Annotated in this window: 53 protein-coding genes and 2 pseudogenes (2 of these 55 only partly in view); 24 read left to right on the top strand and 31 right to left on the bottom strand. The window is 66.3% G+C overall.

Translation table 11 applies throughout. The features are described from left to right. The 9 genes from katE to SB786_RS17650 form a co-directional block, all read right to left on the bottom strand. A protein-coding gene (katE, locus tag SB786_RS17690) for a catalase HPII (RefSeq protein WP_410728553.1) crosses the window boundary here: on the bottom strand, positions 1-309 show its 5' end (the start). 1,800 nt of this gene lie to the left of the window's left edge; 309 of the gene's 2,109 nt are visible here — the first part of the coding sequence; it begins with the start codon at positions 307-309; its stop codon lies off the left edge, out of view. A 172-nt stretch (positions 310-481) separates the two neighbouring features. After that, positions 482-868: a DUF3022 domain-containing protein gene (locus tag SB786_RS17685; RefSeq protein WP_410728552.1), complete on the bottom strand. Its 387-nt coding sequence runs from the start codon at positions 866-868 to the stop codon at positions 482-484. Continuing rightward, entirely contained in the window at positions 865-1,026 is a 162-nt protein-coding gene (locus tag SB786_RS17680) for a DUF1328 family protein (RefSeq protein ID WP_006498332.1), read from the bottom strand. Before SB786_RS17680 ends, SB786_RS17685 begins: the two co-directional genes overlap by 4 nt. A gap of 54 nt (positions 1,027-1,080) precedes the next feature. Next, positions 1,081-1,263, bottom strand: a complete 183-nt coding sequence (locus SB786_RS17675; RefSeq protein ID WP_006761660.1) for a DUF3008 family protein — start codon at positions 1,261-1,263, stop codon at positions 1,081-1,083. A 70-nt stretch (positions 1,264-1,333) separates the two neighbouring features. Beyond that, positions 1,334-2,773: an RNA polymerase factor sigma-54 gene (locus SB786_RS17670; RefSeq protein WP_410728551.1), complete on the bottom strand. Its 1,440-nt coding sequence runs from the start codon at positions 2,771-2,773 to the stop codon at positions 1,334-1,336. 289 nt (positions 2,774-3,062) lie between these two features. Continuing rightward, entirely contained in the window at positions 3,063-3,371 is a 309-nt protein-coding gene (locus SB786_RS17665) for a hypothetical protein (protein WP_410728550.1), read from the bottom strand. Positions 3,372-3,420: 49 nt separating this feature from the next. Next, positions 3,421-3,732, bottom strand: coding sequence for a hypothetical protein (locus tag SB786_RS17660; RefSeq protein ID WP_410728549.1), 312 nt, complete (start codon positions 3,730-3,732; stop codon positions 3,421-3,423). Then, positions 3,729-3,986: a hypothetical protein gene (locus SB786_RS17655; protein ID WP_410728548.1), complete on the bottom strand. Its 258-nt coding sequence runs from the start codon at positions 3,984-3,986 to the stop codon at positions 3,729-3,731. Before SB786_RS17655 ends, SB786_RS17660 begins: the two co-directional genes overlap by 4 nt. 214 nt (positions 3,987-4,200) lie before the next feature. Continuing rightward, positions 4,201-4,506: a hypothetical protein gene (locus tag SB786_RS17650; RefSeq protein ID WP_410728547.1), complete on the bottom strand. Its 306-nt coding sequence runs from the start codon at positions 4,504-4,506 to the stop codon at positions 4,201-4,203. Between the two features lie 153 nt (positions 4,507-4,659). Between SB786_RS17650 and SB786_RS17645 the strand changes: the two genes are divergently transcribed. From SB786_RS17645 to SB786_RS17635, 3 genes are all read left to right on the top strand, one after another. Further along, a complete protein-coding gene (locus SB786_RS17645; RefSeq protein WP_410728546.1) occupies positions 4,660-4,911 on the top strand; it encodes a hypothetical protein in 252 nt (83 codons plus the stop codon). An 83-nt stretch (positions 4,912-4,994) separates the two neighbouring features. Further along, positions 4,995-5,426: a CBS domain-containing protein gene (locus SB786_RS17640; protein WP_410728545.1), complete on the top strand. Its 432-nt coding sequence runs from the start codon at positions 4,995-4,997 to the stop codon at positions 5,424-5,426. An 89-nt stretch (positions 5,427-5,515) separates the two neighbouring features. After that, the gene (locus tag SB786_RS17635) at positions 5,516-5,998 is read left to right on the top strand and encodes a PRC-barrel domain-containing protein (RefSeq protein ID WP_410728544.1); all 483 of its coding nucleotides are present in this window, start codon (positions 5,516-5,518) and stop codon (positions 5,996-5,998) included. A 275-nt stretch (positions 5,999-6,273) separates the two neighbouring features. Here SB786_RS17635 and SB786_RS17630 read toward each other — a convergent pair whose 3' ends face one another. Next, on the bottom strand, positions 6,274-6,669 hold the full coding sequence (locus tag SB786_RS17630; protein WP_410728543.1) for a hypothetical protein: 396 nt from the start codon (positions 6,667-6,669) through the stop codon (positions 6,274-6,276). A gap of 544 nt (positions 6,670-7,213) precedes the next feature. Further along, the gene (locus SB786_RS17625; protein WP_410728542.1) at positions 7,214-7,480 is read right to left on the bottom strand and encodes a hypothetical protein; all 267 of its coding nucleotides are present in this window, start codon (positions 7,478-7,480) and stop codon (positions 7,214-7,216) included. Positions 7,481-9,045: 1,565 nt separating this feature from the next. On the opposite strand from SB786_RS17625, the pseudogene SB786_RS17620 reads away from it, so the two are divergent. Further along, a pseudogene (locus SB786_RS17620) lies at positions 9,046-11,481 on the top strand (ESPR-type extended signal peptide-containing protein); the annotation flags it as partial. 8 nt (positions 11,482-11,489) lie between these two features. On the opposite strand, the gene SB786_RS17615 reads toward SB786_RS17620, so the two are convergent. Then, positions 11,490-11,873, bottom strand: coding sequence for a hypothetical protein (locus SB786_RS17615; protein ID WP_410728588.1), 384 nt, complete (start codon positions 11,871-11,873; stop codon positions 11,490-11,492). Between the two features lie 169 nt (positions 11,874-12,042). On the opposite strand from SB786_RS17615, the pseudogene SB786_RS17610 reads away from it, so the two are divergent. Further along, positions 12,043-15,978, top strand: a pseudogene (locus SB786_RS17610) (beta strand repeat-containing protein); the annotation flags it as partial. A 5-nt stretch (positions 15,979-15,983) separates the two neighbouring features. Here the strand turns inward: SB786_RS17610 and SB786_RS17605 are convergent. Next, positions 15,984-17,291: a hypothetical protein gene (locus SB786_RS17605; RefSeq protein WP_410728587.1), complete on the bottom strand. Its 1,308-nt coding sequence runs from the start codon at positions 17,289-17,291 to the stop codon at positions 15,984-15,986. Between SB786_RS17605 and SB786_RS17600 the strand changes: the two genes are divergently transcribed. The 10 genes from SB786_RS17600 (at position 17,269) to SB786_RS17555 (ending at position 28,650) form a co-directional block, all read left to right on the top strand. Beyond that, a complete protein-coding gene (locus SB786_RS17600; RefSeq protein ID WP_410728582.1) occupies positions 17,269-18,102 on the top strand; it encodes a YadA family autotransporter adhesin in 834 nt (277 codons plus the stop codon). The two genes, SB786_RS17605 and SB786_RS17600, sit on opposite strands and share 23 nt — an antisense overlap. A 107-nt stretch (positions 18,103-18,209) precedes the next feature. Then, a complete protein-coding gene (locus tag SB786_RS17595) occupies positions 18,210-18,905 on the top strand; it encodes an OmpA family protein (protein WP_410728541.1) in 696 nt (231 codons plus the stop codon). Between the two features lie 146 nt (positions 18,906-19,051). Next, complete coding sequence (locus SB786_RS17590) at positions 19,052-20,212, top strand: DUF2827 family protein (protein WP_410728540.1); 1,161 nt, start codon at positions 19,052-19,054, stop codon at positions 20,210-20,212. Beyond that, on the top strand, positions 20,209-21,312 hold the full coding sequence (locus SB786_RS17585) for a DUF2827 domain-containing protein (RefSeq protein WP_410728539.1): 1,104 nt from the start codon (positions 20,209-20,211) through the stop codon (positions 21,310-21,312). The genes SB786_RS17590 and SB786_RS17585 overlap by 4 nt, the downstream gene beginning before the upstream one ends. Before the next feature lie 41 nt (positions 21,313-21,353). Beyond that, complete coding sequence (locus tag SB786_RS17580) at positions 21,354-22,502, top strand: DUF2827 domain-containing protein (protein WP_410728538.1); 1,149 nt, start codon at positions 21,354-21,356, stop codon at positions 22,500-22,502. Between the two features lie 12 nt (positions 22,503-22,514). Beyond that, positions 22,515-23,369, top strand: a complete 855-nt coding sequence (locus SB786_RS17575; protein ID WP_410728537.1) for a peptidyl-prolyl cis-trans isomerase — start codon at positions 22,515-22,517, stop codon at positions 23,367-23,369. Continuing rightward, complete coding sequence (locus SB786_RS17570) at positions 23,366-25,189, top strand: tetratricopeptide repeat protein (protein WP_410728536.1); 1,824 nt, start codon at positions 23,366-23,368, stop codon at positions 25,187-25,189. The genes SB786_RS17575 and SB786_RS17570 overlap by 4 nt, the downstream gene beginning before the upstream one ends. After that, positions 25,186-26,187 carry a DUF937 domain-containing protein gene (locus SB786_RS17565; RefSeq protein ID WP_410728535.1) on the top strand — a complete coding sequence of 334 codons (1,002 nt, stop codon included), beginning with the start codon at positions 25,186-25,188 and terminating at the stop codon, positions 26,185-26,187. The genes SB786_RS17570 and SB786_RS17565 overlap by 4 nt, the downstream gene beginning before the upstream one ends. Before the next feature lie 321 nt (positions 26,188-26,508). Beyond that, complete coding sequence (locus tag SB786_RS17560) at positions 26,509-27,804, top strand: MFS transporter (protein ID WP_410728534.1); 1,296 nt, start codon at positions 26,509-26,511, stop codon at positions 27,802-27,804. A 63-nt stretch (positions 27,805-27,867) separates the two neighbouring features. Next, positions 27,868-28,650 (top strand): substrate-binding domain-containing protein, encoded by a 783-nt coding sequence (locus SB786_RS17555; RefSeq protein ID WP_410728533.1) that lies wholly within the window; start codon positions 27,868-27,870, stop codon positions 28,648-28,650. 24 nt (positions 28,651-28,674) lie between these two features. On the opposite strand, the gene dctA is transcribed toward SB786_RS17555, so the two are convergent. From dctA to SB786_RS17540, 3 genes are all read right to left on the bottom strand, one after another. Continuing rightward, complete coding sequence (dctA, locus tag SB786_RS17550; protein WP_410728532.1) at positions 28,675-29,997, bottom strand: C4-dicarboxylate transporter DctA; 1,323 nt, start codon at positions 29,995-29,997, stop codon at positions 28,675-28,677. Positions 29,998-30,049: 52 nt separating this feature from the next. Continuing rightward, a complete protein-coding gene (locus SB786_RS17545) occupies positions 30,050-30,985 on the bottom strand; it encodes a LysR family transcriptional regulator (RefSeq protein WP_410728531.1) in 936 nt (311 codons plus the stop codon). A 96-nt stretch (positions 30,986-31,081) separates the two neighbouring features. Next, positions 31,082-31,975, bottom strand: coding sequence for a LysR family transcriptional regulator (locus tag SB786_RS17540; protein WP_410728530.1), 894 nt, complete (start codon positions 31,973-31,975; stop codon positions 31,082-31,084). Positions 31,976-32,194: 219 nt separating this feature from the next. Here SB786_RS17540 and SB786_RS17535 point away from each other — a divergent pair, with 219 nt between their 5' ends. Continuing rightward, the gene (locus SB786_RS17535) at positions 32,195-32,455 is read left to right on the top strand and encodes a DUF4148 domain-containing protein (RefSeq protein ID WP_410728529.1); all 261 of its coding nucleotides are present in this window, start codon (positions 32,195-32,197) and stop codon (positions 32,453-32,455) included. 47 nt (positions 32,456-32,502) lie between these two features. Further along, positions 32,503-33,717 (top strand): MFS transporter, encoded by a 1,215-nt coding sequence (locus SB786_RS17530; RefSeq protein WP_410728528.1) that lies wholly within the window; start codon positions 32,503-32,505, stop codon positions 33,715-33,717. A gap of 27 nt (positions 33,718-33,744) precedes the next feature. Here the strand turns inward: SB786_RS17530 and SB786_RS17525 are convergent, their stop codons facing one another. Further along, positions 33,745-34,221 carry a response regulator gene (locus SB786_RS17525; RefSeq protein ID WP_410728527.1) on the bottom strand — a complete coding sequence of 159 codons (477 nt, stop codon included), beginning with the start codon at positions 34,219-34,221 and terminating at the stop codon, positions 33,745-33,747. Between the two features lie 244 nt (positions 34,222-34,465). Between SB786_RS17525 and SB786_RS17520 the strand changes: the two genes are divergently transcribed. After that, on the top strand, positions 34,466-35,119 hold the full coding sequence (locus tag SB786_RS17520; protein ID WP_410728526.1) for a UdgX family uracil-DNA binding protein: 654 nt from the start codon (positions 34,466-34,468) through the stop codon (positions 35,117-35,119). After that, a complete protein-coding gene (locus tag SB786_RS17515) occupies positions 35,116-36,426 on the top strand; it encodes an NRAMP family divalent metal transporter (RefSeq protein ID WP_410728525.1) in 1,311 nt (436 codons plus the stop codon). Before SB786_RS17520 ends, SB786_RS17515 begins: the two co-directional genes overlap by 4 nt. Positions 36,427-36,576: 150 nt before the next feature. Here the strand turns inward: SB786_RS17515 and SB786_RS17510 are convergent, their stop codons facing one another. The 7 genes from SB786_RS17510 to SB786_RS17480 all read right to left on the bottom strand — a co-directional run bounded on the left by SB786_RS17510 (position 36,577) and on the right by SB786_RS17480 (position 41,338). After that, entirely contained in the window at positions 36,577-37,188 is a 612-nt protein-coding gene (locus tag SB786_RS17510; protein ID WP_410728524.1) for a hypothetical protein, read from the bottom strand. A gap of 60 nt (positions 37,189-37,248) precedes the next feature. After that, positions 37,249-37,860 carry a DUF4142 domain-containing protein gene (locus tag SB786_RS17505; RefSeq protein ID WP_410728523.1) on the bottom strand — a complete coding sequence of 204 codons (612 nt, stop codon included), beginning with the start codon at positions 37,858-37,860 and terminating at the stop codon, positions 37,249-37,251. A gap of 27 nt (positions 37,861-37,887) precedes the next feature. After that, on the bottom strand, positions 37,888-38,745 hold the full coding sequence (locus SB786_RS17500; RefSeq protein WP_410728522.1) for an SDR family oxidoreductase: 858 nt from the start codon (positions 38,743-38,745) through the stop codon (positions 37,888-37,890). A gap of 128 nt (positions 38,746-38,873) precedes the next feature. Beyond that, positions 38,874-39,440, bottom strand: coding sequence for a hypothetical protein (locus tag SB786_RS17495; RefSeq protein WP_410728521.1), 567 nt, complete (start codon positions 39,438-39,440; stop codon positions 38,874-38,876). Positions 39,441-39,528: 88 nt separating this feature from the next. Further along, entirely contained in the window at positions 39,529-39,828 is a 300-nt protein-coding gene (locus SB786_RS17490) for a DUF2795 domain-containing protein (RefSeq protein ID WP_410728520.1), read from the bottom strand. A 40-nt stretch (positions 39,829-39,868) separates the two neighbouring features. Further along, on the bottom strand, positions 39,869-40,903 hold the full coding sequence (locus tag SB786_RS17485; RefSeq protein WP_410728519.1) for an SDR family oxidoreductase: 1,035 nt from the start codon (positions 40,901-40,903) through the stop codon (positions 39,869-39,871). A 27-nt stretch (positions 40,904-40,930) separates the two neighbouring features. Then, positions 40,931-41,338, bottom strand: coding sequence for a BON domain-containing protein (locus SB786_RS17480; protein ID WP_410728518.1), 408 nt, complete (start codon positions 41,336-41,338; stop codon positions 40,931-40,933). A 241-nt stretch (positions 41,339-41,579) separates the two neighbouring features. Between SB786_RS17480 and SB786_RS17475 the strand changes: the two genes are divergently transcribed. Together SB786_RS17475 and SB786_RS17470 are read left to right on the top strand one after the other, a co-directional pair. Continuing rightward, a complete protein-coding gene (locus SB786_RS17475) occupies positions 41,580-42,896 on the top strand; it encodes a glycosyltransferase family 4 protein (RefSeq protein WP_006761072.1) in 1,317 nt (438 codons plus the stop codon). After that, positions 42,896-43,942 carry a UDP-glucuronic acid decarboxylase family protein gene (locus SB786_RS17470; protein ID WP_410728581.1) on the top strand — a complete coding sequence of 349 codons (1,047 nt, stop codon included), beginning with the start codon at positions 42,896-42,898 and terminating at the stop codon, positions 43,940-43,942. The genes SB786_RS17475 and SB786_RS17470 overlap by 1 nt, the downstream gene beginning before the upstream one ends. 68 nt (positions 43,943-44,010) lie before the next feature. On the opposite strand, the gene SB786_RS17465 is transcribed toward SB786_RS17470, so the two are convergent. Then, positions 44,011-46,317, bottom strand: a complete 2,307-nt coding sequence (locus SB786_RS17465) for an ATP-binding protein (RefSeq protein WP_410728517.1) — start codon at positions 46,315-46,317, stop codon at positions 44,011-44,013. Between the two features lie 140 nt (positions 46,318-46,457). Between SB786_RS17465 and SB786_RS17460 the strand changes: the two genes are divergently transcribed. Further along, positions 46,458-47,171: a PIG-L deacetylase family protein gene (locus SB786_RS17460; RefSeq protein ID WP_410728516.1), complete on the top strand. Its 714-nt coding sequence runs from the start codon at positions 46,458-46,460 to the stop codon at positions 47,169-47,171. Continuing rightward, the gene (locus SB786_RS17455) at positions 47,150-48,073 is read left to right on the top strand and encodes a glycosyltransferase family 2 protein (protein WP_410728515.1); all 924 of its coding nucleotides are present in this window, start codon (positions 47,150-47,152) and stop codon (positions 48,071-48,073) included. Before SB786_RS17460 ends, SB786_RS17455 begins: the two co-directional genes overlap by 22 nt. A gap of 17 nt (positions 48,074-48,090) precedes the next feature. Here the strand turns inward: SB786_RS17455 and SB786_RS17450 are convergent, their stop codons facing one another. Next, the gene (locus SB786_RS17450; protein ID WP_006761829.1) at positions 48,091-49,458 is read right to left on the bottom strand and encodes a sigma-54-dependent transcriptional regulator; all 1,368 of its coding nucleotides are present in this window, start codon (positions 49,456-49,458) and stop codon (positions 48,091-48,093) included. A gap of 353 nt (positions 49,459-49,811) precedes the next feature. Here SB786_RS17450 and SB786_RS17445 point away from each other — a divergent pair, with 353 nt between their 5' ends. Next, on the top strand, positions 49,812-50,846 hold the full coding sequence (locus tag SB786_RS17445; protein WP_410728514.1) for a sigma-54 interaction domain-containing protein: 1,035 nt from the start codon (positions 49,812-49,814) through the stop codon (positions 50,844-50,846). A 61-nt stretch (positions 50,847-50,907) separates the two neighbouring features. Here SB786_RS17445 and SB786_RS17440 read toward each other — a convergent pair whose 3' ends face one another. The 5 genes in view from SB786_RS17440 to SB786_RS17420 are tightly spaced (at most 3 nt apart) and all read right to left on the bottom strand, a layout consistent with a single transcriptional unit that may run on beyond the window. Continuing rightward, the gene (locus SB786_RS17440; protein WP_410728513.1) at positions 50,908-51,858 is read right to left on the bottom strand and encodes a glycosyltransferase; all 951 of its coding nucleotides are present in this window, start codon (positions 51,856-51,858) and stop codon (positions 50,908-50,910) included. After that, entirely contained in the window at positions 51,848-52,924 is a 1,077-nt protein-coding gene (locus SB786_RS17435; protein WP_410728512.1) for a glycosyltransferase family 9 protein, read from the bottom strand. The genes SB786_RS17440 and SB786_RS17435 overlap by 11 nt, the downstream gene beginning before the upstream one ends. Beyond that, positions 52,921-53,922 carry a glycosyltransferase family 2 protein gene (locus tag SB786_RS17430; protein WP_410728511.1) on the bottom strand — a complete coding sequence of 334 codons (1,002 nt, stop codon included), beginning with the start codon at positions 53,920-53,922 and terminating at the stop codon, positions 52,921-52,923. The genes SB786_RS17435 and SB786_RS17430 overlap by 4 nt, the downstream gene beginning before the upstream one ends. Beyond that, entirely contained in the window at positions 53,919-55,664 is a 1,746-nt protein-coding gene (locus tag SB786_RS17425; protein ID WP_410728510.1) for a carbamoyltransferase, read from the bottom strand. The genes SB786_RS17430 and SB786_RS17425 overlap by 4 nt, the downstream gene beginning before the upstream one ends. Positions 55,665-55,667: 3 nt before the next feature. Continuing rightward, positions 55,668-56,521: the 3' portion of a glycosyltransferase family 9 protein gene (locus SB786_RS17420; RefSeq protein ID WP_410728509.1), read on the bottom strand. 349 nt of this gene lie beyond the right edge of the window; 854 of the gene's 1,203 nt are visible here — the last part of the coding sequence; its start codon lies beyond the right edge, outside the window — the gene reads right to left on this strand; the stop codon is at positions 55,668-55,670.

The raw sequence follows: 56,521 nt of genomic DNA, 5'->3' as shown, positions 1-56,521 counted from the left end.
GTCGGCCATCGGCTCGTAGACGCGAAACACGCCGTGCGCGGCCGAGCCGCGCGCGTGCACGACCCGTTCGGGAATCCGTTCGTGATCGAAGTGCGTGATCTTCTCGCGCATGATGAAGTCTTCGAGCAGCGACGGGCCGCGCGCACCGCCGCGCAGCGTGTTCTGGTTGTCGGCGATGCGCACGCCCTGGTTGGTGCGCAGCGCCTGGCCGTCGGGCCGCAGCCGATTCTCGTCGAGCTGGCGCGACTTCGCGCTGTCGGGCTGCTGCGGGTGGGGCGGCGGATTGCCGGATTGCGGGGGATTCGTCATGCGCGCGTCCTCGTATCGGTTCGGTACCGGTTCGGCACCGGTTCAGTGAAGGGCGGCGGCGTGTACGGGCGCGTAGCGGCGCACACGGCTGCCGGCACGTAAAACGGGCGAGCCGCGCGGCGTATGCCGCGACGGCCCGCCTGCGGTGTCGCTGCAGGCTGCGGCGCCTGCGTCAGGGCGCGCGCAATGCGCGATCGAGTTCGTCGCGCGTCACGTCGAGCGCGACGTTGCATTCGATCTCGGCGTCCTCGATGCGCGGCTTTTGTTCATCCACCGCGCGCCGCGCGAGGTCGCACAGCCGGGTGCGCACGCGCAGCCGGTCGTCCGCGCCGAGCGACGCATAACGCGTGAGCACGTCGGGATCGAAGCGGAGGTCGACCACGCAGCGCCATTGACGCGCGCTTTCATCGGCCGGCACCCGCACCCATGACACCTGAATCGTGAGCCGGCCCGAGGCGTCGTCCGCATGCACGACGAGGGTCGACTCCGAGGGAAAGCCGTTCGCGAGCGCAGTCTCGAGTTCCGCGATGCGCTGCGAACGGTCGGGCGTGGCCGTCATCGGCGTACGACACCCAGCAGCAACGTGACCAGGAAGATCACGACGAAGATGTAGAACAGGATCTTCGCGATCTCGGCCGCACCGGCCGCGATGCCGCCGAAGCCGAACACGGCCGCGATGATCGCGATGACGAAGAAGATGATGGCATATCTCAGCATGAATTCCTCCTGCAGTCCTGAAGAATGACGATCGCCGGCGCGCGTCGCCGTCGATCAATGCTTGTGCTTGGGTTTGCCGCGAGTCGGCGTCGAAGCCATTTTCTCGAGCTCCTTCTCGCTCATCGACTTGGCCATCGACTTTGACGGCGGCTTCAGGTCCTTCATTTTCGTGTCACCGCGCTTGGCCGACAGGGCGGCCCCCGCCGCGCGCTGCTGTGCCTGGGATTTGGCTGGCATGGTTTTCCTCCTTTCGTTGGCGCGCGCGGCGGTCGCGGCTCGCGGGCCGCGCGCGGTTCGGACGGTATCGTCAGGCGGCGTCGCGCCGGCGCAGTTCGGCCGGCGGGATCTTCATCGCCTGGCGATACTTGGTCACCGTACGACGAGCAAGAAGGATGCCGCGGCCCGCGAGGTTCTGCGCGAGCGCGACATCGGACAGCGGGTCGGTATGGCGCTCGGCCGCGATCATGTCGCGGATCAGCACCTTGGCGGCCGACGCCGAGCACACGCCCTTGCCGGCCGCTTCCAGCTTGCGCGGGAAGAAGTGCTTGAACTCGAACGTGCCGTGCGGCGTGGCCATGTACTTGTTGCCCGTCGCGCGCGACACGGTCGATTCGTGCAGGTCGAGTTCTTCCGCGATGTCGCGCAGCACGAGCGGCTTCATCGCGATCTCGCCGTAGCGGAAGAAGTCGCGCTGCCGCGCGACGATGCATTCGCCGACGCGCTGGATCGTGTCGAAGCGCTTCTGCACATTGCGGATCAGCCAGCGCGCTTCCTGCAATTGCTGGCCGAGCGGCGAATCGCGCTCGCCGCTCGACTGCGCGAACAGCGTCGCATAGCGTTCGTGCAGTCGAGCGCGCGGCAGCACGGCCGGGTTGATCGTGACGATCCACTCGTCGCGCACCTGGCGCACGATCACGTCGGGCACCACATAGTCGCCGCGCGTACTGCCATAGTGATTGCCGGGGCGCGGATCGAGCCCGCGTACCAGCGCGCACGCGGCCTGCATCGTCGGCTGGCTGCAGCCGACCCGCCGCTGGATTTCGGCGGTCTCGCGCCGGGCCAGCCGTTCGAGATGTTCGCGCGCGATCACCTTCGCTTCCGCGAGCGCCGGCGTGCCGGCGGGAATCGCGTCGAGCTGCAGCAGCAGGCATTCGGACAGCGAGCGTGCGGCGATTCCCGGGCGGTCGAGCATCTGCACGAGCCGCAGCGCGACCCCGAGATCCTGTTCCGACAGCAGCAGCGCGGGATCGGCCGCAACCAGCAGTTCGGACAGCTCCTGACGCAGGTAGCCGTCCTCGTCGAGCGCGTCGATCACGATGCGCGCGGCCTCGCGGTCGCGCCGGTTCAGCGGATAGAGACGCAGTGCGTCGTGCAGCTGCTGGTGCAGCGACGGCTCGGCGGCCATCCATTCGCCAGGCGACAGGTCGCTCACGTCGTCGCCCTGCCGGCCCGTGGTGCGCGACGCCGGGGCGGCCGTGTACGACACGTCGCCGTCCGGCGCACGCACGTCGTCGTGCTCGGGTACGGGCTCGGGTGCGGCGGCCTCGGCTGGATGTTCGGGCGCGTCGGCCTCGGCGACGGCTTCGTCGTCACCCTGGCCATCTTCGAGAAACGGATTCGAGTCGAGCGCCTGCCGCAATTCCTGCTGGAATTCGAGCGAAGACAGCTGCAGCAAACGCAGTGATTGCTGCAGCCTCGGTGTGAGTGCCAGATGCTGTCGCATCTGGAGCGCAAGCGTGACGGACATCGATGCCCCTCCTGACTGTGTGCGAAATTCACGTGCAGGAATCCACGCAGCTTTCATGCCAAGGCGGGGAACCGCCGTCCGGCGCGGCTTTCGCCGCTTCGCCCCGCGTGATCCGGGCGCTTCGGAGCCGCTTTTTTACAAGCGCCGGGAAGTTAGGGGGCATGAAATTCGCGCAGGGCGCGCGCGGGCCGGAATGCATGACGGCCATCGCACTTTCAGCGCTTCGTCGCTTGGGCAGCCTCCCGTTCTCGACCTGTCCGCACCCGGCGATGCATACCGCGTCGGGTCACTACTGCATCGGCGGCGGCGTGCCCGGCAACGGCCGGCCGCCCTCCACGCCGTTGGGCCCCGGCTGCGGCACATCGACCGCCGCGCCGCCGGTCGCGCCCGGCGGCATCGTGTTGTGCGGCGACGGACGCGTGTCGTAGCGCGTGTTCGCGTCCGGCATGGTCGTGGTCGGCGACGCGCCCTGAACGCCCGGCGGCGCCGGCGGTGCGCCGCGCGTGCCATAGGTGCCCTGCGGTTGCATGCATGCGCCCAGCGCGCACGCGGCGGCGAACGCACACGCGCCCACGCGTATCGTCTGGATCGGCTTCATCGGAATCCTCCGTGGAATCGGCGGCGCTGGCCGGCCATCGCGGCACGGCTTAGAGCCGGTTGAAATGAAAATCGCCCGCATACGCGGTCGGCGCGCGGCGCGCCATCATCGTGTCGAATTCGGCCGCGACGCGCGTCAGTGCGCCGCGTTGCCGGTCGGTGCCGGCCTGTTCGAGCGCCGCGAATGCATCGGCGTCGAAGGTGACGGTCAGCGACGCCTGATGGCCGTCGACGCGAAAGCCGAAATGCAGCGCACCGGCCGGTTGCTCCTCGACATGGAACGGCATCGCGCGCGCCTCGAAATGGCGGCCGAGGGTCTCGGCCACGTCGCGCAGCATGCCGGGTTTCACGCTGATGCTCATCGTGGGCCCTCCGTGGATGGGATGAACGCGGCCGGCGGCACGCCCGTCGGCGGCGCGTGGATGGGCGGCTCCGGGCTCGGCGGTTCGCGTTCCGGCGGCGGGTGCACCGGCGGGTCGCCCTCGGGATCGTGAAACGGTTCCGGCGTGCCGGGCGGGACGATCTGCGGCGCGGGCGGCTCGGGGTCCGGTGTGACATCGGGCAACGGCGGCTCGGGCCGGTGCAACGACTGGGCGGGGTCTCGATTCATCAGCATTCGATCGTGTCGCTCCTCAAGGGATCCGGCCGGTGGGGCGCGGGCGCGCGCCGCTCGAGGGTCCACCCACGCCTGATCCGCAAGCGGCGTGCCGTGCGGGTGGCGTCCGTGTGCCGTGCGCGTGCGGCACCGTCCGCCCCGGGCGCGCCTGTCGCCGCACAGCGCGGCGTGCATTCGCTACACCGCTCGCTGCAATTCTTTCAAGTGCGTCGCGCTACCCTTCGTATGCGGCCATCACGAGCCACAGCTCGCGGCCGTCGTCGCGCACCCGCGCGGCGAGCGCATACGGATCGGCCGGCTCGCATGCGCGCTGCAGCGCGAGCCGCGCGCGCTCGGTCGAGGCGAACGTCTCGTCGCCGAGCGGCCGCACGTCGGCCTTGCCTTCGAACATCCGGCGATCGGGCCGGTAGATCAGCGGCTCGTGTTTCCACGCGCTGAAATGACTTTTCACCGAATCGAACCCGCCGCCGCATACGTTGACTTCATAGCGCACCCCTGGCCGCTGTTTGGGATTCGTCATCGTGCCTCCTGCTTGATGTGCGTGTGTGCATGTGCGGCGTATTGCGCCGCGCGTCGTCGTCGGTCGCGGAAGCGGCAAGTCGCGTGCCGCCAGCCGGGCGCGGGCACGGCCGTTGCGCCAGACGGATCATCGTCACCGACACGGAGGCTTGCCATGAAGGATTCGACCCGGTCCGGCCGCGACGCGCCGGCGCACGAGCAACCCGACACGTCGCCGCCGCTGAAGCACCAGGACCAGACGAAAACGCGCCACTCGGAGCGGCACATCGACAAGCAGCTCGAGGACACGTTCCCCGCGAGCGATCCGCCCGCGACCGGCGGCGTCACGCGCATCGAACCCGACACGCCGCCGGGCACGCACGACGACGGCCCATGGCAGGATCCGGCCGAACGCCGCGATAAATGACGACAAGGTGCGGCCGCCGCATGCGTCGCGGCACGCCGCTTGCTGAACCGAATGGCCCCGTTTCAACCTCGAAGGAGGACCTGATGCATCGCGTGAACGAAATCATGTCGCAGGACGTCGTGCATATCGCGCCGACCGACTCGATCCGTCATGCCGCGCAATTGATGGAGCGCTACGACATCGGCGCGCTGCCCGTGTGCGACAACAACCGGCTGATCGGCATGGTCACGGATCGCGACCTCACGGTGCGCGCGATCTCGGCCGGCAAGCCGCCGGACACGCGGATTCACGAAGTCGCGTCGGGCCCGATCGAATGGTGTTTCGAGGACGATCCGCTGGATGAGATCCAGCATTACATGGCGGACGCGCAGTTGCGCCGCCTGCCGGTCGTGGATCACGACCAGCGTCTGGTCGGCATCCTGTCGCTCGCGGACATCGCGACGCGCACGGCCGGCCCGACACGCGACGAAGTCGCGAACACGCTGGAAGGCGTGTCGCAACCGAAGCGGACGTGACGGGGCGATCCTCGCCTCGCCCGATAACCCGCGCGACCCGAAGGGCCCATCCCGGGCACGGTCGCGCCCATGCAGCCAGGAGGACAACCATGCAGACTCCCGATCAAGGACGGACCCGTATCGTCGGCAAGGGCGCCGCGACGGCGGCGGGCCCCGGCCCCGACGTGATGGCGGCCGATACGCTGGAAGGCGACAAGGTCTATACGACCGATGGCGACGACGTCGGCAAGATCAAGGACATCATGCTCGACGTGCGCTCGGGCCGCATCGCGTATGCGGTGCTCTCGAGCGGCGGCCTGCTCGGCATCGGCGACAAGCTGCTCGCGATTCCATGGAGCGCGCTCACGCTCGATACCGAACGCAAGTGCTTCTTGCTGTCGGTATCGTCAGAGCGGATCAAGAACGCGCCCGGCTTCGACAAGGATCACTGGCCGGCAATGGCCGACCCGCAATGGGCCGAGCCGCTGCACGAGTACTACGGCAGCACGCCGTACTGGAGTGCGGGCGATGAACTCGGGCTGACCGATCCGACCGAGGACATCAACGATCCGCGTACACGTGGGCCGCATTAAACGATTGACGATTTGCCGGTGAGTTAGCCGACGGGGCCCCGCTTGATGCGGGGCTTTTTTTGCCCGCGGACAAGCGCCGTGAAGGGCCGGGGCGACAGCGCTGGACGCTTACCGGGAAGATCATCGTGCCGAAGCACCCCGGCGCGTCGCCCCGGCCTTGCTCGCAGTACGCGGTTCTGGATTACGAACGGTCGCGATCCTAATATCGACTGGCAGCTTGGGCAGATACACAGACAAGAAACAATTGCCCGTAGTATGAACAACGATTCACGGGTTTACCGCCCGCGCCGCGCCATTTTCTCGAGATGCTCGAGCTCTTTTTGAATAAGGGCGCGCATCCAGTCCGCGATGGTCAAATCGGCCTCGACTGCCAACATCTTCAACCGCTTGTGAATCACCCTTTCAAGATCGAAATTGATACGCACGGAACCCGCGGGCGCGGCCCTCTTGGGAGACGCTTTCGGAGTCGGCTGCGTGGTGGCGGGTCGTGATGCCGGGGGCCGTTTGAGAGCGGGCCCGTTGCGCGTGGGCTTGGCAGGTACGGCTGCAACGCCGGTTTTGTCGTCCCCGAACAGTTCCCGATTGGCCGTGGCGGTCTTCGATACTCGACCCTTGACGCGCTTTGCCGGCGTCGAAGCGTTACTGAGCTTTTGAGTTTTTACTGTACTCATTTATGTTACTCACTTGATTTCCGCGAAGCTCGCATCGTAACCGAAAACTCGCGCCAACTGACACAGGGGAAAGTCCTTCTCGCAAACGTTGGCGGATCTGGTAATTTCGATTTTTCTGTAATGCTTATTGCGGAGTCGAGTAAAACTCCGCCAGATTGGTAAACAAACCGTTCTTTATTGCGGAAATTCAAGGGGTTACGCGGTGGCGCTCGGCGCAACGCTGCCTTACAACGATCTTGCACGACGCATTATCACGCGAGCTATATCACGTATAACAAACTATAAAGCCGCCTCATGGGCGGCTTGCTCGACGATGAGTTCATGCTCGCGTTATGCCGCGCCCACGGGTTGCGATATGGCGTCACCGGCATCGCAGCCACAGGCGCGGGGCGGACGCGGAATGTCCGTCGCAGTACTCAAAAGCTGTGTCGTAGCGGCGTCGACATGGGCCGCGCGCACATCGCGGAATGAATCATTACAGCCCGAGAATGGTCGAGTGGTTCAACTTCGCGATCGCTGCAATTGCCTTCGCCATGCTGCCTCCTTATCGTCGCTGGTGGTGCTCGGGCCGCACAAGCCCATCGATCAGCGAGCGTACGACTTCCGAAACACTCATCCCGTTTTCGAGCGCGTACAGCTTGAGCAGTCGGTGTACCGCCGGCGCGATATCGAGGTTGAGCCTGATGGGCTTCTCCGGGCGGCTCTTCGCTGCCGGTGACTGCACGAACGTTGCGCCCGCAATGAGGTCGATGGGTTTGCCCGGCGCACTCTCATCCGCCGCATAACGCGGATTCAACTGAAATTTGTTCATTTCATTCCTGTTTTAATCAAACACTCATCCGTGTATTAACTCATGTGCGTGCGGTAAATTAACCCGCGATGCGAGCCGATCCGCTAGAAAGGCACATCCCGAGACTGACAGCGATCGTGGATTTTCAACGCAGCCACTTGTTGATCGATCATTTGAACAATCACATATTCACCGCCAATTTCTATTACTCAACTCAACGCATCAATACGCCTCATTGAGTCGTTGAGTTAAGTATGCGTCGTTAATAGATGCAACGTCAACAATGTAGCGAATAATTTTCTGTCTTGTTGCAAACCCGTGGGCGCGCTCATGCATTTCGCGTGCAAACGTGGCCCGGAACCCTAAATAGATCACAACGCGAGTGAATTTTGGCCGTATGGCTCGCCTGCGAACGCATTGCCTTGAATTGACGGAAGGCTGGCGTGCCGAACGCGAAGTTGGACTTGCATTGTTGAGCGCTTCAGTTGCGGACAATGTGATTGCGGCAGCCGGTCGCTGGTGCGCGTGCACTGAAATACGGAAGGACAGCACGAGCGAGCCAGGATGGGCGCCGATGTAGAGACGGCGCGCCCGGAACATGTGCGTCAGCGGTTTGCGCCTCGTCGAACGTTCCATAAGCCGCAAAATTTCCCGATGGTTGTATTTGTGTCTACGGTCCTGTCGGCGGCAGACACTTGTTGAATTTGCTTGATCAGCTGTTGTGTAACTGGCGGGTTGCCGACGCAGTCAACAGACAACCGATAAGTGAGCGCGAGTGTATCGAGTTTTCCCTTCGTACGCACGGCTCCATCGCGTCGCATGCCCCGTACTTGACCATTCTTTACAGTTGATAGTGATCTCGGATGTGACACGAGTGAGTCGCACGAGTTTTTAATCGCCCCTTCCTTCGCTCGTTCATCGCACGCGTTCAGTTCCGCGCGAGCATTTGCGCCCATCGGCGCCGTGGGGTGTGCCGGTCTGCAGCGTGGCGTCCGAGCGGAAGCAAACAGTCGGCCGTGTATTTGGAAGTGCGCAACGCGCCGCGTGCTGCGACAGTCCCAACGGTGCAACCGGCATCGCGATCACGCGCATGGAATCACACGCCATCTGCGCTTGCTTGACGAATATCGCGAGCAGATCGCCTGCCACACATTAAAAACGCTTAACCATTCTTAATCATCTGTGGCGAGAAAGACACGACCGTATTTTGCGTGCTCAGAACTTTCACCACTTGCCGCGCATTAAAGCAGCTCTTCTATATCTTCGATTCCCGCTCGGCCTCGCGGAACGAAGTACCGCCGCGCCCCACGGCGCAAGGCTTCGGAAAATATTGCGCGCCTATAACACCTTAATTCAATTGGGTTTTTGAATAACTCAATTCCGCGCTTGATTAACTCCGTCACTCATCCACTCATATACGTTTTTTTTGTTGTTTACGTTAGCATCGCCGCGGAGTTTTTGAGTAATAAAAGGATGGCGCATGTAACACGCATGAACCTCCCGGTGCGTGAACGCGGTGGCTGTCGCGGGAGAGAACGGGGCGCATTGCTGTAGGCGCGCAAACCTTCGTCAACAGGAATCAGATAATGAACAAGAACTATCGATCCATATGGAACGATGCTCTCGGCGCGTGGGTCGCTGTGTCCGAACTGGACTCGGCGTGTGGCAAAAGCGCTAGTAGCGTCGAAGCGCGTTCGTCGAGTTCGAATATCGGAGCCATAGGTGCGGGCATCGTTGATGGCTTCTTAGACGGCATGCCGGCGCTTGGTGTGCTGACGGTCGCAGCGGTAGCGGTTGTTGCCGGACTGAGTGCGCCCGACGAGGCGTATGCGCAGAATGCTGTGTTTCAGGGCACGGGCTGTACGAACGCTTCGTTCGGCGGCAACGTGAACGATGTTGCTATCGGCTGTAACGTGACGGCCTCGACTACTGGCGGTACAGCTGTGGGCGGCAGCAGTACCGCATCGGCAGTCTATGCAACAGCGCTCGGATTTAGCGCCACGGCCGCAGCGCAAAATACTACCGCCATCGGCGCATTGGCCCAAGCCGCCGGCGGTAATTCGACATCGATTGGCGCAGGCGCGCAAGCGTTCGGATTCGGCGCATTTGCAGTCGGTTCCTCCGCCATGGCGGGCTCAGCAGGCGACGGGACCCTCATCAACGATACGGCGCTTGGTACAAGAGCATCGGCTACTGGCGGTAACGGGGTCGCAATCGGTTCGGCCGCCATTGTCAACAGTGCGGGTGCTATCGCGGTCGGCTCGGGTTCACGTGCGACCGAGGTTGAAGCCCTCGCGGTCGGACATCTTGCGAACGCGACTGGCACGGCCAGTACAGCTTTTGGGTTCCGTGCGATTGGCAATGCCGATTACACAGTCGCCAACGGTGCATACGCGACGGCATCAGCCACTGATGCGGTCGCAACCGGACACCTTGCGGCAGCTACCGGAACCGGAAGTATGGCGTTTGGTGGTAGCGCGACTGCAAGCGGCGATAATTCGAATGCGTTCGGCGCTAGCGCTTTGGCGACCGGAAGTGCTGCCACAGCTCTCGGGCTGCAAGCGTCGTCAAGCGGCACCGGCTCGATGGCGATCGGCAATTCCGCTATCAGCAACAATACGAATTCGCTCGTGATCGGTAACGGTGCGCAGTCGTCCGGAGTTAACGCGACGGTCATCGGTGTTAACTCCACATCATCAAATACGAATGCCACGGCGATCGGTGTGTCGGCAGTCGCATCGGGGCTGCGAGCCATTACCATCGGCTCGGGAAGCAAAGCGAACGGAACCGATTCATTCGCGGCGGGCACCAATGCAGTCGCGGGCGCGGCCGGCACCGCCTCCACCGTCAATGATGTGGCGCTCGGCAATGCCGCTTCGGCTGTCGGTGGAAATTCGCTTGCGCTGGGCGGGGCATCGCTTGCATCGGCCGCCGGGGCAACCGCAATCGGCCAGGGGGCGACTGCTTCACTCGCCGGCGCCATGGCGATCGGTCAAGGCGCAACCGCTGCCAACGCGAACAGTCTTGCGTTGGGAACCGGCTCGGTTACGGCTGCTGCCAATCCCACGGCAAACGGCACCATCGGCGGCAAGTCGTACACGTATGCCGGTGGCACGCCATCGAGCGTGGTGAGTGTGGGCAAGGTCGGCGCGGAACGGCAAGTCACGAACGTCGCCGCAGGCCGCGTTACGGGCACCAGCACCGACGCAATCAATGGTTCGCAGCTCTTCGCAACCAACACTGCGATCGACACCCTGTCGACTTCGACTTCCACGGCTGTTTCGAGCCTGAGCACCGGCCTTTCCACCACGAACAGCAACCTCGATTCGCTGTCGACCTCCACATCGACCGGCATGTCGAGCTTGAGTACGGGCGTCAGTTCGCTCAGCACCGGCCTTTCGACGACGAACAGCAACGTCGCGTCACTGTCCACTTCCGCATCGACCGCGGTCAGCTCCCTTTCGACTGGCGTGTCCAGTCTGTCCACGGGTGTCAGCTCGCTTTCGACCGGCGTATCGAGCCTGAGCACGGGCGTGTCTTCCCTTTCGACGGGATTGTCCACGACGAACAGCAACGTGTCGTCGCTGAGCACGGTCGTTTCCACGACGCGCACGCATTACGTCAGCATTAACGATAACGGCACGCAGCAAGGAAACTACGACAACAAAGGTGCGACCGGCGTAAATGCGATTGCCGTCGGCACGAACGCGACCGCAGGCGGCACGAGCGCAGTGGCGTTCGGCGATTCGGCAACCGGCGCAGCAGCCGGTTCCGTCGCGATCGGCCAGAATGCGGCAACGACGAATGCCGGTGATGTGGCGTTGGGCTCCGGTTCGGTGACAGCAGCGGCAAACCCTACCGCGGGCGCAACGATCGGCGGAAACGCCTACACGTTTGCAGGCGCAAAACCGGCAAGCGTGGTGAGCGTCGGCGCAAAAGACGCGGAACGTCAAATCACGAACGTCGCGGCCGGACAGCTTACCCCGGACAGCACCGATGCCGTGAACGGCTCGCAGCTCAACGCGACGAATCAGGCCGTCGATTCGTTGAGCACGTCCACATCGACTGCCGTTTCCAGCTTGAGCACGGGTGTGTCGTCGCTCTCGACGGGGGTTTCCTCGCTGAGCACGTCCACGTCTACCGCAGTTTCCAGTCTCAGCACGGGCGTGTCTTCGCTTTCCACGGTCGCCAGCTCGTTGAGCACGGGTGTCTCGTCGTTGAGCACGGGACTTTCGTCGTTGTCGACTTCCGCGTCCACCGGAATTTCGTCGCTGAGCACCGGTATTTCGGGTGTGACCAGCGAGGTCAACTCCCTCTCGACTTCGGCATCGACCGGTATCGGCAGCCTGTCCACGGGCCTGTCCACGACGAACAGCAACGTTGCATCGCTCAGCACCGTTGTCGATGCGAGCAAGACGCACTACTACAGCGTCAATGACGGTGGAACGCAAGGCTCGAATTACGATAACAAGGGGGCAACCGGTGTCAACGCAATTGCCGCGGGCGTAGGTGCGTCGGCGGGTGGCGCGAGTGCCGCTGCGGTCGGCTATAACTCGCAAGCGCTGGCTGCTTCCAGCGTCGCCATGGGCGACAGTAACAGCGTTGCGGCAACGGCGGGCCCCGGCTCGGTGGCCATCGGTTCGAAGTCGGCCGTGCTGAGCGGCAGCGCCGTCGCGATCGGCAACCAGCAGACGGCAAGCGGCAACGGCGCGGTTGCGATCGGCGATCCGAATTCGGCGAACGGCGACGGGGCCATTGCGGTCGGTATGAACAATGCGGCGAACGGCACGGGCGCACTCGCGATGGGCAATTCGAACAGCGCCACGGGCACCGGCTCTATCGCATTGGGCAACGCATCCATCGCTACGGCCAACGGTGGCATCGCATTCGGTTCGGGCGCCACGGCGACGAATGCGAACGATGTCGCGCTGGGTAGCGGCTCCGTGACCGGTGCGTCCAATCCGACGCCGAACGCCACGATCGGCGGCACGCAATACGCGTTTGCCGGCACCAACCCGCAAAGCGTCGTCAGTGTCGGCGCGAAAGGCTCGGAACGACAAATCACGAATGTAGCGGCCGGTCAGCTGAGCCCGGATAGCACCGACGCGGTAAACGGTTCGCAACTCAATGCAACGAACCTCGCGGTGGATTCGCTGTCCACGAGTGCGAGCACGGGGATTTCCAGCCTGAGCACGGGCGTGTCGTCGCTCAGCACGGGCGTCAGCTCGCTGTCCACCGGTGTGTCGTCGCTGTCCACGTCCGCAAGCACGGCGGTTTCGTCGCTCAGTACCGGCGCATCGCAATTGTCCGGCTCGATTTCGACCGTCACGAGCGGGCTGAATTCGCTGAGCACGTCGACGTCCACGACGGCAAGCTCGCTGTCGACTGGCTTGTCGGGTGCCGTGAGCAGTATCAGTTCGCTGTCCACGGGTGTGTCTTCATTGAGCACGGGCGTGTCGTCGCTTTCGACCGGCGTATCGAGCTTGAGCACCGGCCTGTCGTCGTTGTCGACCTCGGCTTCGACCGGCATTTCCTCGTTGAGCACGGGCGTCAGCTCACTCAGCACGTCCGCTTCGACGGGAATGTCCAGCCTGAGTACCGGTCTTTCGTCGCTGTCCACCAGCACCAGCACGACCGCCAGCTCGCTGTCCACCGGCCTGTCCGGCGCCATCAGCAATATTTCGTCGCTGTCCACGAGCGCGAGCACCGGTATCGGCAGCCTCAGCACGGGTGTTTCGTCGTTGAGTACGTCGACTTCCACGATTGCAAGCTCGCTTTCGACGGCCATTTCCGCCAGCAAGACGCACTACTATTCCGTCAACGATAACGGCGTCCAGGGCGGGAATTACAACAACGACGGGGCGGCCGGCATCAATGCCATCGCGGCAGGTGTCGGCGCCACCGCAGCCGGAAGCAATGCCGCGGCCGTTGGCAATGCCGCGAATGCAGCCGGGCAAAGCGCGGTGGCCGTGGGCGACAGCGCACAGGCCACTGCGACGAACGCTGTTGCGATCGGCCAGGGTGCCAGTGCATCGACGGCGAATTCGGTAGCGCTGGGCAATGGTTCCGTGACGGCCGCGGCTGTTCCGACCGCGAGCGGCACAGTCGGCGGCACGACGTATCAATACGCGGGCGCCTTGCCTGCGGGCGTCGTCAGCGTGGGCGCCCCGGGCAACGAACGGCAGATCACGAACGTCGCTGCCGGGCAGGTCACGCAGGACAGCACGGACGCGATCAACGGCTCGCAACTCTTCGCGACCAACACCGCAATCGACACGCTTTCGACTTCCACGTCGACGGCCGTTTCGAGCATCAGCACCGGCGTTTCGTCGCTGTCCACGAGCACGAGCACGGCGGTGTCGAGCCTCAGCACGGGGGTTTCGTCGTTGAGCACCGGCGTGTCTTCGCTCAGCACGTCGGCTTCGACGGGAATCTCATCGCTGAGCGCATCGACCAGTACGGGCCTGTCCACGGTCACCAGCGGCGTCAATTCGCTTTCGACGGGACTGTCGACAACTGACAGTAACGTCGCGTCGCTGTCCACGTCCGCCAGCACCGGGATTTCGTCGTTGAGCACGTCCGCATCGACTGGAATGTCGAGCTTGAGCACGGGTGTTTCGAGCCTGAGCACGTCCACTTCCACGGCGGTTTCCAGCCTCAGCACGGGCGTGTCCTCGCTGTCGACGGGCGTTTCGTCCCTGAGCACGGGCGTGAGCTCGCTGAGCACCGGTTTGTCGTCGCTCTCGACCTCGGCTTCGACCGGCATTTCCTCGTTGAGCACGTCGACCAGCACCGCCCTGTCCACGGTCACCAGCGATATCGGATCGTTGAGCACGGGCGTGTCGTCAGTGTCGACCGGCATTTCGTCGCTCAGCACGGCAACGTCGGCCAGCCTGTCCACGATCGCAAGCGGCATCAGCTCCGTTTCTTCGTCGACTTCAACGGGTCTTTCCACCGTTGTGAGCGGGATTGGTTCTCTGTCTACCGGTTTGTCCAGCGCAACGAGTTCGCTGTCTACCGCGATTTCAGCCAGCAAGACGCACTACTACTCCGTGAACGACAACGGCGTACAAGGCGCGAACTACGACAACAACGGCGCAACCGGTATCAATGCGTTGGCGGCAGGTGTCGGTGCAACGGCCGGCGGCGCGGCAAGCGTCGCGGTTGGCAACAACTCGAACGCGACCGGCGCAACCTCGGTTGCGATCGGTTCGGGCGCAGCGGCCACGAATGCCGGGGACGTAGCACTCGGTTCCAGTTCGGTTACCGGCTCCGCAACGCCGACTGCGGGTGCGACGATCGGCGGAAATGCCTACACATTCGCAGGTGCGAATCCGCAAAGCGTCGCGAGCGTTGGCGCGAAGGATTCCGAACGCCAGATCACCAACGTGGCTGCGGGCCAGATCACGCAGGACAGCACCGACGCGATCAACGGCTCGCAACTTTACGCGACCAATACGGCGATCGAAACCCTGTCGACGTCCACGAGCACGGGCATTTCGTCGCTTTCGACGTCGACCAGCACCGGATTGTCGACGGTGACGAGCGGCATCGGCTCGCTCAGCACGGGCATTTCCTCGCTGAGTACGTCGGCTTCGACGGGCCTGTCGACGGTCACCAGCGGAATCGATTCGCTCTCGACTTCGACCAGCACGGCCGTTTCGAGTCTGAGCACGGGCATTTCGGGCGTCACGAGCAGCATCGGTTCGCTGTCGACGTCGGCAAGCACGGGAATTTCGTCGCTTTCCACTTCTGCCTCGACCGGAATCTCGAGCGTCAGCGCCAGCCTGTCCACGGTGACGAGCGCGGTCGATTCGCTCAGCACGTCCACGAGCAGCGGCATTTCCTCGCTGAGTACCGGCGTGTCGTCGCTCAGCACCGGGATTTCGTCGTTGTCCACCTCGGCATCGACGGGCATTTCGTCGCTGAGCACGTCGACTTCGACGGTTGCGAGCTCGCTGAGCACGGGTGTTTCTTCGCTCAGCACGAGTGCGTCGACCGGCATTTCCAGCTTGAGCACGTCCACCAGCACCGCCCTTTCCACGGTCACAAGCGGGATCGATTCGCTTTCGACCGGCGTATCGTCACTTTCTACCTCGACCAGCACCGGCATTTCTTCGTTGTCCACAGCTATTTCCGCAAGCAAGACGCACTACTATTCCGTCAACGACAACGGCGTGCAGGAAGGCAACTACAACAACGACGGTGCAACCGGCCTGAATGCGTTGGCGGCCGGTACGAACGCCACCGCAAGCGGCGCGCGCGCGGTTGCGATCGGCGACGGTGCCAATGCGAAGAACGACAATTCGGTCGCATTGGGTGCAGGCTCGATCACGGACGTTGCACACCCGACGCCGAGTGCGGTGATCGGCGGCACGACGTATCAGTTCGCGGGTGCGAATCCGGTCGGCGTGGTGAGCGTCGGCGCGCCGGGCCAGGAACGCCAGGTGACGAACGTGGCGGCCGGTCAGATTTCGAAGGACAGCACGGACGCAATCAATGGTTCGCAGCTCGATGCGACTAATCAGTCGATTGAATCGCTCAGCACGTCCACGAGCACGGGAATCTCGTCGCTGTCGACTTCGACGTCGACCGCCGTTTCGAGCCTGAGCACGGGCGTCAGCTCGCTGTCGACCGGCCTGTCGACCGTGACGAGCAGCGTCGATTCGTTGAGCACGTCGACTTCGACGGCAGTTTCCAGCTTGAGCACGGGCGTTTCGTCGTTGAGCACGTCGACTTCCACGGCGGTTTCGTCGTTGAGCACCGGTGTTTCGTCGCTGTCCACGTCGACGTCAACCGCGGTTTCGAGCCTGAGCACCGGCTTGTCGACGGTGACGAGCAGTGTCGATTCGCTTTCGACGTCGACGAGCACGGCGGTTTCGTCGCTGAGCACGGGCGTGTCGTCGCTGTCGACGGGCGTGAGCAGCCTGAGCACCGGCCTTTCTTCGCTGTCGACGTCGACATCCACCGGCATCTCTTCGCTCAGCACCGGCGTGTCGTCGCTTTCGACTTCGACGTCGACCGCGGTATCGAGCTTGAGCACCGGTTTGTCCACGGTAACGAGTTCGGTCGATTCGCTGTCCACGTCCACGTCCACCGCTGTTTCGAGCTTGAGCACGGGTGTTTCGTCGCTTTCGACGTCGACCAGCACGGCCGTTTCGTCGCTCAGCACCGGCGTGTCGTCCCTGTCCACCGGCGTGTCGTCGCTGTCGACTTCGACCAGTACGGGCATTTCCAGCCTCAGCACGGGCGTTTCTTCGCTGTCCACGAGCACGAGCACGGCGGTGTCCAGCCTGAGCACCGGCGTTTCGTCGCTCAGTACGGGCCTCTCCACGGTGACGAGTTCGGTCGACTCGCTGTCGACCTCGACCAGCACCGGTATCAGCTCGCTTTCGACCGGCATCAGTTCGCTTTCGACCGGACTTTCTACGGTGACGAGCGGAATCGATTCGCTCTCGACGTCGACCAGCACCGGCATATCGTCGTTGTCCACGGGCGTGTCGTCGTTGAGCACGGGCGTGTCGAGCTTGAGTACCGGCCTGTCGTCGCTGTCGACGTCGACTTCGACGGGAATTTCCAGCCTCAGCACCGGAATGTCTTCGTTGAGCACGTCGGCCAGCACCGGCATCTCTTCGCTGAGCACCGGCGTGTCGTCGTTGTCCACGGGCCTGTCGACCGTGACGAGTTCGGTCACGTCGCTGTCGACTTCGACGTCGACCTCGGTGTCGAGCCTGAGCACGGGCGTCAGCTCGCTGTCGACTTCGACCAGCACCGCCGTGTCGAGCCTGAGCACGTCCACGAGCACCGGTATGTCGTCGCTGTCCACCGGCATGAGTTCGCTGTCGACCGGTCTGTCCACCGTCACGAGCGGCCTGGACTCGCTCAGCACGAGCACGAGCACCGGCATCACGTCGCTGTCGACGGCAATCGGCGCGATCGGAGCGGCCAAGCCGCACTACGTCAGCATCAACGACAACGGCACGCAAGGCGGGAACTACAACAACGATGGCGCAACGGGTACCGATGCTGTCGCGGTTGGCGTGAACGCGACAGCCGGGGGCGTCAATGCTTCCGCGTTCGGCAACAAGGCAAACGCTGCCGGAAATGCTGCAACGGCGATCGGCTACAACGCGAACGCAACCGGCGCGAAGTCGAGCGCGATGGGCGTCGACTCGACTGCATCGGGCGACAACGCGACCGCGTTGGGTGCCGGTGCGATCGCGAGCGGGCGCAATTCCGTTGCGCTGGGCAAGGATTCCGTCGCGGACCAGGACAACACCGTGTCCCTCGGCTCGGCCGGCAACGAACGTCGTTTGACCAACGTCGCGCCGGGTATCAACCCGACTGATGGCGTGAACATGTCGCAACTGCAGAACGTGCGGAACGACCTGAGCAATTCCATCAATTCGGTTGCTCGCAAGGCGTACGGCGGTATCGCTGCCGCGACTGCGTTGACGATGATTCCCGATGTCGACCAGGGCAAGACGATTTCGGTCGGTATCGGCGGCGCGAGCTTCCAGGGTTACGGCGCGACGGCCATCGGCTTCACCGCGCGCATTACCAACAACCTGAAGGTGCGCGGCGGTGTCGGTATCAGCAGCGGCGGTCAGTCCTACGGCGTCGGCGCGTCCTACCAGTGGTAAGGATTGCAATGAATTCGTAATGCGATGACGTTGTGACTCGCGGAATGGACGCTATCTCAGGTCCGTTCCGCGCAACCGATCAGGCAAATCAAATAAGGAAACCAAAAATGTCAGCGAAATCCCTTCTCGTTCTCGGTGTAACCGCGCTGCTGGCCGCTTGCGCTTCACAAGGCCCGACGTGGAATGCGTATCGCGTCAGCATGCCGAACGGGCAACAGGCCTACCGCGTCGATTGTCATGGTCTTTTTGAAGGGCAGGAAGCGTGCTATTCCCAAGCGGTGGAAATCTGCGGCAAAAAGCAGGTGCAGCCGCTCGAAGCAGTCGCACCGCTGGGTGATGAGCAGAATCCGCGAGACGTGCGCATCCTGACGTTCCAGTGCGCGACACCGACTCAGCCTGCGCCGCCGGCCGCGGCAAAACCTGCACCGATTCCGGCGCCTGTCGCGGCTTCCCCTGTTACCCCGCAGCACGTCACACTCGACAGCGACGCGAACTTCGACACCGACCAATCGACGCTGAAGCCGGATGCTCGCGACAAGCTCGATGTGCTGATCGAAGCGGCACACGGTGCGCCATTCAAAACCGTGACGATCAGCGGTTACACCGACTCGACCGGCACCGCCGAACACAATCAACAGTTGTCGCGGCGGCGCGCTCAATCCGTTGCGCTATATCTGCGCGAACATGGCCTGGCGGCACAGAAATTCGACGTGCGCGGCTACGGCGAGAACAACCCGGTCGCGAGCAATGCAACACCGGCCGGCCGCGCCAAAAATCGCCGCGTGGACATCACGCTCGAATGACGCATGCGCCACTGAATAACGCGTGAGTCGAGGCTTTCGTATCTGACTTAGCCTGACCCATTTTCCCGTATTTCGCCGTTCCGCCCTGTCGATAATTGGATGTGTTGAGTCGTTGTTCAACAGCACGAAACCCTGAGAACCAAAACATGAAGATTGGAATTTCCGTACTCACGCACGCGGGTCAGTCCATATGGGAAAACGGGCTAGGTCAGAACATCTTCTATTTTGTGCAGCTATTGCGCGCGTTGCCTTTCGTGGCGGATATCGTGCTTCTGAACTGCGGCGACCAGCAATCCTTGCCGCCGGAAGCCATGGCACTGGCCGGCGACGTTCCGCTCGTCGCGCCACGCGATCTTCCGGAGCCGCCCGACGTGATCTTCGAAATGGGCGGCGGGCTCGACGTCGAATGGCTCGACTACGCGCGAGCGCAAGGCAAGAAAGTCGTGTTCTTCTGCTGTGGCCAGCCTTACGTCGGTCTTGTCGAGCCAAGCGTATTTCAGCGCAGCGGATATTTCTCGCGCGCGAATCGCTGCGATGAAATCTGGATTTTGGGCAAGGATCGCACGCTCATGCCGATGCTGCGCACCCTGCACCGTTGCCCCGTGTACGAAGTGCCGTTTCTCTGGGACAGCACGTTTATCGAACAGCGCATTCAGGCCATCGAGCAGGCCGGACTGCGCTTCGGGTACGAATCCCGCTCGGCTCGTGGCGAAACCGGCCCGCGTGGCCTGCGCTTCGCCGTATTCGAGCCCAATATCTCGGTCGTGAAATGCTGCGTGATACCGATGCTTATCGGTGAGGCAGCATTTCGCGCAGACCAGCACGCGGTACGAGGATTGCACGTGCTCAACAGCGTACAAATGCGCGAGCACGCGTCGTTCTCGTTTCTCCTGAATTCGATGGATTTGAGCCGCGCCGAGCGTGTGCGGCTGGATGGCCGCCACGATTTCGCCGGCTTCATGAGCCAGAACGCGGACGCTCTGATAGCGCACCAATGGCAGAACGATCAGAACATCCTGTATCTCGATGCGCTGTACGGTGGTTATCCCCTCATCCATAACTCGCCATGGCTGTCGAGCCTCGGTTATTTTTACCCGGAATCCGATATCGAAGCGGGGGCGGTGCAACTGCTGCGCGCCGTTCAGCGCCACGACACCGAGCACAAATACTACACACAGCGTGCGCGCAGCTTTCTCGTGTCGCTCGCGCCACGTGCCACCGCGAACTGTTCCGTGTACGCGCGCCGCCTGCTCGCCTTGACCGGGAAAAACGCGCGGGATCGCATTGCACCGGGAGTCGCCGCATGAACAAGCTGAACGTCGGTGTGACGATTTACCTGCGCAAGGGGCAACAATCGATCTGGGAAAACGGCATCTTTCAGAACTGCTATTTTCTCGCGATGCTGCTCAAGCATGCGCCGAACATCGAATCCGTGTATCTCGTGAACGGCGGCGACGGAGATCCCGCATCCGCCGCGCAATTTCTCGAATTTGCACCGGTGCCGGTGATCGATCTCGACACGGCGCGACAGAAGCTCGACGTGATTATCGAACTGAGCGCGCAACTCAATCCCGACTGGGCCCGCGCTTTCCGTGAGAAAGGCGGTCGCGTCATCGGCATGCGCGTCGCGAACGACTACGTGATCGATATCGAGCGAATGATGTTCGCGTTGCCTCACGGGATGCTCGTCTCGGGCACGCCGTACAGCGCAATCTGGACGCTGCCGGCATTCGAGAAGACGTGCGCCAGCTACTACGAAACGGCTTTGCGCGCGCCCGTCACGGCGATGCAGCATCTTTGGAGCCCGCTTTTCGTGGAGCGCGCGGCAAACGGCGGATTCGGATATCAAGCGGGCCGATCGCGCTGGCGTATCGCCGTGCTCGAACCGAATATATGCATGGTCAAGACGTCGCACATTCCGATGCTGGTGGCCGACCTCGCACACCGTCAACAGCCGGATCTCATCGAATACCTCCGGGTGTTCAACACGATTCAACTGAAAAGCGATGCGCAATTCGTGGGCTTCGCCCGCAGTCTCGATCTGGTTGTGCAGGGTCGCGCGACGTTCGAGCCGCGTTTGCCCGTCCACGAAATTCTTACGCGTCAAGCCGATGCGATCGTGTCGCACACGTGGGAAAACGCGCAGAACTACGTCTATTACGAAGCGCTGCACGGTGGCTACCCGCTTATCCACAACTCCGATTTGTTGCGCGGTTGCGGGTATCGGTACGCAGGATTCGATTGCGAGGACGGCGCGTTGGCGCTTCGCGAAGCGTTCGCGGTACACGACGCGAGTCTCGGCGACTACAAGGCGAAAGCGCGGGACTTTCTCGCGACGCTCGATCCGCTTGCGCCCGCGAATGTCGAGCAATACAGCGCCGCGATTGCCGCGGTAGTAAATGGTTGAGTGATTGGCAGGTTCATCTGAGAAAACGACGGAGGGTAAAGATGAAGTTTCCATGCGGATTACGCATCGGCATCACCATCGGGCTTCGCCACGCGAACGAAAGCCTGTGGGTCAACGGCATCAAGCAGAACGCGCTGTATCTCGCGAAGCTCTTTCAGAATTCGCCGCTGGGTCACGATGTCGTGCTCGTCAACACCACGGACGTGCCGATCACTTCCGCACTGCCTTGGGATCTGGAACAGTTTCCCACGTGTACGTTCGAAGAAGAGAAAGACACGCTCGACGTACTGATCGAGCTGGGCGGTCAGATCAGCAACGAACAAACCGCGTACCTGAAATCGCAGCACACGAAGATCGTCAGCTACTGCTGCGGGCCCGAGTACGTACAGATGACCGAGGCGATGATCTTCGGTCGGCGCCTGACCGATCACGTCTTCATCAATCAGAACTATGACCAGGTTTGGGTCATCCCGCAGGTGATGGAAACGACGGCAGGCTTCCTGGGCGTGCTTCGCCGCCAGCAAGTCGTACCGGTGCCTTTCGTGTGGGACCCGATGTGTCTCGACATGCGCACGAGCGATTTGCCGTCCAAAGGCGAGTATCGACCGGGGCGAGCAGCAGCGATGCGAGTCTCCGTCATGGAGCCCAATATCGACGTGCTGAAGTTCTGCCTCAATCCGCTTTTGATCGCGGAGCGCGCGTACCGGGAAATCGGCGAGCGGATGGGGTTCGTCCATGTGACCAATGCCGAGCATCTGGCGCGCTCGTGCCGGGAATTCATCGGCATCGCCCATTACCTCGACCTCGTGCGCGACGGCAAGGTCAGCTTCGTCGGCCGGCACGACACACCGCAGTTTCTCGCCGATCACACGGATATCGTCGTGTCGCATCAGTGGGGCCTGGCGCTCAACTACTTCTATTTCGATGTGGCATGGAACGGCTATGCGCTCGTGCACAACGCGCACCTTTGCAAGGGCGTCGGGTACTACTACCCGGAAAGCGATATCGAGGCGGGGGCGAAGCAGCTCGTTCATGCGATCAAACATCACGACGACGTTTTCGACACGTACCGCGAGCGTCAGCGTGCCGCCATTGCGCCGTTCCTTGCCACCCACCAACCGCTCATTGCCCGTTACGACGAACTGCTCGGTCAGCTCGTGAAGCCCGGATTCGAATCGATTGCGGCCTGACAAAAAAAACACATGAGGAAAACAACCATGCGAAGTGTTCGAACGCCGCGCGTGCCAGGCTGGGTGGCACTTGCAATGATGGCAGCGACATTGCACACGCCCACCGCGTCGGCGGCTTCCGATGATGTTATCGCGACAGTGAACGGCGTCGCGCTGCAGCGCGTCGAACTGGACGAAGCCATGACCGGGCGCCCCGATTCGGCTCGCAGTGAAGTATTGCAGGGGCTCGTCGCGCGTGAACTGCTTCGTCAGGCAGCGGAGCGCGACGGTTTGGGCAACGCACAACCGGTGCGCGCCGCCATGCAAAAAGCGAAAGTCGATACGGAGAATCGGCTATACATCGCAAAGCATTTGTCAGTTCCGCACGTCACGGACGACGAAGTGCGCCAGCGCTACAACGAAATCGTCAGCCAGTTCGGACCGTACCAATACAAGGTCAGTCAAATGTCATTCGCCGACGAACCGACCGCTCGCTTTGCGCTGGCGGTGCTCGAAAAGGGTGAGTCGTTCGCGAATGTCGCGACGCGCAGCCACGCAAACGACGCGCAAACGGCTTGGATCAGCTTCAAGAACCCGGTGAAAGAAGGCCAGACGCAGGGCTTGCCTTTGCCGCTCGCGCAGGCACTCGCTACGATGCAGCCGGGCCAGTTTACGAGCGCGCCAGTGCACGTCGGCGACCGGTTCATCGTTGCGCGGATCGATGAGCGGCGCAATACGGTCGTCCCGTCGTATGCGGAGGCTGGTGTCGCCATGCGCAAGGCGATGGAAAGCAAACGCGACGATGACGCCTTCGCTACGTTCATCGGTCAGCTTGCTCGAAAGGCCGAGATCCGACCGGCGCAAATTCTGCGGAGCGCATCGCAATGAAATGGCTCTCCGACGTAGAAACCCGGATCACACGCAGCGATCTGATCGGGGCCTCGCGCCTGCTCGATACCGATCGTGCAATCGAGTCGGGCACCCCGCGCGCCTTCATTGCGTGCAGCCGGTTGATGCTGCTGCGCGGCCGGCTTCATGACGCGCAAGACATGCTCGATCGGGCGCTGCACGTCGAACCGGAGAATGTCGACGCGCTCATCGAGCGCGGGCGCCTTTCCATTCGATTGGGCGACGATGTCGACGCATGCGCGTGGTTCCATCGCGTGGGGTTAAAGGAAAGCCTCGGTGATAGCTGGCTGATCGACTGGTTCGATGCGTCGCTGCGTTGTAGTCGCGTCGAAGACGCCATCCATGTCGCACTCGAGCTGTGTCGGCATTTCGCTGCCGACGCTCACAACTGGTTCCGCCTTGGGCTCGCGAATCACGCGGCGCGCCACTACTCGCAAGCGCTCGCCGCCTATGAGAAAGCCGCTGACATGAATCCCCGGTTGCCGATGCTGCGCAACAATTGGGGGGCGGCTTACCTGGAATTGGGCCGGCATGACGAGGCCCGCAAGCTGCTCGAAACGACGATCGAGGAAGAACCCAACCATGCGTTGGCGTGGACGAACCTCGCATCCGTGCTGCTGAAAACCGGCAACATCGACGATAGCCTCGTTGCGGCCGAGCGCGCTTGCGCCCTTGCCCCGGACTACGTCACGGCATTGCAGACGTATTCCTACGTGCTGCGCGAATACGGCCGGTTCGACGCGGCGCTCGAAATCGCGCAGCGCGCGCTGAGCCTCGAGCCGAATAACCCGTCGATCGTGTGGACCGTTGCGATGCTGCAATTGTTGCGCGGCGACTATGAAAACGGCTTGCGCAATCACGAAGCGAGGTGGGCGGGCTCGCCGGAACTGCGCGACGTTTCCCCGAACGTTCCGGCGCCACTTTGGAACGGTGAACCGCTCGCCGGCAAAACGATTTTCGTGTGGGGTGAACAGGGCCACGGCGACGCGTTGCAGTTCATGCGTTTCGTTCCGGCATTTGCCGAATACGTCCGGCAGCAACATGGAAAGCTCGTGTACTGCTGTTTCGATACGCTGCATGCGCTTTTCGCACGCAGCCTCGGCGATGCGGTCGAAACCATCATCCCGCACAATCAGCGCCCTCTGCCGCCATTCGACTTTCATTTGCCGGTCGGCAGCCTGCCTTGCGTGCTCGGTGCGCGGCTTGCCGACCTGCCCGGCACACCCTATCTGAAGGCCGATCGCGCGAACGCGGCCAAGTGGCGTTCCGCGCTGTCCAGCGAGCGGAAATTGCGTGTCGGCATTGCGTGGAGCGGCAGCAGGACACATCAGCGCAATCCGCTTCGCTCGGTTGATCCGATGGATTACGTCCATGCGCTTGCGGGCGTGGGCGACGTGATGTTCGTCAATTTGCAGATGGATGCGCCTGGCGAGGTGCTGCGCCTGCAAAACGCGGGGCTGCCGCTGCTCGATCCGACATCCGGTCTGTCGTCGTTCGACGATACGGCGGCGCTCGTCGCGAGCCTCGATCTGGTCATCACCGTCTGCACGTCGATTGCGCATCTGGCGGGCGGGCTCGGCGTTCCAACATGGGTACTGCTCGACGTGAATCCGCACTGGATCTGGATGACCGAGCGAGCCGACAGCCCGTGGTATCCAAACACCCGCCTTTATCGGCAGTCCGCATACGGGGAATGGGCTCCGGTGTTCGAAGCGTTGGCGCACGATCTGGCCGTGCTCGCATCGAATCGGGACACGCACGAACCCATCACAACGAACTCAACCGGGAGCATCCATTGAAACGGATCAATCTTTCAGCCGCGCTTGGCGCATGCGCCGACGATGTCGTTCGTCAGAAACTCGCGCAACAAGTCGGATTGCCGCCGCAAGCCATCGAACAGGTGTTTGCATCGTCCGCATCGATCCTGATTGCGGCGTTGGCAGCCCGCGCATCGGAAGGCCGCGATGAAACGATCGCGGTGTTCGGCGCGCTCATGTCGCGCAATATCAATCCGCGTATTCGCGACGAGTGCGCGACGCTGGTCGATTCGACCGGAAAATTGAAAGAGCTTGAACACGCGGGCTTCACGCTCGTCGCGCACGCGACCGGCAACGATGCAACGGAATTGAGCGATCAAGTTGCCGAGCGGCTTGCCGTGCCGGCCCAGGCGGCATGCGCCCTCACCTGCGTTTGCGCAGCGATCGTCGGCGGCCTCATCAAGCACCATATGCTCATCGAACAAGCAGACGTGTGCGAATTGCCAGGCTTGTTCGCCGGACAACTGGCGACGATTGCCGATCATCTGAACGATGATTCGATCGATGTGCTGGGTTATTTGCACGCGGACGTGAACGCGTTCCTCGATCAGGTGTCCGCGCGGCTCACGTCAGTCACCGCCGATTTCGAACCGATTCGACCGCGCATCGGCGAAGGGGCGAAACCGGTCAATGAACCCGTGCATGCGCAGCCGCAACCGCAGATTCCGGCGCACAACCGCTACGAAATCGGCAAGGTGTTCGTGAACGACATTCGCTTCACCAGCGCGATGCAGCCGTCACAACTGGGGCCCGCGGGGCCTGCGGCGAAGCGCGGCAAGCCGACATCCCGCCGCACGTGGAAAGTGTTCGCGCTGACGACGGCGACGGTCCTGGTTGCGGTTCTCGCGTGGGGGAAAGTCTTTCACTGGCCGGAAATGCAGTCGGCCCTTGCGCAAGTGACGCATCCGGGAGTCAAGTCGACCAGCGTGGTATCGGGTGCCATTTCCTCGCCTGACCTGACGACGGCCAGCGTGAAGTAATTCCGGCATTTTTTCCGCCCACATCCACTCAATTGAGTAGTGCGTTCATGTCCCGGCATCCCCCTCCTGATCCGGGACATTTCAGCCGGCGAGGTCACTCCTGCCTCGCCGGTTCTTTTTGTTGATGGTCGCGGACGGACGTCCTTGCGCTGCCTGCCCCGCAGCCGGGGTTTTGTCGGATCAGATCCGCGCCATTGATAACCAAACAACATCAATCCTTCCAAAAATCGCACTTATCGTTTCCCCGTCTCCGGGCGAACATGGCGAAAACGACAATCGACCGCTTCCCGCGCATTTTCCCGATTTCCTGGAGACACCCAGATGCACCCCTCGCCCAGCCTTCCGACCGGACGTTCGAAGGCCGCCGCGGTATTCCGCGTGACGGCCGGCAACTTCCTCGAGCAGTTCGACTTCTTCCTGTTCGGCTTCTACGCCACCCAGATCGCGGCCGTGTTCTTTCCCGCCGCGAGCGAGTTCGCGTCCCTGATGATGACGTTCGCCGTGTTCGGCGCCGGCTTCCTGATGCGGCCGCTGGGTGCAATCGTGCTGGGCGCGTACATCGACGACGTCGGCCGTCGCAAGGGCCTCATCGTCACGCTGGCGATCATGGCGAGCGGCACCATCCTGATCGCGTTCGTGCCGGGCTACGCGACGATCGGCCTGCTCGCGCCGGCGCTCGTGCTGCTCGGGCGCCTGCTGCAGGGCTTTTCGGCGGGCGCCGAGCTGGGCGGCGTGTCGGTCTATCTCGCCGAGATGGCCACGCCCGGCCGCAAGGGCTTCTTCACGAGCTGGCAGTCCGCCAGCCAGCAGGTCGCGATCGTCGTCGCGGCGGGCCTCGGCTTCGCGCTCAATCAATGGCTCAGCGCATCCGCCATCGCCGCGTGGGGCTGGCGCGTGCCGTTCTTCGTCGGCTGCATGATCGTGCCGTTCATCTTCATGCTGCGCCGCAATCTGGAGGAAACGCAGGAATTCAAGGCCCGCCGGCATCGTCCCGGCATGAAGGAAGTCTTCACCACGCTGATGCATAACTGGGGCATCGTGGTCGCCGGCATGATGCTGGTCGCGATGACCACCACGAGCTTCTATCTGATCACGGTCTATGCGCCGACCTTCGGCAAGACCGTCCTGCACCTGAGCACCGCGGACAGCCTGCTCGTGACGCTGTGCGTCGGCCTGTCGAACTTCGTATGGCTGCCGATCGGCGGCGCGCTGTCCGATCGCATCGGCCGCCGGCCGCTGCTCGTCGGGATGACGGTGCTCGCGATCGCGACCGCCTATCCCGCGCTGTCGCTGCTCGCTCATGCGCCGTCGTTCGTCAACATGCTGCTCGTGCTCCTGTGGCTGTCGTTCATGTACGGGATCTACAACGGTGCGATGGTCGTCGCGCTCACGGAAGTGATGCCCGTCGAAGTGCGCGTAGCGGGCTTCTCGCTCGCCTACAGCCTCGCGACGGCCGTGTTCGGCGGCTTCACGCCCGCCATCTCCACCGCGCTCATTCACATGACCGGCGACAAGGCCGCACCGGGCTACTGGATGAGCCTCGCCGCGGTGTGCGCGCTGCTCGCGACGTTCGCGCTGTATCGCCGCCACCCGGCGACGCTCACGCCCGCGCACTGACGCGTCATGCCGAACGACCTGCCCCGACTCCGTACGATCCGGACCATCACCATGACCATGACGATGAAAAACCTGCTTCTGAAACTGTGCGCGGCCGCGCTCGTCGCCACCACCGCGGTGAGCGCGAACGTGCAGGCCGCCGACCTGCACGTGATGAGCTCGGGCGGCTTCACCGCCGCCTACAAGCTGCTCGGCCCGCAGTTCGCGTCCAGCACGGGCAATACGCTCGCCACCGCGCTCGGCCCGTCGATGGGCAAGTCGCCCGAAGCGATTCCGAACCGGCTCGCGCGCGGCGAGCCTGCCGACGCGGTGATCATGGTCGGCTACGCGCTCGACGACTTGATCAAGCAAGGCAAGGTGATCCCCGGATCGCGCGTCGAGCTGGCCGATTCGCGCATCGGCATGGTCGTGCGCGACGGCGCGGCGAAACCCGACATCAGCTCGGCCGACGCGCTGAAGCAGGTTCTGCTGCACGCGAAGTCGATTGCCTATTCGGACAGCGCGAGCGGCGTGTACATCGAGCGGGAACTGTTCAGGAAGCTCGGCATCGAGGATCAGGTGAAATCGAAGGCGAAGATGGTTCCGCGGATTCCGGTCGCGTCCGTGGTCGCGAACGGCGACTACGAAATCGGCTTCCAGCAGGTCAGCGAACTGCTGCCGGTCAAAGGCGCGACCTTCGTCGGCAAGATTCCCGAATCGCTGCAGTCGGTCACGCGTTTCGCCGCCGGCATCCCCGTCGGCGCGCAACATCCGAAGGAAGCGAAGGCGCTGCTCGACTATCTCGCGTCGCCCGACGTGCAGTCGGAAGTGAAATCGACCGGACTGGATTCCGTCTCCGCACACTGAGCACGCACCAACGGAAGGCGTGCGTCAGACCGCCTTCCCGTCGCGCGCGGCATCGGCGTCGGCATCATCGGCGCCGTTCGGGCCCGCGGGCCCGGCCGCGTTCAGCATCCGTACGAGCCGCGCGCGATCGCATGCCCCTTCCCACGTCGAGACAAAAATCACCGCACATGCGTTGCTGATCACGCTCGTCAGCGCACGCGCCTCCGACATGAAGCGATCGATGCCCACCAGAAGCGCGACGCCGGCAACGGGCAGATCGGGCATCACCGCGAGCGTCGCGACGAGCGCGACGAGTCCGCTGCCGGACACGCCGGCCGCGCCCTTCGACGTCAACAGCATCACGGCCAGCATCGCGGCGATTTGCGGCGCGGAAAGCGGCACGTCGCACGCCTGCGCGATGAACAACGCCGCGAGCGTCAGATAGATCGCGGTGCCGTCGAGGTTGAACGAGTAGCCGGCCGGCAGCACGAGCCCGACGACGCCCTTGTCGCAACCGAGCGACTCCAGCTTGACGATCAGCCGCGGCAACACCGGCTCCGTGGACGACGTCGCGAGCACGATCAGCAACTCCTCGCGCAGGTAGCGCAGCAGCCGCCACAACGCGAAGCCGTGCAGCCGTGCCAGCGGCGCCAGCACCAGCGCGACGAACAGCACGCAGGCCACGTAGAACGCCACCATCAGCCGCGCGAGCGAGCCGACCGAGCCGATGCCGAAGCGTCCCACCGTGAACGCCATCGCGCCGAATGCGCCGAGCGGCGCGAGCCGCATGACCATCGCGAGCACGCGAAAGACGATCTGCGCGACGCCGTCGATCAGCGCCAGCACGGGCCGCCCGGCCTGCGGATACGCATTCAGCGAGAAACCGAACAGCAGCGACAGCAGCAGCACGGGCAGCACCTCGCCCTTCTGGAACGCGCCGAGCATCGTATCGGGGATCACGCTCAACGCGAACTCGACGAGCCCGTGCGGTTGCGCGTGCGGTGCATATTGCGCCAGGATGCGCGGGTCGAGATGGTGCACGTCGACGTGCATGCCGGCGCCGGGCCGCAGCACGAACGCGGTGACGAGCCCGAATGCGAGCGCGACGGCGGTCAGCAAATAGAACAGCAGCAGCGCGCGGACGATCGTGCGCCCGATGGCCTTGCCGTTCGCCAGCGACGTGATGCCGGAGACGATCGTGCAGAACACGATCGGCGCGATCATCATCCGCACGAGACCGACGAATGCGTCGCTGAGCGGCTTGAGCATCGCGCCCACCGACGGCCAGAAATGCCCGACGCTCACGCCGAGCACCATCGCCAGCAGAACCTGCACGTAGAGCGAACGAAGCGGTCTTGCCAACCTCACGATGCTGTCTTCCTCGATGTTCCGGCCGTATTCATCGGATTTGTCGTATTCGTCATGCCGATCCGTCGCTGCGTGCGGCGCCGGCGCCAGCGCCGGCACGTTTGGCGTCGACGATGGCGCGGTGAAACGCGTCCGCGGCCGGCGTCAGCGGGCGCCCGCGCCGTTTCACGATGCCGACCCGGCGCTTGACCACCGGTTCGACGAGCGGCACGCTCGTGAGCAGCGGATGGTCGTGTCCGGGCATCGCCATCGACGGCACCGCGGCGACGCCGAGCCCGGCTTCGATCAACCCGAGCAGAGTCGTCACGTGGCGCGTCTCGCACACGCTCGGCGCACGCGGCGCGACGGTCGTCAGCGCCTGGTCGAGCAGCAGGCGGTTGCCGGAAGTCTTGTCCACCGACACATACTCGTACTCGTAAAGCTCGTTCCAGGTCACGCGCTTCTTGCGCGCGAGCGGATGGTCGCGCCGGCACGCGGCAACGAAGCGCTCCTGCAGCAGCAGCTTGAAGTCGATCTCGGGCTCCTGGCTGCCCATGAAGCTCACGCCGAAATCGGCCTCGCCGCTGATCACGGCGCTCAGCACCTCGTTCGCGCCGGCATCCAGCAGCTTGACCCGGATGCGCGGAAAGCGGCGATGATAGCTCGCGATCACGTTGGGCAGGAAGTAGTAGGCTACCGACGGCACGCACGCGATCGTCACATGACCGAGGCGGCTCGATGACACGTCGCGGATGCCGAGCAGCGCGACGTCGAGATCGTCCAGCAGTTGCTCGGCGCTCGGCGCGAACACGCGCCCGACGGTGGTCAGCGTGACGCTGCGCGTGGTGCGCTCGAACAGGCGCACGCCGAGCGCTTCCTCCAGTTTGTCGATCCGGCGACTCAACGCGGGTTGCGAAATGCTGATCGCGTCGGCGGCCTTCCGGAAGCTGCCCAGCTCCACCACCGCGCGAAACGCCTGCAAGTCTGTCAAATCGAAGTTGATTCCCACGGGCCGGTCTCCCTGTTTCGAATGCCGCGTATTGTGCATGATCCGGGCAAGCCCACCCAGCCAGGGGATCGCCGGCTCGGCCAATCCGCCACCCCGCTATGCCCGATGCCGCAACGCGTCGATCACGATCGAGAACGCGCGCGATGCCTGGCGGCGGCTCGGGTAGTACGCGTGATAGCCGGGAAACACCGGGCACCAGTCCGGCATCACGATCCGCAGCCGCCCGCTGCGCACGTGGTCGAGCACGATGTCCTCGGTGACGAACGCAATGCCGAAGCCGTCGAGCGCCGCCTGCACCATATGCGGCTGCGTATTGCAGGTGATGCGGCCGCTCACGCGCGCCTGGATCTCGTTCCTGCCCTTCTTCAATTCCCACGCATAGATGCCCTTCGCGGTCGCGAGCCGCAGCGTCACGCAGTCGTGATTGAGCAGGTCCTGCGGCGTCCTGGGCGGCTTGCGGCCGTCGAGATAGGCCGGCGACGCGACCATCGCCATCCGGATGTCCGGGCTGATGCGCACCGCGATCATGTCCTTCGCGACCTGGTCGCCGTAGCGCACGCCGATGTCGTAGCGCTCCTCGACGATGTTCGCCAGCCCGTAGTCGACCGACAGCTCGACGCGGATGTCGGGGTAATCGGGCAGCACCCGCGTGAGCTTCGGCCAGATGATCGTGTCGATCGGATGCTCGGTGGCCGTGATCCGTACGACGCCGGCCGGCTTGTCCCGGAAATCGGACACCGCGGCGAGCTTCATCTCGATCTCGTCGATGCGCGGCGCGACGGCCTGAAACAGTTCCTCGCCCGCCTCGGTGGTCGACACGCTGCGCGTCGTGCGCGTGAGCAGCCGCACGCCGAGGCGCGTCTCGAGATCGCGGACCGTCTGGCTCAGCGCCGATTGCGACACGCCGAGCCGCGCCGCCGCGCGCGTGAAGCTGCGGTCGCGCGCCACGGCCAGAAACACGAGCAGATCGTTGAGGTTTTCGCGCGGCATGGCGAGCGGCTCCTGTCGAAACGGACGCCCATCCTAGCACCGACACCGCCCGGTGCCGCCTGCCGCGGCCGCGGTCGATTCATCGGTGCAGTTTATAAGTCCAAGCGTGCCGCGCTACTTAATCGATCGAACGCCGGCCGATAGACTGCGAAGCGTTCAGGCTCCCGTGCGCCCCCAGGCCCCGGGAATCTTCCACGCATGCTTCCCGGAGTCCGTCTCGTGAAATCCCTGCTTCCCCTTTTCGTCGCCGCGCTTGCCGTTTCCGCTCCGTTGCTCGCCCATGCGCAGGGCCTCACGCGTGAGCAGGTGCGCGATGACATGATTCGCTACGAAGCCGCCGGCTTCAATCCGGCGCGCGCCAATCCGCGCACCTGGGTCGACGATGCGCGCGCGGCGTCCACGCGCGTGACGGCGGCGCGCGATGCCGACGGCCGCACGTCCATCGCCGCTCGCGGCACGGCTGCCGCGCGTTGCGACTGACGCGCCCATCCCGGACACCACCGATCCGCACCCATTCCGATTCCACGATGCAAGCCGTTTCCTCTTCCGATCGCGGGCCCGCGCCCGTTCGCACCGCCGCGTGGGGCGCCGTCCTCGCGATGGCGCTCGGCGCGTTCGCGCTCGTCGCGTCCGAATTCATGCCGGTCAGCCTGCTGACGCCGATCGCGCACGACCTGCGGATCAGCGAAGGGCAGGCCGGCCAGGCGATCTCCGTATCGGGCGCGTTCGCGCTGCTGACGAGCCTGTTCATCTCGTCGCTGGCCGGCCGGCGCGACCGCAAGCGGGTGCTGCTGTCGCTGACGCTGCTGATGATCGTGTCCGGCACGGTCGTCGCATTTGCGCCGAGCTATCCGGCGTTCATCGCCGGGCGCGCGTTGATCGGCGTCGCCATCGGCGGATTCTGGTCGATGTCGGCGGCCACCGCGATGCGCCTCGTGCCGGAGCGGCAGGTTCCGCGCGCGCTGGCGATCGTCAACGGCGGCAACGCGCTGGCGACCGTCATCGCCGCGCCGCTGGGCAGTTTTCTCGGCGGCATCGTCGGCTGGCGATGGGCGTTCTTCTGCGTCGTGCCGGTCGCCGCGATCGCGTTCGGCTGGAAGCTGGCGAGCCTGCCGCGCATGCACGCCGCGCACGGCAGCGCTACGCCCGGGCGCGCGTTCGCGCTGCTGACGAGCGCGCCGGTCGCGCTCGGCATGACGGCGGTCAGCGTCTTTTTCATGGGCCAGTTCACGCTGTTCACGTACTTGCGGCCGTTCCTCGAAGCCGTGACACACGCCGGCGCCGCCGGGCTGTCGGTGCTGCTCCTCGTGATCGGCGTCGCGGGGTTCGCGGGGACGATCCTGATCGGCGCGTTCCTGCAACACGGGCTGTACCGGACGTTGATCGTCATCCCCGGCCTGATGGCAGCGGTTGCCGTCGCGCTGATCGCGTTCGGCCACTCGATCGGCGCGACCGCCGCGCTGCTGGCGGTCTGGGGGCTGCTCGGCACGGCGGCGCCGGTCGGCTGGTGGACGTGGCTGGCCCGTGCGCTGCCGCGCGACGCGGAAGCCGGCGGCGGCCTGATGGTGGCGGTCGTGCAGCTCGCGATCGCGCTCGGTGCGACGGCCGGCGGCGTGCTGTTCGACCTGCACGGCTATCGCGCGACGTTCGGGCTGAGCGCGGGCCTGCTCGTCGCCGCCAGCGGGCTCGCGGCGCTGGCGGCGCGAGCCGCGTTGCGCGCCGACGCCGCCCCGCGCGCGTGACGGGGCCAGCGTAACGTCGCGGTTTTTTTACACACGCCGTGTAACGCCCGCGTCCGGCCGCGCGCCGCCGTATGCGGCGTCCAGATAACGCAGCAGCCGGTGCGGCGTCAGCGGCTTCGCGCAGTGCGCGTCGAAGCCGGCTTCCCGCGCACGCTCGCGATCGTTGCGCGACGCGAAGGCGCTGCACGCGATGAGCAGCATGTCGGCGGTGCGCGGGTCGCCGCGCAGTCGCTTCGCCAGTTGCAGGCCGTCGAGGCCCGGCATCGCGATGTCGAGCACGATCGCGAACGGCTGCCACTCGCGTGCGAGATCGCAGACGGCGAACGGATCGTTCGCGACGCGGCATTCGAAGCCGCGCGCCTGGAGCAGCAACCGCAGCGCATCGGCCGCGTCGCGATAGTCGTCGACGACCAGCACGCGGCGCAGCCGGCGCGGCACGCTATCGGGTGCGCGCCACAGCAGCACGTCGTCGGCCGCCGGATCGTCGCCGCAGATGATTTGCATCGCGTTTCTCCTGTAATCGAAGATACCCTCGGCGCAAACTGCGCGCCCATATCGACGCTGCCGCCTGCATGCGGCATGCCGGTTGCTGCACAGGGTCGATATCGTCGATATGGGAGCCGTCGATGCGCGCACCGCCGCTGTTCCGACCCGGCAAGGAGCTCGATCCGTCTGAAGCCCGCCGGCGAACGCACCGTTGCACACGCGCCGACACCGGCCTGGCGCCGGCCTGCGCGAGAGGCGCCGCATGACACGCCACTCGCCCGCGAAGCCCGCCGCGCCCGACGACGTCGCGCCGGCCACGCTCGACGCCTGCCGCCGCTGCGGGCTGTGGGAACACGCGACGCAGCCGGTGCCGGGCGCGGGGCCCGCCCACGCGCGCCTCATGCTGGTCGGCGAGCAGCCCGGCGACCAGGAAGACCGCACGGGCATCCCGTTCGTCGGCGCGGCGGGCCGCATGCTCGACCGCGCGCTCGAGGAAGCCGGCATCGAGCGTGCGAGCGTCTACGTGACCAACGCGGTCAAGCACTTCAAGTGGGAACCGCGCGGCAAGCGACGGCTGCACAAGACGCCCGCGCAGCGCGAGGTCGCCGCGTGCCGCTACTGGCTCGAACGCGAGCTCGCCGCGCTGGGCCCGCGCGTGATCGTCGCGCTCGGCGCGACGGCGCTGCGTGCCGTGCTGCAGGACAACGACGCGACGCTGGAGCGCACGCGCCAGCCCGTGCGCTCGCCCGACGGCTGTCTCGTCGTCGCGACCTATCACCCGTCCTACGTGCTGCGCACGCGCGGCGCCGATTCGCGCGAGCAGGCGTACCGGACCCTCGTCGACGCGCTGCGCACCGCGTCGCGCCTCGCGCACGGCAGCGGCGGCACGCACGGCGCACGGGGAGACGCCGAATGAGCAACCTGCGCGGCGACGACGTGTCGCGCGACACCGCTACCGCCGCCGCGCCCGCCGCGAAGCCGTGGTACCGGCGGCTCGGCCCCGGCCTGCTCGCGGGCGCGTCCGACGCCGACCCGAGCAACATCGCGGTCTATGCGCAGGCCGGCAGCCAGTTCGGCTTCCACATGCTGTGGATGATCATCGTCGCGCTGCCGATGATGGTGGCCGTGCAGCTCGCGTCGGCGTTCATCGGACGCGCCAATCGCGAAGGCCTCGTCGCGGGCATCCGCAAGCAGTTCTCCGACCGGCTCGCCAAAGGCCTGATCGTGATGATCGTGATCGTCAACGTCGTGAACGTCGGCGCCGATCTCGCCGCGATGGGCGACGCGACCGCGCTCGTCGCGGGCGGGCGCAGCTACTGGTATGCACCCGTCTACGGCCTCGGGTCGCTCGCGCTGCAGGTGCTGCTGTCCTACGAGCGCTATGCGCGCTGGCTGAAATGGATGACGCTCGGCCTGCTCGCGTACGTGGTCGAACTCGGCTTCGTGCACATCGACTGGCGCACCCTGCTGCACGCGATCGTGCTGCCGCATGTCGCGTTCACGCACGAATACGCGACGAGCATGGTCGCGGTGCTCGGCACGACGCTGAGCCCGTATCTGTTCGTGTGGCAGGCCGCGCTCGAAGTGGAGGAAACCCAGGCCGAGCGCCGCAACGGCGACACCGCATGCTCGCCCGGCGCGCGGCGCGAGACCGAACGACGCATCACGTTCGATACCTGGACCGGGATGATCGTGACCAACGCGGTGTCGTTCTGCATCATGGTGATCGGCGCGGCGGTGTTCTTCTCGCACGGCAAGCACGACATCGCCTCGACCGCGCAGGCCGCCGAGGCGCTGCGCCCGATTGCCGGCGAAGCGGCGTTCCTCCTGTTCGCGTTCGGCATCGTGGGCTGCGGGCTGCTCGCGATTCCCGCGTTCGCGGGCAGCGCCGCCTACGGCTGCGCGGAGGCCTGGCGGTTCCGCGAAGGCCTGAACGAGCCGGTGCGGCGCGCGCCGGCGTTCTATGCGGTGCTGGCGGCCTGCGTGATCGTCGGCATCGCGATCTGTTTCAGTCCGGTCAATCCGATCAAGGCGCTGTACTGGAGCGCGGTGCTCAATGGCGTCGCGGCGGTGCCGATGCTCGCGCTGGTGATGCTGCTGTCGCAGCGGCGGGACGTGGCCGGTCAGCCGCGCAGCGGGATCGTGTCGAAGCTGTTCGGATGGCTCGCGGTCGCGCTGATGGCGGCGTCGGTGGTTCTAATGACCGTGGACATGCTGGGCTGAGCGTGACGAGGCGATTGGGGCGGTTGCGTTCTTGAGGGTGGTTGCGTGCGCAACCGTCGACGCTGAAAGCAGAAAGGGAGAGCAGAGGAGAAAAGCCGGCCAACCGGGCGACCGCGCGTGCGGCACGGCCCGGTAGCCGGCCCGGCGCGGTTACATCATCTTGCCGCGCGAGCGTTCGGCACGCGCCGCATCGGCCGCCGATTCCACCTTCTTCACTTCCTCCGGCGGCGGCAGCACGGCCTTGAAGCCCATCGACTCGATCCACATCTCGCGCGCCCAGCCGCGGGTGTGATACAGGTGATGGTCCTCGTCGGCCTCGACCTCATCGTGCGCGGCCTTCAGCGCCTTCGCCGCGTCGCTGTCGCGCAACTGGTCGGCCGCATAGCCGATCAGCTCCCAGTTCAGGTGATCCTTGGTTTCGGCGAGCACCACGCATTCCGCGGCGACGACCTGCGCGACCGCCGGGTCGGCCTGCTTCTTCGCCTGCTCGATCACCTGGACCAGCGACTTGCCGGTCGCCGCCACCGCGGCACGCCCCGGCGACTGCGTGTCCGGATCGAGACCGAGCGTTTCGAACACCTTGCGCAGCACCTCCTGGTGATGCATCGTCTCGCGGTGGTACTTCTCCCATTCCTTGTGCAGGTCCGCGTCGGTCGCGCACTGGAGCGCGGCCTCGTAGATCTGCGCCCCGCCAAGCTCGGTCTCGTATGCCTGGCAGAGCAGTTCGAGGATGCCTTCGTGCTTCGATTGCCGTTGGGCCATGACTGCTTCTCCGAAAAAGCGGGCCGCCCAATGCGGCCCTGGGGTTGAACCGGGCGCGCGTTACTGCGCGCCCACCTTGCGTTGGAGCGCCTCCGCCATGCTCAGGTGATGCTTGAGCGTCGGCAGCGTGGATTTCGCGAATGCGCGCAACTGCGGGTCCTTGCCGTCGCGCGCCTCGCCTTCGAACAGCGCGACCGCCTTGCGGTGCGCGTCGGGGCCGGCCGCCGCGACGTACGCGGTGTCGAAGTCGTGGCCGCTCTTGCCGCGCAGCGCCTCGACGTCCGGATCCGGGATCTGCTCGACCTGCGGCTTCATGCCCTTGCGCCCGGCGATCTCGGTGAGCTTCGCGTTCGCCTTGCCGTGATCGGCCACCATGCGTTTCGCGAACGCGCGCACGTCCGCCGACCGGGCCTGCTTCAACGCGAGCTGGCTCGCCTGCACCTCGGCCTTGCCGGCCAGCGCGGCCTTGTCGATGAATTCCGCGTCGCCGCCCTGCGGCGCCTTCGCCATGCCGGCGTCGCCCGTGGCGGCGCCCGACGACGGGTTGATCACGCCGCCCGGCACATGCGAATTCGATGCGGGCGGCTCGCTCGGCATCTGGGCGTGCGCGAGCCCCGACACGGCGAGCACGCCGGCGGCGAGCGCCGCGAGGGTCCAGTTGGTTTGCTTCATGCGCTTTCTCCTTGCGTGGGGAGTCAGTCAGCCGCCGACGATCGAGCCGCCGTTCGGATGCAATGTCTGCCCCGTCATGTAGCTCGCGCCTTCCGACGCGAGCAGCACGTAGCAGCCGATCAACTCGTCCGGCTGCCCCGGCCGCTTCAGCGGCACGTTCGAGCCGAACTTCGCGACCTCGTCGGCGCTGAAGGTCGACGGGATCAGCGGTGTCCAGATCGGCCCCGGCGCGACGGCGTTCACGCGAATGTCGCGCTCGGCCAGCTCGATCGACAGCGAGCGCGTGAACGCGACGATCGCGCCCTTGGTCGCCGAGTAATCGGGCAGCTTCGGGCTGCCGTGATAGGCAGTGACCGACGCGGTGTTGACGATGCGTCCACCCTGCTTCATGTGCGCCAGCGCCGCCTGCGTGCAGAAAATCATCCCGTACACGTTGGTGCGGAACGTGCGCTCGAGCTGTTCCTCGGTCACGTCCTCGATGCCGGGTTGCGGATGCTGTTCGCCCGCGTTGTTCACCAGCACGTCGAGCCGGCCGAGCTTTTCGACGGTGCGCGCGACGGCGTCGCGCGCCTGGCGGCGATCGCCGATGTCGCAGGCGATCGCCTCGCAGCGCCGGCCGGCCTGCTCGATCAGGCGCTTCGTATGCGCGGCGTCGTCCGATTCGTTCAGGTAGACGATCGCGACGTCCGCGCCCTCCTTCGCGAATCCGATCGCGACCGCGCGGCCGATGCCGCTGTCGCCGCCCGTCACGAGCGCGACCTTGCCGGCCAGCTTGCCGCTGCCGACGTAATCGGCCGCCTCGTCGCGCGGCTTCGGATGCATGTCCCGCTCGCTGCCCGGCTGCCGGGTCTGCTTCTGGGGCGGCGGGGTCTTTGCCGTGGTCATGAGTTCCTCCTTGAACGGGTGTCGGCGACACGTCGCAAACGGCGTGCCACGACCGGCGCAGCGGGCCGGGCAGGGTTACAGGGCCCGAGCCGCACACCGCATTGCAAGCGCGTGCAGAAACGACGCGCTCAATGCGGCGTGCCCTGCGTGGTGCCGTCCGGCCGGCGCACGGGATCGAAGTCGCGCCACTGGCCGTCCTGCCAGTCGCCTTCGACGCGTTCGATCGATTGCGCGCCGGTCGCGCGCAGCACGTCTTCCGCGGCGGCGGCTGTCGTCGCCGTCACGCGCGCGGCCAGGATCACGCCGGTTTCGGTGTGCGCGAGCGTGCCCTTGCCTTCGGCCTGCTCGCCGCGCATCCGGCCGAGCGCGCCGCCGAACGCGCCGAGATACGCGCCGGCGAGCGCGCCGGCGGCCGACACGAACCAGTAGCGCACCCCGATCGCATAGACGATCAACCCGACCATCGCGCCGATCAGCAGCCCGCGCAGCGCGCCGAGCATCGCGCCGCGCCCGCCGGGCTTCGCGGCCGTATCGGCATACACGTCGCCGCCGATCGGAAAGCGCGCGTGCTGGCCGCCCGGGTTCAGGAAGAAGATCGACACGTCGTCCGGGCCGAACGCGCGCTCGTAAAGGTGGCGCGCCCCACCTTCCGCTTCATCGAACGTCGTGAAGCGGCCTGCGACGATCATCGCCATGCTCGTGCTCCTCCTCGTGACGGTAACGGTGACGGTGCTGGTGAGGCGCCGTGCACGCGACGGCGCGCACGGCGCGATGCGGCGGCGCTCACATCAGCCGCCCGAGTTCCTTCGAAACCGACGCGGGCGTGCCGTATTCACGATCGGGAATCTTGCGCAGCATCTCGAGCACGCCCGCATCCGCATGCGAGCGTTCCGCGCATTCGACGATGTCCGACTTGCTGGCCGGGTAGTCCATCCCCTTCAGCGCCTTCTGCACGTCGACGGGGCTGGGCGCCTTGCCGTGCCCTGTCTGGTGGCCGCCCTTGTCGTGGTCCTGCTGCACCCGCTCGCCTTCGTGCGCGCGCGAGTGGCTGTGTTCGTGGCCCGTATGTTGTCGGGATGACATGGAAACCTCCTTCGAATGAAAAAAACGGAAAGGAACGTGATCACGTCGACGTCGGCGCGCGGCGCGCGCGCGCGAATGCGGCGAAAGCCAGCGCCGCCGCGCCCAGCGCGATCGCGCCCGCGACCTTCGGCCGCTGCACCACCGCGTTGTACGCGCACGCGCGCAGCACGTGGCCCTCCATCCCTTCGCGCTCGTGCAACACGTGGCGCGACTCGTACAGCGCGTTATCGTCGCGCGGGCGCGCGGGGCGCACCGTGCGCTGGCCGCGCGAGAACAGCGTGGCCGCGACGCGATCGAACAGCCGCGGCGCGTGGTACGCGCTGGCCGACGTGAATTTCGCGGCGCCGCCGACGAACAGCGTGCGGCGCGGATGCGCGGCCGCGAACAGGATCGCGTCGGCGACGAGGTTCGGGTCGTAGATCGGCGGCGCCAACTTCGCCTCGACGTTCATGTAGTTCTTCGCGTGCATCACGAACATCGTGTCGATCGCGGCCGGCTTGATCAGCGTGACGGACACCGGCAGATGGTCCGACTCCAGCTCGAGCCGCAGCGAATCGGTGAAGCCCTTCACCGCGTGCTTCGATGCGGCGTACGCGCTTTGCAGCGGCACCGGTGCGTCGGACGCCTCGCTGCCCATGTTGATGATCGCGCCGCCGTGGAAATCGCTCTTGCGCCGGAAATGGTCCGACGCGACGAGCGAGCCATGCACGACGCCCCAGTAGTTGGTGTCGAACAGCCGGCGCTGATCCTCGAGCGGCACCGCGGCCGCCGTGCCGAAGATCGACACGCCCGCGTTGTTGACCCACGTGTCGAAGCCGCCATAGGTATCGGCCGCCTTCGCGGCCGCGCGCTGCAGATCCTCGACATTGCCGACGTCACCGGCGACCGCCACCGCGAGGCCGCCATGCTGGCGAATTTCCTCGCACAGCGTGTTCAGCGCGTCCTCGTTGCGCGCGAACAGCACCAGCTTCGCGCCGCGCCGTGCCGCCTTGCGCGCGGTGACGAGGCCGATGCCGCTCGTGGCGCCCGTGATCACGATCGTCTGCTCGCCGACCGGTTTGAGCATGCACTTCATCGGGTGACTCCTTTCACGGGGCCGCGGTTATTTCGGGCGGATGGTCAGCTGGTCGCGCACGTCCTGCACGCCCTCGATCTGTTTGACGACGCTCACCGCCTGGGTGCGCTGCTGTTCGTCCGGCACGCTGCCGGTGAGCATCACGATGCCGTGACGCGTCTTCACGTGAATGTCGCCGGCGGACAGGCCGCTCGTGCCGACCAGTTCGGCCTTGGCCTTGGTCGTGATGGTCGCGTCGCGGATCTTCGCGCCGGTGCTCGAATGCGTCGACGACGACATGGATGACGATGCCGCGCCGTCGTCGCCGGCGGCGAACACGTTCGGCGCGACGGCCGTGCAGGCGACGGCCGCGGCGATCGCGACCGCCATGCCGAGTCGCGTCGCGGGACGACGGCGAAAGCGCGGTGCGCGGGCTTGCAGCGGGAATACCTTCATCGTGACCTCCTTTCGTGGGGCCGGCATGGCCGGCGGGTGTCGGCATGGCGCAAATCGCGTGCCGCGCGGAGTACGCCGCATCCGCGCGCGACACGCCGATCAGACGCCCTTTCATCCAACGCGTTGTAATTTTTTCGGCGCACCGGTGGGGGGTTTCGCCCGCAAAAGCCCGGGCATGCCGATTGCCGAACAGGGACGCAACGGGGCCCGTCGGCGCGGCCTCGATCACCGGAGCAACACCATGCAGAGAATTGCGTTGATCAGTGAACATGCGTCGCCGCTGGGGGTGATCGGCGGCGTGGATGCGGGCGGGCAGAACATCTACGTCGCGAACGTCGCGAAGCAGCTGGCCGAGCGCGGCCTCGACGTCGACGTCTACACGCGTTGCGACAATGCGCACCTGCCCGAAGTCGTGGAGATCGGCTCGCGCATGCGCGTGATCCACGTGCCGGCCGGCCCGCCCGTCGACGTGCCGAAGGAGCGGCTGCTGCCGTACATGGGTGCGTTCGCGGACTACATGATCGCGCGCATGCGGCGCGAACCCGATCCGGTCGACGTGATGCACGCGAACTTCTTCATGTCGGGCGAGGCCGCGCTGCGCGTGAAGAAGCGCCTCGGCATTCCGCTCGTCACGACGTTCCATGCGCTCGGGCGCGTGCGGCGGCTGCATCAGGGCGCGGCCGACGGCTTTCCCGATGAACGCTTCGCGATCGAGGACACGCTCGCGCGCCGCTCCGACCGGTTGATCGCCGAATGCCCGCAGGACGCGCTGGACCTGACCACGCACTACCACGCGAACGCCGCGCGCATCGAGATCGTGCCGTGCGGGTTCGACGCGCGCGAATTCCGGCCGATTCCGCGCGCCGACGCGCGCGCGCGGCTCGGCTGGCCGCAGCACGCGTTCGTCGTGCTGCAGCTCGGGCGGCTGGTGCCGCGCAAGGGGATCGACACCGTGATCGACGCCGTGGCGCGGATGCCGCGCGACCCGCAACGGCCGACCCGGCTCTACATCGTCGGCGGCAGCCAGGCGACGCCCGATCCGGCACGCGATCCGGAGCTCGCGCGGCTCGCCGCGCTGTCGCACGACACCGGTATCGCGGACCGCGTGACCTTCGTCGGCCGGCGCGAGCGCGATGTGCTGCACCTGTACTACAGCGCGGCCGACGTGTTCGTGACGACGCCGTGGTACGAGCCGTTCGGCATCACGCCGGTCGAGGCGATGGCCTGCGCGGCGCCGGTGATCGGCAGCAACGTGGGCGGCATCCGCACCACGGTGGACGACGGCGTCACCGGCTACCTGGTGCCGCCGCGCGATCCGGCCGCGCTCGCCCAGCGGCTCGTGCAGCTGCGCGCGCGGCCCGACCTGTGCGACGCGCTCGGCCGCGCCGGCTACCTGCGCGCGCACCGCTTCTATACGTGGCGCGGCGTGACCGATCGCCTCGTCGACATCTATCGCGACGTCGCGCATGCGCAGCGCGCCGGCACGGCGGCCAGCAGCCGGCGCACCCCCGTCGCCGCCACGCCGGGCGTACTCGCGAACCGCAAGGAGAATGCATGATGAAGGGCTACGATCGCAAACGCGTACTCGTCACCGGCGGCGCCGGCTTCCTCGGTTCGCATCTGTGCGAACGCCTCGTGACGTCCGGGCACGATGTGCTGTGCGTCGACAATTTCTACACGGGGACGAAGGACAACATCGCTCACCTGCTCGACGCGCCGAACTTCGAGCTGATGCGCCACGACGTGACATTTCCGCTGTACGTCGAGGTCGACGAGATCTACAACCTCGCGTGCCCCGCGTCGCCGGTGCATTACCAGCGCGACCCGGTGCAGACGACCAAGACGAGCGTGCACGGCGCCATCAACCTGCTCGGCCTCGCGAAGCGCGTGAAGGCGCGCATCCTGCAAGCGTCGACCAGCGAGGTGTACGGCGACCCCGACGTGCACCCGCAGGACGAGCGCTACTGCGGCCGCGTGAACCCGATCGGCGTGCGCGCGTGCTACGACGAAGGCAAGCGCTGCGCGGAAACCCTGTTCATGGACTATCACCGTCAGTACGGCGTCGACGTGCGGATCGCGCGCATCTTCAATACGTACGGGCCGCGCATGCATCCGGCCGACGGGCGGGTCGTTTCGAACTTCATCACGCAGGCGCTGGCCGGCGAGCCGCTGACCGTCTACGGCGACGGCAGGCAGACGCGCTCGTTCTGCTATGTCGACGACATGGTCGACGCGCTGATCCGTCTGATGAACGAACCCGGCGACGCGTGCGCGCCGGTGAACCTCGGCAGCGACGACGAGATCGCGATGATCGACATCGCGCGCGAGGTCGTGAGGATCGTCGGCGCGACGGTGGCGATCGAGTTCCGCCCGCTGCCGTCCGACGATCCGCGCCAGCGGCGGCCCGATCTCGACGTCGCGCACCGTCGCCTCGGCTGGCGCGCGACGACGCCGCTCGCGACCGGGCTCGCGCATACCGCGCGGTATTTCATCCATCGGCAGGCGGCGCATCACGAGCCGGGCGACCTGGTGCGCAGCACGCAGATCGCGTCGCACATGCTCGCGCAGATCAGCACGCAGAACCGGCCGGCGGCCGCGACATGAGGATGAATGAGCTGACTTGAACCGCCGTTACCGCGCGCGCTGGCGCGATGGCCGATGCGCACCACGCATCAGCCGCCGCGCTGCGTCACGTGCGCGATCTTGTGCGCCAGTTCCCGCACGTCGACCGGCTTGCACAGAAAGCCGTCGAACCCCGCTTCGAGCGCGCGCCGCTCGTCGGCGGGGCCCGCGTGCGCGGTCACGGCCAGCACGCGCAGCTCGCGCGGCGTCGCGCCGTGCGCGCCCCCGTGCCGCAATGCATCGAGCAGCCAGAAGCCGTCGCCGTCGGGCATCGCGAGATCGGACAGCACGACGGTCGGCTGAATATTGGCGACTACCGCGAGCGCTTCGCGGCCCGAGGATGCGATCGCGACGGTCGCGCCGAGCGTCGTCAACGCGGCCGTCAGGCTCGCGCGCGTGGTCGCGTCGTCGTCGACGATCAGGATGCGCTGCGCATCGAGCATCTGCGGATCGCGCCGGCCATCGCCCTGCACGATGCCCCACGCCATCGCGCCCGGCGGCTGCCAGCCGGCCGGCAGCGTCACCGTGAAGGTCGCGCCGCGATTGCGGCCCGCGCTTTCGACGCGCACCTGGCCGCCATGCAACTGGGCGATGTGGCGCACGATCGACAGGCCGAGCCCGAGCCCGCGTCGCGGCGACGCGGGCGAATCGTCCGCGCGGCGGAACATGTCGAATACATGGGGAATGAACGCGGGCGGAATGCCCTGCCCGGTGTCCGCCACGACCAGCACCGCATGCGCGTCGTCGCGCGACAGCGTGACCGTCACCGCGCCGCCGCCGGGCGTGAATTTCAGCGCGTTCGAAACGAGATTCGCGAGCATCTGCCGCAGCCGTTCCGCGTCGCCCGACACCACGCATGCGCTTGCCGCGCACTCGAACTCGAGCACGATGCCGGCCGACGACGCGGCCGTCTGGAAAGCGCCCACCGTATCGGAGAAGAGCCGCACCACGTCGACCGGCATCGGATCGATCCGCAGCTTGCCGGTCGCGAGCGACGACGCGTCGAGGATGTCGCCCACCATGCGCGTCAGCGAACGGGCGCTGCGGTCGATCGCATCGATCGCCTGCAACTGCAGCGCGTCGTCGCGCGTATTGCGCAGCACCTCGATCCAGCCGTAGATCACGTTCAGTGGCGTGCGCAGTTCGTGCGACACCGTCGCGAGCAATTCGTCCTTCAGACGATTCGACGTATCGGCCCGGTCGCGCGCGTCGCGTGCGCCCTGCAGCGAGCGCTGCGCGCGCAGGTCGCGCCGGCGCTGCGCACCCGTCTCGCGCAGCGTCAGCGACAGCGCGACGCAACTGCGCGCGTCGCCGCGCACCGGGCCCGCCGACACCGTTGCGCGAAAGCGCCGGCCGTCGCGGCGCACGCACAGCAATTCGAGCGGGCCGACCGCCTCGCGCATCGTGTCGAACGAATCGGCGAGCGGGTTGCGCCGCAGCCAGCGCATCGCGACCAGCGTTTCGAGCGGACGCCCGCGCGCGTCGGCTTCGTCATAGCCGAAGATCCGCTGCGCGGCCGGGTTCCAGCTGACGATGCGACCCTCGCGGTCGATCCCGACGATCGCGTCCGGCGACGCATCGACCACCGCCCGCTGCAGGCGCGACACCTCCGTCAACGCGCGCTCCGTGCCCGCGTCGCGCAGCAACAGCACCGCGCCGTCGAGGCGGCCGTGCACGTCGACGATCGGCGACGCGGCCTCGACGATCGGTACCCGCGAGCTACCGTCGGCGCCGTGCAGCCAGTGCCGGTCGGACCGCGCATGCACGCCGCCGAGCGCGCGCTCGAGCGGCGTCGGCTGCACGCGCCGGTCGTCGCGATCGAACACGTGCAGCACGTCGCACACGGGACGGCCCGTCGCGTCTTCGAGGCCGCCGCCCGCCAGCGCGGCCGCCGCTGCGTTCACGTAGGTCACCCGGCCTGTCGCGTCGGCCGCGATCACCCCATCCGGCAACGCCTGCAGCACGGCGCCGAGCTGCCGCCGCGCGGCAGCCTCGCGCCGGTATGCAAGATCGTTCGTGAGCCGCGCGCGCCGCAGCCTCGCCGCGATCGCGCACACCAGCACGCCGACCAGCATGAAGATGGCGAGCCGCACGAGGCGGTCGGGCAGCGACCCGGTATACGCGGCCCCATCGGACAGGAACAGCGTCCAGACCAGCAGCCCGCTGAGCACGGTCGCCAGGATCCCGAACATGAACGATGTCGCCCACGCGGCGCCGGCGAGCAGCGGGTAGTAGAGGACCAGCGGCAGGTTCACGCCGCCGAACCGGATCGCCAGCGTTTGCAGCACGGTCGCGATGGCGACGAGCATCACGGCGGTTGCGTAATTTCCGGCCTGCGGCCGTGCAATTTCAATCATCGGACACGCTCCTGCCGGAAGTTCCACGGTACCCGGCAACGGGCGAACCCACGGGCATGCCGCATGCTTGCCCGCATGCTCGCCGGTCGGCTGCGCCCGCTCGGCCGCTTGCATCTGATACCAGGGAGACTTTGAAAAACATGACCGCTCCGACACGCTGGCTCGTCATCTCGCCGCATCTCGACGACGCCGTCTTCAGTTGCGGGCAGTTGCTCGCGCAGGCCCCGGGCTCGGTGGTCGTCACGGTGTTCGCCGGGATTCCCGCGCGCGGGTTGGCCGCGCCGCCGTGGGATCGCCGGGCGGGCTTTCGCACCGCCGACGAAGCGGTGCGCAGCCGCCGCGACGAAGACCGGCGCGCGCTGGGCATGCTCGGCGCGCAACCGGTATGGCTCGACTTCCTCGACGATCAGTACGGCACGCCGGCCGCCTCGACGGCGATCGCCGCGCGCGTGGCCGACACGATCGACGCGCACCCGGGCTTCGGCGTGCTCGCGCCGGCCGGCCTGTTTCACCGCGATCACATCCAGGTGCAGCAGGCGGTGCTGACGCTGCTGCGCGAGAACAGCCGGTCGGCCGATGCGGCGCGCGTATGGCGCTTCTACGAGGATGTGCCGTATCGGCGGATCGACGGGTTGATGGCGAAGCGCGTGAGCGACTGGCGCGAGCACGGCTGGATCGGCCACCCGGTCGGCGCGCCGGCCGGCAACGGCAACGGCAGCGACGGCGCGGCAGCGAAGGCCGTCGCCGTGGACGCGTATGCGAGCCAGATTGCGCTGTTCGAGCCTCATATGCGCGCCGATCTCCGTGAACCCGAAACGTACTGGCGGCTCGAATGCGACAACGTGTCCGCGTAACGCCCGCGCGGGTCGCGCTGCCGCCGCGCGAAGCGCGCGTGACCGCGGTCGTGCTGACCTACCGGCGCGCGGAGGAACTCGCGCGCACGCTCGCACGGCTGTCCGACTTGCCCGACCGGCCCGCGATCGTCGTCGTCGACAATGGCGCGGACGACGATACGGCCGCGCTCGTGCGCAACCGCTTCCCGCACGTGGCGCTGGTGCATGCGCCGGCCAATCTCGGCGCGGCGGGGCGCAATCTCGGCGTGGCCGTCGCGCGCACGCGCCACGTCGCGTTCTGCGACGACGACACGTGGTGGGCGCCCGGCTCGCTCGCCGAAGCCGCGAACCTGCTCGATGCGTATCCGCACGTCGCGGCCGTCACCGCGCGCGTGCTGGTCGGCCCGGAACAGCGCGAAGACCCGACCTGCCGGCTGATGGCCGACAGCCCGCTCGAGGCGAGCGTCGCACTGCCGGGCCGCCCGATCCTCGGGTTGCTGGCCGGCGCGACGGCCTTCCGGCGCGACACGTTCGTGAAGGCGGGCGGCTATCATCCGCGCTACTTTCTCGGCGGCGAGGAGGCGCTGCTCGCGCTCGACCTGTATCGCGCGGGCGCGTGGCTCGTGTATGCACCGCACCTGACGGTTCATCATTACCCTTCGACGCAGCGCGACGTGCACACGCGCGCGAGCGTGTCGACGCGCAACGCGGTGTGGACCGCGTGGCTCCGATGGCCGGCCGGCGCGGCGCTCGCGCATACGCTGCGCATGCTGCCGCGCCTGTGGCGTGAACGCGGCGTCACGCATGCGCTCGCCGGGTTGCCGTGGATCCTGCGCGAGCGGCATGCGATTCCGCCGGAGGTCGAACGCATGCGCCGCCGCGTGGACGACGCCGAGCGTCGCCGCTCGCGTGCGCGTGCATGACCACGGCGCCAGGCACATCAGGAGTCCGGCTTTTCCGTTTCGTCTTCCAATTGGGCGAGCCGGTTGTAGATCGTTTTCAGGCTGACGTCGAGCACCTCGGCGGCCTGCGCCTTCACGCCGCCGCATTGCGCGATCGTGCCGAGGATCAGCTTGCGGTCGACCTCCTCGAGCGGCGTGCCAAACGGCACCGTGACGCGATCCTCGTGCGATTCGACCATGCTCGACAACTCGTCCATGATCGGCGGCGGCAGCGTGTCGATCACGTCGGCGTCGCTGAAGATGCTCGCGCGCTGCACGAAGTTGCGCAGCTCGCGCACGTTGCCGGGCCATGCGTAGGTCTTCAGTGCTTCGCGCGCGGCCGGCGCGAAGCGCAGGTCGCGGCCGCTTTCCTCGTTGTAGCGCTGCAGGAACGCGTCGGCGAGCATCGGGATGTCGTCGCCGCGCTCCCTGAGCGACGGCAGCGGGATCGGAAACACGTTGATCCGGTGAAATAGATCGGGCCGCAGCTTGCCGTCCGCCATCGCGGCTTCCGGATCGCGGTTGGTCGCGGCGACGATGCGCACGTCGACGTCGATCTCGCGTGTGGAGCCGAGCCGCGTGAGCCGCCCCGTTTCGAGCACGCGCAGCAGCTTGACCTGCGATTCGACGGGCATCTCGGTGATTTCGTCGAGGAACAGCGTGCCGCCGTCCGCGCGCTCGAAGAAGCCCTTGTGCTGCCGCTCCGCGCCGGTGAAGCTGCCGCGGTCGTGGCCGAACATCTCGCTTTCGACGAGGTTCGCGGCGATCGCGCCGCAGTTCACCGCGAGAAACGGGCCGCGGCGGCGCAGGCTCAGGTCGTGCACGGTTTGCGCGGCGAGCTCCTTGCCGGTGCCCGATTCGCCGGTGAGCAGCACCGACGCTTCGGTGCGTGCGACTCGGCCGATCGCGTCGTACACGGCCTGCATCGCGGGCGAGCTGCCGAGCATCCGGCCGAAGCGGCCGAGGCGCTGCAGTTCGGAGCGCAGCTCGGCGATTTCCTCATGCAGCGCGGTGGTGCGCGGCACGCGCGCGAAGATGCTGTTCAGCCGCTGCATGTTGAGCGGCTTCACCAGGTAGTCGGTCGCCCCGCGCCGCAATGCATCGATCGCGGTTTCGAGGCTCGCGTGACCGGTGGTCAGCACCATTTCGCAATGCCCGCGTTTGGGCAATGCGTCGAACAGATCCATCCCGTTGCCGTCCGGCAGTACGAGGTCGCACAGCACGAGATCGGGGGTATGTGTCGAGACGAGCGTGCGCGCTTCTTCGAGCGTCGCGGCGGTGTCGCACGCAAGCTGCTGCGCCTGCGCAAGTGCCGCGAGCATCGCGCGCGTATCGGCGTCGTCTTCGACAATCAGGACATAAGGCATCGAAGCTCCTTGTGATGCGGTCGGCGCGAGCATCGGCCGAAACCGCGGCGGGCATGCGATGCGGGGTACGACGCCGGGCATCCGGCAAAGGCAATACGATCGCACCGCATACGAACAAGCAGACAAGTTGTCCTGCCATGACAAACGACTGTTTAGCAGTATAGAAGAGGCGTGTCGCGCATTCGCCGCTCATCGAATAAATCTATCCGCCCGCGACGATCGCATTGCCAGATTCAATCTGGGGCCGCACGTATAAGCGGTATGCTTTCTACGTGAAAAACGGCGCCTGTCACGTCATTTTTTCACCTCGTCCCGACGGCTTCGGTCAAAACTTCCCAATGCGATAACAACTCATGTCGAAATCCGACGATGACGGCACGCGGCTGTTCGGCCGTTCGCGAACAATCCAGGACTTGCTGCTGAAAATTTCTCGCGTGGCGGCAACGCGCGTGAGTGTGCTCGTGGTCGGCGAAAGCGGTGCCGGCAAGGACATCGTCGCGCGGCTCATCCACGACATGAGCCCGCGCCGACGCGGGCCGTTCGTGCCCGTCAACTGCGGTGCGATTCCGAAAGACATCGCGGAGTCCCACTTGTTCGGACATGAAAAGGGCAGCTTCACCGGCGCCGTTGCACAACATGTGGGCATGTTCGAAGCCGCGCGCGGCGGCACGCTGTTTCTCGACGAAATCGCGGAAATGCCCGCGGAACTGCAGGTGAAACTGCTGCGCACGCTCGAATCGAACACGATCGTGCGGGTCGGCGGCCACGAAGCGATTCCGCTCGACGTGCGGATCGTCGCGGCCACCCATCACGATCCGGTCGAGGCCGTGCGCAGCGGCCGGCTGCGCGAGGACCTGTTCTACCGGATCGCGACGATCGCGCTGCACGTGCCCGCGCTGCGGCAGCGCGAGGACGACGTCGGCGACATCGCGCTGCAGATCGTCGAGCGGCTGAACGCGCGGCACCGCACGCGCAAGCGCCTGTCGATGCAGGCGATGAAGGCGCTGCGCGCGTACACGTGGCCCGGCAACGTGCGCGAGTTGCGCAACGCGCTGGAGCGTGCGTTCATCCTCGCGGACGACCAGATCGAACTGCAACTGCCGCGCCGCCTGCCGCCGCGCGAGGAAGTGCGTCACAACGCGATGACGCTGCATATCGGCACGACGCTCGCGCATACGCAGCAACGCTTCATCGTCGCGTCGCTGCGCCATTTCAACGGCGACAAGCCGCGCACCGCGAAGGCGCTCGGCATCAGCCTGAAGACGCTCTACAACCGCCTCGCGCTGCTGCCCGAACACGAGCGCAACGCGACGAGCGGCGCCAGCGGCACCGGCAGCGCCAGCAGCGCCGTGAGCGCGGCCACGCCGGCGAGCCCGCCAAACGCGTGAGCGCGCCCGCTCCGACGGTTGGGTCGATCCGGGCCCGTTCACGCCAGGGCGGGTTCGCGCCCTAGGCCGCGACGTCGCACAACGCGTCGTCCCAGTCGCGCGCGAAGCGCTCGATGCCGAACCGCTCGCACGCGTCGCGCTTCGCCGCCGCGCCCCACTCGCGCGCGAGTTCCGGATCGCGGATCAGCATGCGCATCGCGTCGATCAGCACGTCGGGCCGCGTATCGGCGACGCCGTTGTGACCGCTCCTCACGAGCTGCGCCATTTCGGTCGTCGCGAGCGCGACGATCGGCAGCCCGATCATCATCGCCTCGATCACCGCGAGCCCGAGGCTCGTGTAGCGGATCGGATTGAAGAAGAACCGGTAGTGCGACAGGAACTGCGGCAGCGCCGGGTTCGGCACTTCGCCGATGCCGCCGAGGTCGGCCGAGCCCATCCCGATCAGATCGAGCGGCACGCTGTGCCGCACGACCTCGAACAGGTCCGCGCCGAGACGCCGCCCGCGCCGCGCGAGGTTGTTCACGACCGTCACGCCCTTCGGCAGCGTGCCGCGATACTCGATACCGTCGGGCAGCAGCACGCCATGCTCGATCACGCGTGTCGGCGTGACGCCGTTGTCCCACATCAGCGCGTTGAATGGCGTGACGTGCACCAGCAACACGTTCGGGTCCTGCACCGGATGCAGCGTGTCGGTCGGATGCTCGCGCGGCGGATCGTGCTCGACGAACAGCGCGGGCAACGCACGCTGCGCGTCGCTCAGCAATTGCATCCGGTCTTGCTCGTAGTGGCGGTGATGCTGGTACAGCACGCAGTCGAACTCGGTGTCGCGCACGCATTCGACGCTCACCTCGTGCACGTTGTCGCCCCACGGCAGATGTCCGACCCGACCCGCATAGCCGGGCGGATGCCGCGGCTTCGTCACGAGGTAGAAATCGTGCGGCGCCTGCGACAGGTAATACAGATAGTTGCCATGCACGTGCCAGGTAAGCACGCGCAACCGCTTACGTGACATGACGTCTCTCCTCCGCGAGCAGTTCGCCCGCGCGTTCCATCACGTCGTCGACGCTGATCGCGCTCGCGCATTCGTGCCCGTACGGGCAGGTGTCGAACATGCACGGCCGGCACGCCGGGTAGTTCGCGATCACGCGATGACGTTCGGCATCGAGCGGCGCCCAGCGCGCCGTATCGCTGCCGCAGGCGACGACGATGCTCGGCGTGCCGAGCGCCGCCGCCACATGCGACACGCCCGTGTCGTTGCACAGCAGCAGCCGTGCGCGACCGATCAGCGCGGCCAGCGCGCCGAGCGGCGTGCGCCCGCACAGGTTCACGCACGGCCGCGCGAGCTGCTCGGCGAATGCGGCGGCCAGCGCGATTTCCGCGCGCGTGCCGGTCAGCACGATCTGCCAGCCGTCGGCCGCGAGCTGCCGCGCGGCGCTCGCGAAACGCTCGACCGGCCAGCGCCGCGACGCCATCCGCGCGCCCGGATGGACGATCACGTAGCGGCCCGGATCGAGCGCGTGCTCTTCGCACAGCACATGCCACAGCGCGTAGTCGAGGCCGCCGAGCGGGAATTCGAGGTAGTCGCCCCAGTCCGGATAGCCGAGCGTGCGCGTGAGCGACAGGCAGTGCGTGACCTCGGGTTCGCCGTCCCGCCAGGGGACCTGACAGTCGAGCGCGGTCGTGCCGCCGGCGGGCGGCACGAAACCGGCGGTGCGCGTCGCGCCGAGCGACGCGACGATCGCGTTGGTCTGCACGCCGCTGCCGTGCAGCTGGATCGCGAGATCGAAGTCGCGCGCACGGCATTCCGCGACGAACGCCTCGCGCGCGGCCGGCTCGGGTTCCGGCTGCTCGCCGAGGCCCGGCGCGCCGGGAAACGCGATGAAGTTGTCGATGTAGTCGGAGAAGCGCGACGCGAATTCGCGCGCCCACGGCAGCCCGATCAGCGTGATGCGCGCATCCGGTTCGCCGCGCCGCAGCGCGCGCAGCGCCGGCACCGCGCACAGCATGTCGCCGAGCTGCAGCGCGCGGAATACCGCGATGCGGCTCGGACCGGACGATGAAGCGGAATCGAACGTCATAGGAAAAACACCCGGAAGTGAAGCGCGCCGCGCATGCGCCAGTACAGCGACACGGGCGGAATCGCGATCGACGTGACGACCATCTCGGCGACATGCGACGGCGTGAGCCGCGTGCCGTGCAACCGCTTCGCGCAGAACGCGGCGGTGATCGCGGCCCAGGCGAGCGCGCACACGATGCCCGCCGTGCGCCAGCCGGCCGCGAAACAAGCGATCGCGCCGAGCGCGAACAGCACGGCCGCGTAGTAATTCCACGGCGGCATCGGCCGGATATGACGCCGATAGGTCGCGCGATGCTTCTTGTACAGCAGCGCGTCGAAATACACCTTCGACTGCTGGCCGATGCTCGCGCCCCAGCGCGCGGGGCGCACCGGATGCACGATCCGCGCGGCGTCGACCTCGACGATCGGCCCCGCATGCTCGCGCAGCGCGAACATCAGGTCGGCATCCTCGCGCCACGCGCGCGTGAAGCGTTCGTCGAAACCGCCGACGCGTTCGAGCGCCGCGCGCCGCACGAAGCAGTTCGCGGTCGCGAACTCCGCATGCGCGAGGCCGGCGGCGTCGCGTTCGTAGTCGGTCGGGCGCGGCCGCAGCGGCACGTCGATGCGCCCGGCGGCCGCCGCCGCCGACGGCGCGGCCTGCAGCGCGGCCGCGCCGTGGCGCAGCCAGGTCGGATCGGGAATCGTGTCGTCGTCGGTGAACGCGATCAGCGCGCCGCGCGCGCTGCGCCAGCCGACGTTGCGCGCGCCGGCCGGGCCTTGGGTGTCGGGCGCGGTCATGTAGCGGATCATCGGCACGTCGGCCACCCGTGCACGGCATGCGTCGACGGTAGGTCGTGCGCTGCCGGCCGGGTCGTCGTCGACGACGACGATCTCGTAGGTGGTCGGATCGAACACCTGCGCGCACAGCGCGTCGAGGCAGCGCTCGAGCAGATCGGGCCGCCGATAGGTCGGCACGACGACCGACACGACCGGCGGCAGTTGCGTGGCGCGCATGTTCATCTCGGCTTCTCCAGCAGGAACGAACCGATCACGAGCGCGTCGAGCGGCGAGGTCCAGAAGCATTCGATCGCGTCGCGCGGCGAACAGACGATCGGCTCGCCGCGCGTGTTGAACGACGTGTTGACGAGCACCGGCACGCCGGTAAGCGCGTCGAACTCGGACAACAGCGCATGCAGCAGCGGATGCTGCGCTTCGTCGACGGTCTGCACGCGCGCGGTGCCGTCGATGTGGCGCACCGCCGGAATCTTCGCTTCCGCCCCGGGCGCGACGTCGTACACGAACAGCATGAACGGCGCGCGCAGCGGCGTGCGCCGGCCGCCATTGAACCAGTGATGCGCATGGCTTTCGAGCACGACCGGCGCGACCGGCCGGAAGTCCTCGCGATCCTTGATCCGGTTCAGCTTGTGCTGCATGTCCGGATCGATTGGCGACGCGAGAATCGAGCGGGCGCCGAGCGCGCGCGGCCCGAACTCCATGCGGCCCTGGAACCAGCCGATCACGCGGTTCGCCGCGAGCAGCGCGGCCGTCTGCGCGGCGACGTCGGCAAGCCGCCGGTACGGCAACTGCGCCTCCTTCAGGAACGCCTCGATCGCGTCGTCGCTGTACGACGGTCCGAGATACGCATGGTCCATCCGCCATTCGCCGCGCATCCCGCGCATCCGGAAGTCGGTCCACAACGCGGCGCCGAGCGCGGTGCCCGCGTCGCCGGCGGCCGGCTGCACCCACACGTCGTCGAACGGCCCGCGATCGCGGATCTTCGCGTTCATCACGCAGTTCAGCGCGACGCCGCCCGCCATCGCGAGCTGCTGCTCGCCGCTCTCGGCGGCAAGCCAGTCGACCGCCTGCAACACCGTTTCCTCGAGCACCACCTGCAGCGCATGCGCGATGTCGCAGTGATGCGGCTCGATCGGGCCGCCGCGCTCGCGCGGCGCGCCGAACCGCGCGGCGAGATCGGCTTCGACGACCTCGTAGCGGCCTTCGCCGTTGTAGCTCACCAGCTTGCGCATCTCGTCGGCGAGCACCGGCTTGCCGTACGACGCGAGCGCCATCACCTTGTACTCGTCGGACGAATGCAGGAAGCCGAGGTAGCGCGTCACGTGCTCGTACAGCAGGCCGAGCGAATGCGGCAGGTTGACCTGGCCGAGCCGCCGGTAAGCCTGGCCGTCGAACACGCCGTAGCTCGTCGTCGCGCGTTCGCCGCGCCCGTCGAGCGTCATCACCGCGCAGTGGTCGTACGGCGCCGCGAGAAACGCGCTGGCCTCGTGCGCGAGATGGTGCTCGATGAAGTGCCAGCGGAACGGCCCGTCGTGCGCGACGCCGCGAAAGCGCCGCTGCAGGTGATGCGGCGCGCCGCCCGCGAGCTGGCGCGGCGCGTTCACGATCGACGACAGGAACAGCGGATGCCATGGCGATGCGCCGTCGGCACGCGGCGTGTGCGCGGACGGCGCCAGCGGCAACGTGAGCTCGGGCGTGTTGCCGTGCCGATCGAGTTCCAGCCACGGATCGTACGAATACGCGACATGGTCGACCTCGGCCAGCGTGATGTCGGCTTCCGCGAGACAGTAGTCGATCGCGTGATACGGCAGCTCCCAGGTCGAGAACGGCACCGGCCGCTTCGCGTGCTTCACGTGCGTGAAGCGTTCCTCTTCGGCCGCGGCGAGCACGACGCCGTCGCGCACGAGGCACGCGGCGCTGTCGTGGAACGCGGCGTTGATGCCGAGCGTGTAAGTGGATTCGGGCATGCGTCAGCTCCTGGTGATGACGTGCGCGAAGGGAATCACGTTCGATGCGTTCGCGGCGACCGGCTCGACGCCGCGTACGGCGGCGCGCGCGGCCGCGCGTTGCGCATGGCGCTCGCTGCCGCGCAGCAGCGCGTGCGTCGCCGCGACGACGTCGTCGACGCTCACGCCGAGCAGGCACGGATGCCCCGGCTGGTTGCATACGCTGCGATAGCAGTTGCGACACGGCACATCGACGTTCAACGCGCGATGCGGCACACGCCACGGCGTGTGCTGTGGGTTGGTCAGTGCGTACAGGTCGACGACCGGCGTGCCGAGCGCGGCCGCGAGATGCACGGGGCCGCTGTTGTTCGACAGCAGCAGGTCGGCCGTCTCGATCAGCGCGCCGAGTTCGCCGAGCGGCAGCGCACCGGCGAGCGGCACCGCGCGCGGCCCCGCGCGTCCGCACACCGCGTCGACGAGCGGCCGCTCGTCGGCGCTGCCGGTCACCGCGATCCCGTCGAACAGCGGCGCGAGCCGCGCGGCCACGGCGCCGAAGCGTTCGGCCGGCCAGCGCCGCGACGCCGCGCTCGCGCCCGGATGCACGACGAGCCAGCGCGCGCGCGCCGAGCCCGGCCGGCGCGGCCCGCCGATCCGCTCCAGCGCGGCACGCAGCCGTGCGTGCAGCGCATGGCGCGCCGCATCGCCGGGCTCGAACGCCATCCGCCAGTCGGACGTCTTCGCGCCGATCGAGCGCACCAGCGCGAGCTGGCGCGCGACCTCGTGGCGCACGAACGATTCCGGCTCGGGTTCCGGCACGCGGTCGGTCAATAGTTCATAGGGATTCTCGCGACAATGCGCGAGCCGCAGCGGGATGCCCG

This window comes from Burkholderia sp. SIMBA_062, from assembly GCF_046534765.1.
Classification (GTDB): Bacteria; Pseudomonadota; Gammaproteobacteria; order Burkholderiales; family Burkholderiaceae; genus Burkholderia; species Burkholderia ambifaria.
This window is presented reverse-complemented; position numbering and strand designations above follow the sequence as displayed.

Excerpts from the sequence above, each read along its gene's own strand:
- SB786_RS17685 (WP_410728552.1), bottom strand. The coding sequence starts at position 868 with ATGACGGCCACGCCCGACCGTTCGCAGCGCATCGCGGAACTCGAGACT.
- SB786_RS17680 (WP_006498332.1), bottom strand. The coding sequence starts at position 1,026 with ATGCTGAGATATGCCATCATCTTCTTCGTCATCGCGATCATCGCGGCC.
- SB786_RS17675 (WP_006761660.1), bottom strand. The coding sequence starts at position 1,263 with ATGCCAGCCAAATCCCAGGCACAGCAGCGCGCGGCGGGGGCCGCCCTG.
- SB786_RS17670 (WP_410728551.1), bottom strand. The coding sequence starts at position 2,773 with ATGTCCGTCACGCTTGCGCTCCAGATGCGACAGCATCTGGCACTCACA.
- SB786_RS17665 (WP_410728550.1), bottom strand. The coding sequence starts at position 3,371 with ATGAAGCCGATCCAGACGATACGCGTGGGCGCGTGTGCGTTCGCCGCC.
- SB786_RS17660 (WP_410728549.1), bottom strand. The coding sequence starts at position 3,732 with ATGAGCATCAGCGTGAAACCCGGCATGCTGCGCGACGTGGCCGAGACC.
- SB786_RS17655 (WP_410728548.1), bottom strand. The coding sequence starts at position 3,986 with ATGCTGATGAATCGAGACCCCGCCCAGTCGTTGCACCGGCCCGAGCCG.
- SB786_RS17650 (WP_410728547.1), bottom strand. The coding sequence starts at position 4,506 with ATGACGAATCCCAAACAGCGGCCAGGGGTGCGCTATGAAGTCAACGTA.
- SB786_RS17645 (WP_410728546.1), top strand. The coding sequence starts at position 4,660 with ATGAAGGATTCGACCCGGTCCGGCCGCGACGCGCCGGCGCACGAGCAA.
- SB786_RS17640 (WP_410728545.1), top strand. The coding sequence starts at position 4,995 with ATGCATCGCGTGAACGAAATCATGTCGCAGGACGTCGTGCATATCGCG.
- SB786_RS17635 (WP_410728544.1), top strand. The coding sequence starts at position 5,516 with ATGCAGACTCCCGATCAAGGACGGACCCGTATCGTCGGCAAGGGCGCC.
- SB786_RS17630 (WP_410728543.1), bottom strand. The coding sequence starts at position 6,669 with ATGAGTACAGTAAAAACTCAAAAGCTCAGTAACGCTTCGACGCCGGCA.
- SB786_RS17625 (WP_410728542.1), bottom strand. The coding sequence starts at position 7,480 with ATGAACAAATTTCAGTTGAATCCGCGTTATGCGGCGGATGAGAGTGCG.
- SB786_RS17600 (WP_410728582.1), top strand. The coding sequence starts at position 17,269 with ATGTCGTCGCTGTCCACCGGCATGAGTTCGCTGTCGACCGGTCTGTCC.
- SB786_RS17605 (WP_410728587.1), bottom strand. The coding sequence starts at position 17,291 with ATGCCGGTGGACAGCGACGACATACCGGTGCTCGTGGACGTGCTCAGG.
- SB786_RS17595 (WP_410728541.1), top strand. The coding sequence starts at position 18,210 with ATGTCAGCGAAATCCCTTCTCGTTCTCGGTGTAACCGCGCTGCTGGCC.
- SB786_RS17590 (WP_410728540.1), top strand. The coding sequence starts at position 19,052 with ATGAAGATTGGAATTTCCGTACTCACGCACGCGGGTCAGTCCATATGG.
- SB786_RS17585 (WP_410728539.1), top strand. The coding sequence starts at position 20,209 with ATGAACAAGCTGAACGTCGGTGTGACGATTTACCTGCGCAAGGGGCAA.
- SB786_RS17580 (WP_410728538.1), top strand. The coding sequence starts at position 21,354 with ATGAAGTTTCCATGCGGATTACGCATCGGCATCACCATCGGGCTTCGC.
- SB786_RS17575 (WP_410728537.1), top strand. The coding sequence starts at position 22,515 with ATGAGGAAAACAACCATGCGAAGTGTTCGAACGCCGCGCGTGCCAGGC.
- SB786_RS17570 (WP_410728536.1), top strand. The coding sequence starts at position 23,366 with ATGAAATGGCTCTCCGACGTAGAAACCCGGATCACACGCAGCGATCTG.
- SB786_RS17560 (WP_410728534.1), top strand. The coding sequence starts at position 26,509 with ATGCACCCCTCGCCCAGCCTTCCGACCGGACGTTCGAAGGCCGCCGCG.
- SB786_RS17555 (WP_410728533.1), top strand. The coding sequence starts at position 27,868 with ATGAAAAACCTGCTTCTGAAACTGTGCGCGGCCGCGCTCGTCGCCACC.
- SB786_RS17540 (WP_410728530.1), bottom strand. The coding sequence starts at position 31,975 with ATGCCGCGCGAAAACCTCAACGATCTGCTCGTGTTTCTGGCCGTGGCG.
- SB786_RS17530 (WP_410728528.1), top strand. The coding sequence starts at position 32,503 with ATGCAAGCCGTTTCCTCTTCCGATCGCGGGCCCGCGCCCGTTCGCACC.
- SB786_RS17525 (WP_410728527.1), bottom strand. The coding sequence starts at position 34,221 with ATGCAAATCATCTGCGGCGACGATCCGGCGGCCGACGACGTGCTGCTG.
- SB786_RS17520 (WP_410728526.1), top strand. The coding sequence starts at position 34,466 with ATGACACGCCACTCGCCCGCGAAGCCCGCCGCGCCCGACGACGTCGCG.
- SB786_RS17515 (WP_410728525.1), top strand. The coding sequence starts at position 35,116 with ATGAGCAACCTGCGCGGCGACGACGTGTCGCGCGACACCGCTACCGCC.
- SB786_RS17510 (WP_410728524.1), bottom strand. The coding sequence starts at position 37,188 with ATGGCCCAACGGCAATCGAAGCACGAAGGCATCCTCGAACTGCTCTGC.
- SB786_RS17505 (WP_410728523.1), bottom strand. The coding sequence starts at position 37,860 with ATGAAGCAAACCAACTGGACCCTCGCGGCGCTCGCCGCCGGCGTGCTC.
- SB786_RS17500 (WP_410728522.1), bottom strand. The coding sequence starts at position 38,745 with ATGACCACGGCAAAGACCCCGCCGCCCCAGAAGCAGACCCGGCAGCCG.
- SB786_RS17495 (WP_410728521.1), bottom strand. The coding sequence starts at position 39,440 with ATGGCGATGATCGTCGCAGGCCGCTTCACGACGTTCGATGAAGCGGAA.
- SB786_RS17490 (WP_410728520.1), bottom strand. The coding sequence starts at position 39,828 with ATGTCATCCCGACAACATACGGGCCACGAACACAGCCACTCGCGCGCG.
- SB786_RS17485 (WP_410728519.1), bottom strand. The coding sequence starts at position 40,903 with ATGAAGTGCATGCTCAAACCGGTCGGCGAGCAGACGATCGTGATCACG.
- SB786_RS17480 (WP_410728518.1), bottom strand. The coding sequence starts at position 41,338 with ATGAAGGTATTCCCGCTGCAAGCCCGCGCACCGCGCTTTCGCCGTCGT.
- SB786_RS17475 (WP_006761072.1), top strand. The coding sequence starts at position 41,580 with ATGCAGAGAATTGCGTTGATCAGTGAACATGCGTCGCCGCTGGGGGTG.
- SB786_RS17470 (WP_410728581.1), top strand. The coding sequence starts at position 42,896 with ATGAAGGGCTACGATCGCAAACGCGTACTCGTCACCGGCGGCGCCGGC.
- SB786_RS17465 (WP_410728517.1), bottom strand. The coding sequence starts at position 46,317 with ATGATTGAAATTGCACGGCCGCAGGCCGGAAATTACGCAACCGCCGTG.
- SB786_RS17460 (WP_410728516.1), top strand. The coding sequence starts at position 46,458 with ATGACCGCTCCGACACGCTGGCTCGTCATCTCGCCGCATCTCGACGAC.
- SB786_RS17455 (WP_410728515.1), top strand. The coding sequence starts at position 47,150 with ATGCGACAACGTGTCCGCGTAACGCCCGCGCGGGTCGCGCTGCCGCCG.
- SB786_RS17450 (WP_006761829.1), bottom strand. The coding sequence starts at position 49,458 with ATGCCTTATGTCCTGATTGTCGAAGACGACGCCGATACGCGCGCGATG.
- SB786_RS17445 (WP_410728514.1), top strand. The coding sequence starts at position 49,812 with ATGTCGAAATCCGACGATGACGGCACGCGGCTGTTCGGCCGTTCGCGA.
- SB786_RS17440 (WP_410728513.1), bottom strand. The coding sequence starts at position 51,858 with ATGTCACGTAAGCGGTTGCGCGTGCTTACCTGGCACGTGCATGGCAAC.
- SB786_RS17435 (WP_410728512.1), bottom strand. The coding sequence starts at position 52,924 with ATGACGTTCGATTCCGCTTCATCGTCCGGTCCGAGCCGCATCGCGGTA.
- SB786_RS17430 (WP_410728511.1), bottom strand. The coding sequence starts at position 53,922 with ATGAACATGCGCGCCACGCAACTGCCGCCGGTCGTGTCGGTCGTCGTG.
- SB786_RS17425 (WP_410728510.1), bottom strand. The coding sequence starts at position 55,664 with ATGCCCGAATCCACTTACACGCTCGGCATCAACGCCGCGTTCCACGAC.